The following is a 57,346-nucleotide window of genomic DNA, read 5'->3' on the forward strand; positions in this document are numbered from 1 at the left end:
GTTGGGGCTTCGCTTCCTGGCCTCGTGCCTGCGTCATCGTCGTCCGCTGCCCCATCGCCTGCCAAAAACACTCGTTCGCGCCCATCAGAAGCCGATCACATGTTCTGTACGGTAGTCAACGACCCGATAGCTAGCAGTACCGCCTGCACAGCCTACCTGATATGCATTAAGCCCATCGCAGCCATAGCCGCTGCAGCCGGGTGAGGCCGCGTGGGTAGCCTGGGCGGGCTGGCCGACACACGCCGCCACCACGAACAGGGCCGCAAGAAGTATACGAACGGTGGTGCGAAACATAGGATTCTTCCTTTCACGCTAGACAAGGCTCGATCACTATCATCCACTGGGCCGCTACACATAGCGCGCCCGCCAGCCAGCGGCCAGCGGGCGCACAAGACCTAGACAGACCCCATTAGCCAGAAATACATGCCCCATATGAGCCGATGAAGCCACATGCCTGCACGATGGCCACTGGCGCGTAGACCATAAGCGTGCGAACATCGGAAGAGCCAGGGCCACCGCTGGCTCCATAGCCCACGCCATCAGTCAGGCGGATGGCGCTGGCGTAGAGCGAATAGCCCGTATACGAGGTAGTGCGCACTACTCGCGCCCAGTTGGTCTGGCAGGTGTCCGACCACCAGAGCTGCACATAGCCAATGTTGTTGCCTGCACCGTCGTAGATATAGCTCATGTTCACCACCCGATAGCTCACCGTGCAGCCAACCGAGTAGGCGTACTTCCCATCGCAGCCGTAGCCGCTGCAGCCAGGCGAGGCCGCCTGGGTGGCCTGGGCCGGCTGGCCGATACATACCGCTGCCGCGAACAGAACCGCAAAGAGCATGCGAACCGTGGTGCGAAACATGGGGTGCTCCTTCCAACTACTGAACGATTATCATTTATATCAAATTTGACTATAGTGAATAGATGATATGACTATATCTACCACATATACAAACTTGATATCACTATATAGATATATCAAACAATTTGTACCATTAATTGATATTTGACTTATTTTTATTATATTAGCACTTTTCAGATTTTATCATGCGCAGGATCGCTCGGTTAAAGAGTGCTTGTGTGCAAATTGGAGATCATATCCCTTGTTGCAAGAGCGGGGTGAATGCCTATCAGGGCAGAGTATAGCGCGCTATGCGTTGTATGACATCATGAGAAGCTCATGATATTCGCGGGTCATAATCCCAAGATAAACAGCCTCAAGCAACACATCCCGGCGCTTACTGAAGTTACCCTTGTGATAGATATGCTGGCGATGAGTCTCAACTGTACCCGAGCTCATACATAGCTGCTCGGCAATGGCAGGGCAATCGTAGCCGTAGGCCAGCAGCACAAACACAGCATGCTCTTTCTTGGTGAGGATCGCACCAGAGCGCAGAATCAACGGGTAAAAAGGCATAGGGATCGCGCTCCTTGTGCATGACTGCATGGATGCTGGAGGGAAAGCGCAAATTATCTATACAATACACGCTAGGCAATACGTGCTCTCAGGCCTTGGGGCGCAGAAGGCAGAATATGTTATTGGTTATGATCAGTTCCAAGCAGCATGTTGTAGAGTTCATAATGTACTGCTATGATATGTAAGGATTCTACCCCGCCGACGCATCAGGACCTGCACATTTGAGCAACACTACAAAGGCATTTTCGCACCATGAACTATACATTTGCGGAGCTGCTTCATGTGTTCTTCGCGCTGCACACGAACAAAGCGATCCACACCTACAGCGAGCTGTCTAGCTCCATCGGCGTGTCGCGCCGCACGATCAACGCATGGTTTGCAGGCGAATACCCGCCGCGCAGCAAAGAGCTGGTGCTACGCATCGCCGAAGAGCTGCTGCTAACGCCACAGCAGGCCGACCTGCTGCTCTACTCGGTCAAGCCGAGCTGGGTGGCCTATGGCACCCCGCCCGAGGTGCTGGAGCATATCCAGCTCTTCCGCTACAGCGAGGATGCGGATGCAACGCCGACGATTAATAGCGAAGATATCGAGACGCCCGATCTGAGTGAGATCATGCACTTGTGGTCGATCTGCTTCGACGAGCCGTTCACCAGCAACCACCAGAGCTGGGGCACCGGCGTGAAGGATGATGGGGTCTGCGCGGTGCACCGCAGCATAGCGGGTGGTCGCTACACGCTGGAGCTGCAAAACCGCGCACACGAGACTGCATTTATGGCGGGCGACTCATCCTGCTTCGCTCCCAAAACCTTCTGCCTGACGGCCCAGGTACGCATGCTCAGCGGGGGAAATGATGATGAGGGTGCGGCGCTGGTCTTCGAGGAGATCAGTGACAACTGCTTCGCGCTGTTTCGGATGCGACCCTACACGCAGCAGGCATCGGTGGTGCAGACCTTTGAAGGTCGCAATCACCACCACATCTATATCAATCGCATCTCGGCACCCTCGATCAAAAAAGATGATACCAATACTCTGGCTATTATCTGCATCGATGAGAGCTTCTGGTTTTACATCAACGGCGCGCCCGTGCAGAAGGCGCGCACCCACATCCCTCGCCTATCGCGCTCGCGGCTGGATGTGGCCGTGATCGCGGGGGCGTTCCGCAGCGTGTCTGCCGCGTGGTCCAACTTCTGCGTGCGCGTGCCCAGGCCGCCCAGCGTCGACATCGACCCCTAGGACTGGTGCGACAGACGGTTTTCACCTGCGCGGGCAGGGTGCGCACACCACTGCACAACAGCCGGATCACGGGGTGGCCTACTGTATTGTCAGCGGTAGGTAGGTGCGATTCTCGATACGGCCTAGAACCGCAAATTCGCTAAAGTGATCAAGCTGCACCACAATACGATTATTCACTGGATCAATGCTGCAGGCCAAGCAGGGCAACAGCATATTCCAGCTGCTCCCATTCCAGTACGCTAATTGAAACCCTGGCTCGAAAAGCCCTGCCCCTTCGATATCGTTGTAGGAAACCATCAGGGTATATGGCTTGTTGAACTGCGTTATGAGGGTGCCGCCCGCATCCCGCGCCTCAAGTCGGAAGCTGCGCAGGCTCTGCAGCTCGCCCAGTGGCTGACCAGGTATGGCAAGCGGCGCGATCGACAAGGTGAAATCGCCCTCCGCAGCACCGGAGGGAAATGAGATATCCACCGAGCCATCAAGAGCGCGCGCATGTCCGCCCCCACTTGCGGTGATAGAGGCCGAAACTTGGAGCACATCCGGTAGCGCCGCAGACCATAGCTCATTGCCGTTCACGCCGTCATCGGCGGTAAACAGCAGCGTGTTGCCCAAGATGGTGTAGTTGGCAATAGGAGCGTTTGATGGTGCGCTGCTGAGTGTCTGGATCAAGGTTGTGCCAGCGGCTGTGCCATCGCTCCGCCACAGGCTGATAGATTGCGTAACCGTATCATAGACAGTAAAAAGAGGCACACCCAGCGCATCTGCAATTGGCCCCCCCGCCTCTTGATCTTCATTCTGGAAGCTCGCGTCGACCAGCCCTGTACCCCCTGGCGTACCATCGCTTCTCTTGAGCTCCCCATTGATAGTGTAGTACAGCACACCGCCAACAGTCGCAAGATCGTATTGGCTCGACAGGCTGCATTCACCATACCCAGACGAAAGGCGTATGGTACCCGCCCCAGTGCCATCGCTGGCCCATAGGCCACTCTGTTGGCTATTAAATGGGGTGGCGCAGCTGCTGTCGTTGATGTCAAAGGTGGTGAATACGAGCGTCTTACCAATTGCGCGCAGATTACTAGGCCAAGACCCGCCTGCCATGCCAGGGCTGATATCCTTCACCAAGAACGTACCCGCTGCCGTGCCATCGCTTCGCCACAACTCGGTCTGGGCAGTATCAGTATAGGCGGCAAAATAGAGCACGCCATCGATCTGCACGCTCTTCGTGCTGTCGGCATAGTTGAACGGAATGAACTCATCATCGCCATCGCTGGACTTTATCAACAGCGTGCCGACGGCTGTACCATCACTCCGCCATAGCGCTGAGCCGATCGAGAAAAGAACCAGCGGGCCAAGCGCATGCAGAGAGCCAATAGAAGCTTGGGCTGTTGGATCGCTATCTTTCACTAGCACGGTGCCAGCAGCGGTGCCATCGCTCCGCCATAGCTCCGAGCCGACCGAGAAAAACAAGAGATTGTCGGCCTGGATCAGATCTGGCGAGGAGAACTGCGCATTGGGATCAGAAAAAGGCACCTGTTTTAGCAGCACGGTCCCATCGGCAGTGCCGTCGCTCTTCCATAGCTCATAGGCACCTGTCGAGGCTTCTGCCAAAAAATAGAGCATATCGTTGAAAACCATCAGCTTCCATGGATCAATATCTTTTACCTTCATCGTGCCAGCAGCAGTTCCATCTGTTTTCCAGAAGGTAACGCCACTGCTTGTGGTATTCGCGCCATCGTTGGCAGAAAAGAAGATGGACCCACCAAATATGGTGAGATCCGATGGGTCCGATCCAGCTAGACCGGGATGGATATCGCTGAGCAGAGCGACTTGTGCAGCAGCATGGACGCTGGGCATGGGCGGTATAAGCACCGTGATAACAAACAACAGTACGGAAATCACACCTAACCAGTTCAAACGGATTGAATGTTTCATTAAGCTGCTCCTAGTTTATACCTGCTCCGATGGCTTTCGGGCTCAGGTTGCTCAGAGCTACTGATAAAGTTAGGCTTTACACACAATACCTGTGGTACCAAAAAAGCTTGCGCCCATGCGCCCAAAGTGTAGCGCGTTCCATGCCACACTACATCATGAGGCGATCATGATATTCAGTGGTCATAAGTCCCAGATTGATAGCCTCCAGCAGTACATCACGGCGGCTGCGGAAGCGGCCCTTGTGGTAGATATGCTGGCGGTGGCTTTCCACTGTGTTCAGGCTCACACACAGCCGCCGGGCAATGGTCGGACGATCATATCCATAAGCCAGCATCGCAAACACAGCGTGCTCTTTCTCGGTGAGTGTCTCGCCAGAGCGTAAGGTCAGGGGGTGGAGAAGCATATAGAAACTACCTCCTTATCTCGTTTCCAAACGTTCTTGAAGATCGCAGCTGGCGTGTGGCACTGCTATGATCTGTGAGGATTCTATCTGCTAGAAATTCTCTGATCTGCACTTTTGCGCAAGACAGCAAAGGCATTTTCATTTGCGGTTAGCAGTGTCCAGGGCGAACAGGCGCCCATGGAACCATTGCTGACCTCATCCCAGTGCGGTATGCCCCCTAGCAGATGGGACGCCTTCTTGCCTTCGCGTCTTCGCGGTGAACCAGCCCTCGGATGGCTTGGGGTCTTGGTGGTAAAAATGTTCTACCAGACGAGAGCGGATAGATCCTGCCGAACCCCGCCGCGACAAACCTTTTTCACCTGCGCGGGCATGTTCCGCCCTGAGTTGCCGAAATCGGCTGCTGCGTGTAGGATATACGCAGACGTGTTCTCACCACTCGATAGGCGGCGTGGTGCCCATCCGCGGAGCGTAAGGGTGTACTTCGACGTAGACATTGCCATACAGCCGCGCAGTGGCGACAGCTACCCGGTGGCCATCCGTGCCCCTGGCGGCGAGGCGCTCGGCGCGTTTCTCTTCCCCGAAGATCCGGCCTTCACCGAGCTGCTGGCCGCATTCACCGGACTGAGCGCCAGCGAGGAGCAGCTGCTGCGGCTGGGGCGGCTGCTGTTCGATGCGCTGTTCCAAGGCCCGGCCCGCGAGCTGATCGCGGCGGCGCTGGCGGGCCAGCAGGTGCCCTGCCTGCGGCTGCGCTGCGACGCCGAGGAGGGCAAGGTGGCCGAGCTCCCCTGGGAGCTGCTGGCCGACGAGCGCGGGCCGCTGGCGCGGCGCGGCGTGGCGGTGGTGCGCACCCTCGAAATCGCGGCCAAGGCCACCGCTGGCCCCGCGCCGCTGCCGCTGCGGGTGCTGCTTAGCAGCGCCGCCGCCGACAGCGCCACGCTTGCCCCGGTGCTCAGCGCGATCGCGGCGGCCTTCGCCACGCTGGGCGAGCACGTGCAGGTGACGGTGGAGCCGAACCTGACGGTGGCCACGCTGCAGCGCGAGCTGCGCCTGGGCTACCACATCTGGCACTTCGTGGGCCAGGGCGCGCAGGATCAGGCAAAGGGCGGGCTGCTGCTGAGCGAGAGCGCGGGCAGCACCAAGGCTGTGGGCGCGGCGCAGCTGGCCAACCTGCTGGCTACCAGCGGGCTGCGGCTGGTGGTGCTGGATGCCAGCGCCAGCCCGCGCCTGGCCACCGAGCCGTTCCGGCAGCTGGCCCCCGCGCTGCTGCGCACGCCCACCCCGGCGGTGCTGGCCATCCAGCTGCGCGAGGGCAGCTCGGCCATCCAGACATTCGCCGGGGCGCTCTACCGCGCTCTAGCCGAGGGCGCGACCCTGGCCCGCAGCGTGGCCGACGCGCGGCAGTCCACCGGCACCAGCGGCGTGGCCGACGCGCAGCTGCTCACCCGCGCGCCCGACGCGCCGCTGGTGTCTGCGCCCCAGCCCGATATGGCGGGCTGCATCGTGGTGCCCAGCGCCACCGCGCCCGGCCTGCCGCCCACGTCGTGCGTGCGTATCCACAGCACCCACGGCACGCTGGCGCTTCCGGGGGTGCTGCCCGTGCTCGCCCGGCGCACGCAGCCCGACGCGCCGCCCGCGCCGCCCAGCCCGTTCTTCGACCGCGAGCGCGAGCAGCGCCAGATCCAGGATGCGGTCGCGACGCGGCGCGGCACGTGGGTGCACGGCCCGCCCGGCAGCGGCGCGAGCGCGCTGGTGCGGCAGGCGGCCAGCGCGGCAGCCCAGGCCATGCCCGACGGCGTAGTGGCGCTGGCCCGCACCGCCGACGCGACCGATCAGGACGACCTAGCGCAGGAGATCTTCGAGCAGTTCTATACCAGCGAGCCGCCCACCAAGCTCACCCCGGCCACCGCGCGCGATCACCTAGGCGGGCTGCGGGCTATGCTGCTGATGGATCGGCTGGCCATCGCGCCCAACGCCCACCTGGCCCTGGCCGACACCCTGGCCGAGAGCGCGGCGCTGGTGGCGGCGGAGGTGCCCGCGCCCGCCAGCATGCTTGCGGTGCCGATCGGCCCGCTGCCGCGCAAGGAGGCCACCAAGCTGCTGGGGGCCGAGGCCGAGGCCGAGATCGACCTCTCAAATGTGATGTTCCTCGACCGCATCTGCGCCGCGCTGGGCGACCTGCCGCTGGGCCTAGAGCTGGCCGGGCGGCTGCTGCGCAGCGGCACCCACACCCTCAAGCAGCTGGTGGCGCTGGCCGAGGAGCAGCGCACCGAGCCAGACATTCTGGCCCGCGCACTGAAGATCATGCTGCGCGCCCTCGACCAGGGGCAGACCGCCGCGCTCACCGCGCTGGCCCAGGTCGGGCCGGGCGGGGCCACCGCCGAGGCCGTGGAGGCGGTGAGCGGCACGGCGGGCGCGCGGCAGGCGCTGAGGCGGCTGGCCGAGCTGGGCCTGGCCGAGCAGCGCGGCGAGCGCTACCACCTGGCCTCCCACAGCCTGCGCCGCGCCATCGAGCGGCAGATCAAGCCTGGGGATGAGAAGAAGCGCGCCGCTAGCTACTATGTGGCCGCTGCCGCCGCCCACGCTGGCGACATCGCGTGGCTGAGCGACGAGGCGGGCAACTTGCTGCAGGCCATCGAGCTGCTGCTGGCCAGCGGTAAGGCTGCCGAGGCTGGTGCGCTGGCCCGCGCCACCCAGCCCATGGCGGTGCTGCGTGGCCGCTGGGGGCTGTGGGGCAAGCTGGCCACCCACGCCGAGCGCGCCGCCACCGCCACTGGCGACAAGGCCCTGCGCGCCTGGGCCATGCACGAGCGCGGCACGCGGGCCGGGCTGCTGGGCAACCGTGCCGAGGCCGAGACCGCGCTGGCCGCCGCCCACGCCATCCGCGCCGAGCTGGGCGACGCCGAGGGCCTCGCTTTCAGCCAGCACAACCTGCGCCATATCGGGCTGACGATCGCGACGCCGCCCGCCACTACCGCCACCCCCGAGCGCGGCAGGGGCTGGTATGCCCTGGGCGGGGTGGCCGTGGCCGCGCTGATCGTGATGTTCGCCCTGCTGTTTTGGAAGAACGCGCCCTGGGCAGCAGCCGGTATGGCCTCCACCGCCGCGCCGCAGCCCAGCGCGGCCCAGGCCACCGCCGCGCCCACCGCCACCATCACGCCTACGCCCACGCCCACCCCGCTGCCCACCGTCACGCCCGCGCCCACGCTCACGCCCACGGCGGTGCCCCTGGTGTGCACCGCAGCGGCAGATCAGATCAACCTGCGCATGGGGCCGGGCACCCGGTTCCGCGCGATCGGCATGCTGGGCGCGGGCGACACCGTGACGGCGCTGGGCCGCAGCGCCGACGGCAGCTGGCTGGCCGTGCAGCCCGGCGCAGGCGTGGCCGCCTGGGTCAGCGCGCGGGGCCAGCTGCTGGCCTGCGCGGTGCCAATCGAGAGCATCCCGATCATCGGCGACACGCTGCCCACCGCCACGCCCGCGCCCTAACCGCAAGCCGAGGCTCACGGCGAGCGATCTGGCATACCAGCGGCCTCGCCCCGCCTAGCAGGGCTGATAAGACAGACCGCGCGTGGTACAATCAAAGCACATTGCGACGAAGCAAAGCAGAGACGAGGGTGCCATGAACATTCTATATGTAGCAGCCGAGATGTCGCCGCTGATCAAAACCGGCGGGCTGGCCGATGTGGCCAGCGCGCTGCCCGCCGCGCTGCGCAAGCTGGGCCACGACGCTCGCGTGGTGGTGCCCTGCTACCACCAGGCGCGCTTCCACAAGGCGCTGCAGACCCCCGCCTGCGCCACCAGCTTCCTGCCCGTGGGCGAGCGGCAGGAGATCATGCGCATCCACACCACCCAGCAGAACGGCATCCCCATCTACCTGCTCGACATCCCCACCGCCTTCGAGCGCGGCGCGATCTACGGCGAGGCCGACGACGACCGCCGCTTCATCCTGTTCGCGCGCGGCGTGATGGCGCTGATGCTGCACCTGCGCGACATCGTGGGCTGGCCAATCGATGTGGTGCACGCCAACGATTGGCACTGCGGCCTGGTGCCCAACTACCTAAAAACCTACTACCGCTACGCCTTCGGCAACGTGGCCTCGGTGTTCACCGCCCACAACCTGGCCTACCAGGGCCTGTTCAGCCCCTTCACGCTGCACCTCAGCGGCCTCGGCGAGGGCGGCCTGATCGAGCGCAACATCGGCCTGGCGGCCCAGAACTTCAACTTCCTGGCTCGCGGCCTGCTGTTCGCCGACATTATCAACACGATCAGCCCCACCTACTCGGTCGAGATCCTCACCCCCGATCAGAGCGAAGGCCTGCACCCGCTGCTGCAGATGCGCCACGAGCGCCTCGCGGGCATCATGCACGGCATCGACTACGGCATCTTCGACCCCGAGACCGACCCGGCCCTGGCCGCCAACTACTCGGCTGCCGACACCAACGGCAAGCGGCTCTGCAAGGCCGCGCTGCAGCAGGAGGTGGGGCTAGAGGTGGACATCCAGCGCCCGCTGATCGGCGTGCCCGGGCCGCTCACCCTGGCCCACGGCATCGACCTCGTCATCCAGGCGCTGCCCTGGCTGATCGATGAGACCGACGCCCAGATGGTGCTGCAGGGCAGCGGCGACAGCATCGCCCAGCAGGTGCTGCGCTCTTTCGCCGACCAGCACCCCGACCGCATCCAGCTGCTGGCCGGCACCGACCCCGAGCTGGCCCACCAGCTCTACGCGGGCTGCGACACCTGCCTCATCCCGCCGCTGCGCGACCCAGGCGGCACCGACCAGCTGATCGCGCTGCGCTACGGCTGCGTGCCGGTGGTGCACGCCGTGGGCGGACTGAACGACACGGTGCGCGAGGGCTACGACGGCAACGGGTTCCGCTTCCACGCCTATCAGAGCCGCGACCTGATCGACGCCATCCGCCGCAGCATCACATCCTACAGCGATGCGGCGGGCTGGAAGCACCTGCGCCAGCGCGGCATGAGCGAAGACAATTCCTGGCTGGCATCCGCGCGCGAGTACATCGGGCTGTACGACTGGGCGCAGCGCGTGATCTAGCCGCCTGACGACAAGTGGAAAGAGATGTTCCCCATGCAGGATCTGCACAAGGTGGCGCTGTTCACCAACGAGTACCCGCCCTATATCTACGGCGGCGCGGGCGTCCACGTCGAATACCTCAGCCGCGAGCTGGCCAAGCTGGTGCCGGTCGAGGTGCGCTGCTTCGGCGACCAGGATGTGGCCGACGAGCGGCTGCGCGTGCGCGGCTACGGCCCCTGGCCCGAGGCCAAGCAGGGCACCGACCCGCGCTTCGGCGGGGCGCTGGATGCCTTCCAGCGCAGCCTGGCCATGGCCAAGGACACCCTGGACGCCGACATCGTCCACTGCCACACCTGGTACACCGATATGGCGGGCGTGCTGGCCAAGAAGCTCTGGGGCGTGCCGCAGGTGCTCACCATCCACTCGCTAGAGCCGCTGCGGCCCTGGAAGGTGGAGCAGCTGGGCAACGCCTACCACCTGAGCAGCTGGATGGAGCGCACCGCCATCCTGGATGCCGACGCGGTGGTGGCGGTCTCGAAGGAGACCCGCAACGATGTGCTGCGGCTCTTCCCCATCGACCCCGCCAAGGTGCACGTCATCCACAACGGCATCGACCTGGCCCAGTACCGCGCCGCCCCCGCCAACGATGCGCTGATCAGGCGCGGGGTGGACCCCACGCGGCCCTTTGTGCTGTTCGTCGGGCGCATCACCCGCCAGAAGGGCATCATCCACCTGGTCAACGCTATCCCGCAGATCGACCCGTCGCTCCAGGTGGTGCTGTGCGCGGGCGCGCCCGACACCAAGGAGATCGGCGCGGAGATGACCGAGCGCGTGGCCGAGGTCAGCGCCAAGCGCGAGGGCGTGATCTGGGTGCAGGAGATGCTGCCGCGCGATGAGGTCATCCAGTTCTACGCCAACGCCGCCGTGTTCTGCTGCCCCTCGGTCTACGAGCCGTTCGGCATTATCAACCTAGAGGCCATGGCCTGCGAGACCGCCGTGGTCGCATCCGCCGTGGGCGGCATCCCCGAGGTGGTGGTGCCCGGCGAGACCGGCGAGCTGGTCGACCTGGCCCTGCGCGAGGGCACCTTCGAGCCGGTGGACGCGGCCAAGTTCTCGCACGATCTGGCCCAGGCGATCAACAAGGTGGCGCTCGACCCCGAGCTGCAGGCGCGCTATGGCAAGAATGGCCGCCGCCGCGTCGAGGATCACTTCAGCTGGGAGGCGATCGCCCAGCGCACGCTCGATCTCTACCGCTCGCTCTAGCGCTGCGGAGAAAAAGTCCATGGCCCGGCGCTGCAACAAGCGCCGGGCCATCTTTTTTGCCCGTGCGCACGGGCCAGCTCGCCGGATGCCTCGATCATGCGTATTCGCACGAGCTCACCCCACCTTCGCATGAGAAGAGTGCATATCTCCTCAAACATGGTGATTAAGCTTCCGGCGATGGTGATTAAGCTTCCGGCGATGGTGATTAAGCTTCCGGCGATGGTGATTAAGCTTCCGGAATAGATGATGTCCTCTATTTCAAACAGATACTCCATATATTCATATATTTGTTCAATAGACAACGCTTGCAGCACTACTCGATCGCGCTCACGCCGATCACCATTCGCAAGGGCAGCACCACGGGCGCAGACCCTCACTTGACAGCACTTTCCAGTATTGGGATTAGTTGCGCATGAGCGATGGCGGCGGTGTTTGGTTGGTGGGTGGATGCCCTGTGCGGCGGCACCGAGGGGCCTGCCCCTCGGAACCCCGCGAGGGGGTGTACCCCTCAGTAGATGTCACTTTTTCGAGGTGTTCCGAGGCCGTTTGAGCGAAACGGTGCGTTGTTGTTCGTTCGGCTTGGGTGCGCCTTCGTCGATAGTGGTCATTTTTGGATGGTGGTGCATGCCCTATGCGGGCAGCACCAAGGGCTCCGCGCCCTTGGATCCCCGCGAGGGGCGTTGCCCCTTCGAACCCCAATTTTGACCGTTCCTATGCCGTTTCCCGGCGGCTGGTGTTCGTGCATATGGCCATCAAGACCTTAGCGGCACCTTCGCCGCATGGGCCGGGTGGGTAAGGTTGGGTGATACCTCTTTTCAGACTGGTTTGCAAGCGATGATGCGCTGTGCATGATTCGGCACGTGGGTTTTCACGATTTGCCACATCCCAATGCCACGCTCATGAAAGTGACACCAAGTGAGGGGTGTACCCCTCACTTGGTGTCACTTTTTCGAGGTGTTTCCCATCAGCGATAGCGGTGGTACGTGTTCGGTGGGTGGATGCCCTGCGCGGGCGGCGCCGAGGGGCTCGCCCCTCGGAATCCCACGAGGGGGCGTCGCCCCCTGCGAACCCCCAATTTGAAGCATTCCCATGCCGAATGCTGGCGGCTGGTGTTCGTGCATATGGCCATCAAAACACAAGCGGCACCTTCGCCGCATGGGCCAGGTGGGTAGGGTTGGCGCTGCGCACTTCCCAGGCATATCCCGGCACACCGGATCGTACCGTCTGCCGCATTTACATTTTTGAGCGTTCCCGTGCATCGCCTTCGGGTCTTCGTGGTAAAAATCTTTGGTGTAGAAACCAGGCCAGATGCAAAAAAGCGCACCTGGCCCGTTTTTCCCCTACACCGCCAGCGGCAGCAGCCGCTCGACGCCACGGATGCGGAACAGCAGCGCCAGGAAGCGCTGCTCGGCCTGGGGGCCGATAGGGTAGCCCTGCGCCCGCAGCGCCGCAAAGCCGCGCGCTGCGGTGGCGGCGGCCTCGCGCACCACCGCGCGGGTGGATGCGGGGAAGCGCAGCTCGGGCGTGGCCAGCTCGGCGGGATCGTGGGCCAGCAGCGCCGCGTCATCCCAGCTGCCGTCGGCGCGGCGGTGGATGATCCAGCTGCGCAGCAGATTGTGGTTGCGCGCCGCCACGTCCTCGGCCAGATCGGCCAGATCATCCAGCATCTGGATGGCCAGCCCGAAGCCAAACACACCCTCCTTCAGCCGCGCGATCGCCTCGGATCGCTCCTGCTCGATCACCTCGGGGATGACAAAGCCCAGCTGGAACAGCCGCCCGCCCCGGAAGCTGTGGATGGTGGCCAGCAGCTCCTCGGGCGTGAGAGCGGCGGCGATCGCGCTCTCCTCGCCGCTCTCCTCGCGCAGGATCTCCAGCACGGTGGCCATCAGCGACTGCCAGGCGCGGCTGCGCAGGGCCGCGTCGCCGCTGAGCGCGGCCAGGGTCTGGTGGATGATGCCATCCTGCAGCAGCAGCAGCAGCACGTTGGGGGCGATGCGCGACTGGCCCATGTCGATGTGCAGCGTTCCCTTGGCCTCGCCATCCACGATGTTGTCGGTGGCCGTCACCACGCCACGTATGGCGTGGACGAGCACCCCATAGGCGTGCAGCCGCTCCTCGGGCACGCCGATGGACTCTAGGATCGACACCAGGAAGATGCTGAACAGGTTTTTGGAAAGATACTCGGGTGCGGGCAACGCGATGTTGGGGAAGCGGATCTGGACGGCGGGGCATGCCTCGGCGAGCTGGCGGCGGAAGTCCTGCTCGATGCGGTGGTGCCGCGCCGCCGCGCTGGCGAGCGCATCGGCGAAGGCGGCGTCGCCAAAGAGCTGGGTGAGAAAGGCGCGATACTCATCGATCATAGTGGCGCGTGCTCCTCTACGGGCAGAAAAAGGCGTGCAGATGCGCGGACAAGCCTCGGCCAGTGGACATGTTCAGCGAGGGGTGCGTAGGGCGACTCGTTCCTAACATCTCTAGACACTATATCGGCTGGCGCGCGCCTGCGCCATTGCCAGCGCACCACACCAAGTTGCCCTTGCGCAACTTCACTTTGGGGCAAAAAGAAACGCCCAGCAACCAGAATCTGGTCGCTGGGCGTCGGGGCTGCGGGCGCTAGGCGCGGAACACCAGCACCACGCGGCCAAGCTGGATGCGCGAGCCGTCGCCCACCGGCGTGGGCACGTTGGGGTCGAGCCGCACGCTATCGACCCGCGTGTAGTTGGTGCTGTTCAGATCCACCACCGACCACTGGTCGCCCGTGTGCAGCAGCTTGGCGTGCTGGCGGCTGACGCCGCCGGTCTCGCCGCCGTGGCCAGTGAGGTCGACCTCGGGGAAGATCCCGCTGATCGGATCCTCGCGCCCGATGATTAGCTCGGCCTTGTCGAGCACCAGCGGCAGCTCGACCCCGCTGGACTCGACCACCAGCCGAGGGCCAGGCGCAGCGGGCGCAGGCGCGGCAGCAGGCGCAGCCACCGGCGCGGCAGGCGCAGCGGCAGGCGCGGCGCCGGTGAGCGCGGCCAGCTCGGCCTGGGCCTTGTCCAGCGCCACGCGGGCATCGGCCAGGCCCTGCACCACGGCGGGCGGTGTGGCCGCGCCGAACATGCCCTGCATCTGCTCGAACTGCGCGATGATCTGGCTCTGCTGCGCGATCTCGCCCTCTAGGCGGGCAACCTCCGCCGGGTCGACGGCGGGCGCGGCAGGGGTGGCGGCCAGGGTATCAAGCACCGCCTGGGCAGCAGCGCGGGCGGCGCGGGCATCGGCCAGGCCCTGCGCCACCGCGGGCGGCGTGGTGGCCCCGAACATCGCCTGCATCTGCTCGAACTGCGCGATGATCTGCTCCTGCTTGGCGACCTCGGCCTCGAATTCGGCGCGCTGCGCGTCGTCGGCGCTGGCGGCGGGGGCCTCAGCGGGCGCGGCGGGGAACAGCTGGTCGGCGGCGGGTAGCTCGTCCTCTTCGGGCGCTGGCTCGGCGGGGGCAGCGGCCTCGGCAGGGGCAGCGGCCTCGGCAGGGGCAGCGGCCTCGGCGGGCGCAGCGGCCTCTGGCTCGGGCACCTGGGTCACAGGCACAGGCGCGGCGGCCTCCGGCTCGGGGGCCGGCACCGCAGGCGGCTCGGGCGTGGCAGGCTCCAGCGGCGCGGGCGCGGGGGCGCTGGCGGCAGGGGCCGCCTCGGCGGCGGGCGCGGGCGCGGCGGCGGCAGGCGCGGCCTGCTCAAGCGACGCGCCGCAGTTCTCGCAGAAGCGGTCGCCGGGCAGGTTCTGGTGGCCGCAGGCCGGGCAGGCCACGCTGGCCTCGGCGGGCGCGCTGGCCACCGGCGGCGCGAACAGGGTGGGCGCATCATCCGCTGCAGGGGCGGGCGCTGCGGCGGGCGCGTCGTCGGTCACCACCGGCGCAGCGGCCAGGGGTGCGCCGCACTCGTCGCAGAACGCCTCGCCGGGCAGCACCGCCGCGCCGCAGATCGGGCAGGTGGTGGGCGAGACCGACACAGCGGCGGGGGCAGCCACCGGGGCGGCGGGCGCGGGCGCGGCATCGAGCTTGGTTCCGCACTGATCGCAGAAGCGGTTCGCCGGATCGTTCTCAGCGCCGCAGGTGGGGCACTTCATTATCGCAACTCCTCTTTCAGGCAGGTTCTTCCATTTTCTTAGCACGAACAGGGCCGACGCGGGCTGCTACTCCTCAAGCTTCTGGGTCAGCCGCCGGGTGGCGTACTTCAGCTCCTTCTGGGTCTCGGAGCTAATCGGCCCGCCCTGCTCCAGCTGGGCGGCCTGGGCCTCGGCGCTCTTGGCCAGCTCCAGCTCGCCAAGGTCGAGCAGCCGGGTGGCGGCGGCGCGCAGCTTCTGGGTCGCGCCGCTGATATTGCCAGCCTCGGCCTCGGAGAGCGCGCGGGTCTGGAGCTTGAAGGCCGTGACCTTCTCGACCAGGTTCATCACGCGCGGGTCGTAGGCGGGCGCGCTGGCGTCGGCGGTCAGCTCCAGCAGCACATCCTGCTTGATCACCTGCTCGTCGCCGCCGCCCACGGGCGTGTAGTGCAGCTCGGCCTGGGCGATGCGGAAGGTGCCCGCCGGGCGGGGCTGGATGAGCATATCGATCACCACGCTGGCCGCGCTGCCCGCCTCCAGATCGCCCATACGCACCGCCACCTCGTTCTGGCCGATCGGCTGGTAGCCCAGGTTGGCGATGGTGGGCAGGGCGCGGTGCACCGCGCGCGGCGCGGCGTCGCGGGCCAGCCGCAGCAGCAGGCGGGCGTCGCGGGCCACCGTGCCCTTGGCCGAGCGCACGGCGCGCTGGAAGAAGGTGGCGATCTTGCCCGGCTCGGCGATGTAGTCGGCCAGGCCGCCTGTGGCGTCGGCGATGTCGTCGAGCAGCTGCTCGTTCCACTCGGCCCCCAGGCCCAGCGCCGTCACCTTCACCCCGGCCTGGCCCAGCGCCGTGGCGATATCACGGCAGGTCGGCTCGTCGCCCCAGGTCTGGCCGTCGGTCAGCAGCAGCATCGAGCTGATGCGGTCGGCGCTGTGGTTCTTCATCAGCTCGGCCTGCCCGGCGCGCATGCCGCCCGAGAGCGCCGTGCCGCCCGCCTCGACGATGGTATCGACGGCATCTTTGAGCATGGCCTTGTCGGTGGCGGGGGTGGCGGGCAGCAGGGTCTGCACCGTGTCATCGAAGATCACGATCGAGACCACATCCTCGGGCGCGAGCATGTCGATCACGCGCTTGGTGGCGTCCTTCAGCGCGGCCAGCTTCGGCCCCTGCATCGAGCCAGAGCGGTCGAGCACGAAGCAGAGGTTCTGCGGCACCGACTCGGTTGCGGCGGCGCTCGCCGCCTCGACGAGCAGGTAGGCGACCTGGGGCGTGGCGCTGGTCGGGAGCGGCGCGCGCCCCCAGGTGCAGGTCATGGTTATTGGTTCGGCCATCATCGTTTCCTTATTGTATGCCGCTACCACCGCTGCGGCAGAGTTCACAGTTCTGGAATGCTGCTATGACGCCGGAGACCCGCCCGATTGTTGCGCTCGGCAACAGCGAAGATTGGGTTGCTGGCCCGCGCGGCTTGCTACCGCGCTGCGCAGGCCAGCGGAGCGCGCCGCTAGTGCGCGTAGGCAACAAACTTCACCAGCACCGCGCTGATGTTATCCTCGCCGCCGTTGGTGTTGGCGGTGGCCACCAGGGCCTCGCAGGCGGCCTGCGGGTCGGCGTTGGCAGCGATGATCTCGGCGATCTGCGGGTCGCGCACCATCTCCCACAGGCCATCCGAGCAGCACAGCAGCACGTCGCCGGGGCGCAGGCGCTCGACAAACAGGTCGATGCCGACCTCGGCGCGGTCGCCGAGCGAGCGCAGCACCGCGTTGCGCTGGGGGTGGGTGTACACATCATCCTGGGCGATCTGGCCCAGGTCGACCAGGCGCTGCACCAGCGAGTGGTCGCGGCTGACGCGGCGCAGCTCGCCATCACGGTAGATATACGTGCGGCTGTCGCCGACGTTTCCGATCACGGCGCGGTCGCCCGAGACCACCGCCATGGTGATGGTGGTGCCCATGTCGTTGCCGCGCGCCTGGGCCTCGCGGATGACGTACTCGTTGGCCTGGGTGATGGCGTCGAAGGCCGCCGCCTTGAGCCGCTCCTCCTCGTAGGGGGCGTCCTGCTCAAGGGTAGGCGTCAGGTAGCCGCGCATCACGGCCTCGGCGGCCCCGCGCAGCGCCAGGCCGCTGGCCACCTCACCCGCCGAGTGGCCGCCCATGCCATCGGCCACCACATACAGCCCCCACGAGCGGCCGGTGTTATTCTGGTCGGTGCGCAGCTCCAGGGTCAGCAGGCTATCCTCGTTGTGGTCGCGCACCATGCCGGTGTCGGATCGCGCTCCCACCAGCGCCCACAGCGGCGCGGGCTGGGTCTTGTCGGCCAGCAACTCCTCGAAGGTGGAGACCAGCGTGGCGGCGTCGGCGTAGCCGCCGGTGCGCAGCCCGCTGAGGATGGCCGGGATGCCCGGCTCCTCGGCCAGGGCCTCGGCCTGCTCCTCGGTGAGGCGCTTGGTCGTGCGCGGCGTGGCGGTGCTGGCCTCCAGCAGCTTGGCCAGCGCGGGCAGGTCGCCCGCCGGGTCGCCGCCGCGCCGCAGGTGGGGCGCGGCGCGCAGCAGCGGCTGGCCCTCGGGCGACAGCTCGACCTCATCCAGCTCGACCTCGCCGAGGGTCAGGCCCTCGGCGTGGAGCGCCACCAGCAGGCGGGCGATGCCCAGGCCCAGGTTGATCGCATCCAGCTCGGCCAGCGGCGGGGCGATCGGGTCGCGCCCGCTGCCCAGGGTCAGCACCAGCCGCCGATCGCCCTCGCGCACCTCGTCCCAGATCTGGGGCAGCATGGCGCGGGCTAGCTCGGAGTGCACCTCGGGCACGAGGGCCAGCCCCTCTGGCTCGGGGCCGCCCAGCGCGCCGTGGTAGCGGCGTCCCTCCAGCGACGCGCCGCACTCGGTGCAGAACAGCTCGCCCGCCTCGTTGGATGTCGCGCCGCAGGCCCAGCAGCGCCGCCACGGCTCGCGGTCCACCACCTCGACCTCTGGGCCATCGCCGGCCACCTGCTCGTACCGACCGCCGAAGAGCGCCGGTGCGCCCGGCTGCTGGGGTTGCTGATCCATGCTGTGCTCTCTCTCCATATCTTGCGCGGGCGGGCTGCTGGGCAGCGCCGCCGCAGGGGCGTTCACATCGGGTGCCATAGGGTGATACGCAACAGGGGTGCTCAGTGTTGCGACCAGCCACTCGTCGTCGTGGGGGGCGGGGGCGGGCAGGGGCGGCGCAAGCGGGGACGCGCACTGGATACAGAAGCGCGCCGCACCTCGGTTCTTCGCGCCGCACGCCGGGCAGATCTGCATAGCTACCTCGGGTTCTCACACATGGGCAGGCGCAGCGCCTACCGCTCGGCCCGAATGATCACAACGCTGATGTTGTCGGAGCCACCGCGCTGGTTGGCCAGCGCGATCAGCTGGGCGCAGGCCGCGCCGGGGTCGGCCTGCTCGATGGCGATGCGCGCCAGCTCCTCGTCGCGCACGTAGCTGAACAGGCCGTCGGAGCAGATCAGCACCACATCGCCCGCCTCGATCGGCTCGGAGCGCGTGTCGACATCCACCGTTGGGTCGGTGCCCAGCGAGCGGTAGAGCAGGTTGCGCTGCGGGTGGGTGCGGGCCTCCTCGGCGGTGATCTGGCCGATGTCGACCAGCCGCGCCACCAGGCTGTGGTCGGATGTGAGCTGGGCGACCTTGGCGTTGTCCACTGTCACGCCCCGGGCGTTGATCAGGTAGGCGCGCGAGTCGCCCACCGAGGCGATGTGGATGCGCTCGCCCACGATCAGCACGACGGTGAGGGTTGTGCCCATGCCGCGCTGGGCCGCGTTCTGTCGCGACTCGTTGTAGATGCGGCGGTTGGCGAGGATGGCGGCGGCGCGCAGCAGCGACTCCCAGCCCGCATCGTCCGGCGGGCGGCGGCGGCCCAGGCTGGTGGCCAGCTCGTGCTGCAGCGCCTCGGCGGCGATCTGGCTGGCGCGCTCGCCCGCCGCCGCGCCGCCCATGCCGTCAGCCACGAGGCAGAGCTGGGCCTGGCTGCCATCGGGCAGGGCGATCGTGCCAGTGAAGATCGCGTCCTGGTTATTCCTGCGGATCTGGCCGATATCGCTCTGGGCGGCGATAGCAAACGTGAGGGGCAAAATAGGCACCATCGTTGGTTCCTCTGAGGGCGCGCTCGACATCGGCGCGCCGCAGCGCTGGCAGAACTTCGCCCCGCGGCGGTTGCCGCCGCCGCACGCCGGGCAGGCCATGTCGTAGGCGCGCAGCACCGGCATGCGCGTGGTGATGCGCATGGTGGTGCGGCCCTGGGCCAGCTGCTGCGAGAGGCTGAGCAGGATCTTGGAAAGCTCCTCGATCGCGCTGGCGGCCTGCGCCCTGGTCACGGTGTCGCCGCTGGCCAGCTGCTGCTGCCAGTGGCGGACGCCTGATTCTACCACGTTTACCAGCGCCTGCAGATCCAGGCTCTCGGCCTCGACCTCGACCTGGCCGGGCGCGGGCACAGCAAGCTCGGGGGCGGGCTGGGGCAGGGCGCGCCCGCACGACGGGCAGAAGCGCGACCGCGCCATGGTGGTCGCGCCGCAGTAGGGGCAGCGGGCGGTCGATGCCATAGTGTCCAACAGCCGAAGACATGCTCGCCGTTCGCGGCCTTCCCGCTTCGGTCGGGAAACCAACGGCCTACACGCGCGACCGACGCACGGGCATCGGGCGCACGAGCTATGGGGTATGACGTCGGCACGCGGCGCAGGGGTGCACCCGCTGTGCTACAATTTCCCCCAAACTTCCGGCAAATTATAGCACAGGAGCTGCGCGCGCCCCGGCCCACGCCCACGCGCCCGCCACCCATATGCGAATCGCATTCCTTGACTCATGGCTCCAGAACGCGGTCGACGGCAGCGGCACCGCCGCCTCGATCGGCGGCCTCGGGCAGGCGCTGCGCCGCCAGGGCCACACCGTCACCCGCTTCGGCCCCTTCACCCAGCGGCCCGCCAACCTCACGCTGCGGCGGCTGCTGTTTAACGCCCAGCTGCCCGCGCTGCTGCGCGCGCTGCGCTACGACCTGATCGTGGGCTTCGACATCGACGGCGTGCTGATCTCGGGCCGCAGCGGCAACACGCCCTATGTGTGCTGCGTGAAGGGCGTGATCGCCGAGGAGCTGCTGCACGAGCGCGGCCAGACGCGGGCGCTGTTCCAGGCGCTGGCGCGGCTGGAGCGCCACAACGCCCGCCACGCCGACATGGTGCTGACCGACACGGCCTACGCCCGCGCCGCGATCGGGCGGCACTACGGCGTGCCGGGGCGCAAGGTGCGGCTGGTGCCCGCCGGGATCGACCTGGCCCGCTGGCAGCGCATCGCCGAGGCGACGCCGCGCCAGAGCGACGGCGCGACCATCCTGTGTGTGGCCCGCCAGTACCCGCGCAAGCACGTGGCCGACCTGCTGCGGGCCATGCCGCTGGTGCGCCAGCAGGTGCCGCAGGCCCACGCGGTGATCGTGGGCGACGGGCCGGAACACGCCAGCCTGCGGGCGCTGGCGGGCGAGCTGGGCCTGGGCGAGGCGGTGCGGTTCCTGGGCGCGCTGCCCGATGACGACGAGGTGGCGCGCTGGTACCGCCGCGCCGACATCTTCTGCCTGCCCAGCGTGCAGGAGGGCTTCGGCATGGTGTTTGTGGAGGCCATGGCCAGCGGGCTGCCGGTGGTGGCCACGCTCTCGGCGGCCATCCCCGAGGTGGTGCCGCGTGGCCGCGCCGGGCTGCTGGTGCCGCCCGCGCAGCCGCAGGCCCTGGCGGCGGCCTTGGTCGATCTGCTGCGCAGCCCCGCGAAGCGCGCGGCCTTCGGCGACTTCGGCCAGCAGCATGTGGCCCAGTACGAGTGGGACAGGATCGCCCGCCTGTTCCTGGCCTCGGTGGCGCCGCTACTGCAGACCAGCGTGGGCGAGGTGAGCTAGGGCGAGCGGCCCCGCCCATCCGGCGAAGGCGCAAGAACCAGCGCGCTGGCCATGATCCAGCCCGCAGAGACGAGGCCAGCCGTACGAGGCGGCCTCGTTTTTCTCCCTCTATACCCACCACAATCTCAGGCCGACAAAAAACAAAAAAGGATTATTTTGGGCGTTCCTCTGCGGCGGGCTGGCTATCGCTGGTGAGGATTATGGCCAGCTGGCGATCGCAGCGCCTTCGCCGCATGGGCCAGGTGGGTAAGATTGGCACATCCCTCTTTCTAGAGCTTTTGTTCCCTTGGTGTCTTCGTGCCTTGGTGGTACGTTATCGTTCCCTTCGCGTCTTCGTGGTATTCGCCCCCTCCCGTTCCCTTGACCGCGCCAGAAAGATCGGCCACAATACCAGCATCGCAACCGCCGCACCCGCACACGAGGCCCCCCGCCTATGAGCAACCCGCCCCCCGCCCCCGCCCGGCTGCACTACCTGGATGGCATGCGCGCGCTGGCCGCGCTGGCCGTGGTGGCGCTGCACACCATGCAGATGTACGACACCCCGATGGACGGCGTGGCCGCGCCGCAGCTGCCGCTGCACCAGCCGTGGGCGCAGGCGCTCTACGCCGCGCTGCTGCAGCTCGTCATCCGCCTGGGCAGCGACGCCGTGCCGGTGTTCCTGGTGCTCTCGGGCTTCAGCCTGATGCTGCCTGCGGCGCGGGCGGGCGACGGCAGGCTGCCGGGCGGGGTGGGGCGGTTCTTTCTGCGGCGGGCTAGGCGCATCCTGCCGCCCTACTACGCCGCCGTGCTGCTGGCCTTCGCGCTGATCGCGGCGGTGCCATGGCTGGCCGAGCCGCGCGGGCTGTACTGGGATCTGGCGCTGCCCGCCACCTGGCAGGCGCTGCTGGCCCACCTGCTGCTGGTGCACAACGCCAGCTACGACTGGTACCTGAAGATCAACCCGCCGCTGTGGAGCATCGCGGTGGAGACGCAGATCTACCTGCTGTTCCCGCTGCTGCTGTGGGTGTGGCGAAAGTGGGGCACGCTGGCGCTGGCGGCGGCGGCGCTGGGCTACGGCGTGGTCGCCAACGACCTGCCCATACCGCTGCTGCCGCTCTCGCAGGGCAACTACGTGTGCATCTTTGGCATGGGCATGGCGGCTGCGGCCATCGGGTTCGCGCCGGGGCAGGGCTGGCTGCGGCGGCTGCCCTGGCCGCTGATCACGCTGGGTGCGGCGGCGGCCTACGCGGCGGTGTGCGCGGCCAGCATCGGGCGGCTGGCCCAGCTGCCGGGCTACGCGCCCATCCTGGTGGCGGGCGCGTCCATGGCCAGCGGCATGGTGGCCATGGCGCTGCGCGAGCAGGCGGGCAGGCCCGCCGGGCTGGTGCGCCGCGCCCTGGAGCGGCCCGCGCTGGTGGGGGTGGGCCGGTTCTCGTACAGCATCTACCTCATCCACGCGCCGCTGCTGGCGCTGGCGGCGGCGGCCACGCTGGCCTGGGGCATGCCAGCGCGGCTGGCCTACCCCGCGCTGGCGCTAGGCGGCTGGGCGCTGGTGCTGGCGGCCAGCTATGGCTTCTACCGCCTGATCGAGCTGCCCAGCATGGGCAGGCGCTAGGCCAGCGCCAGCGCGGCGCGGTAGCCGGGGATGGCCCGCACGGCCAGCGGGCGCAGCCCGGCCTGGTGGGCTATGGCTAGCAGCTCGGCCAGGGTGTAGGCCCGGCGGGCCGAGGCCAGGCCGTCGTGGCGGGTCAGGCGGTTGGCGCTGATCAGGTGGCCCAGCAGCCATGCCCCGGCCAGGCCCGGCCACGAGCGCAGCAGGTCGTTCAGCACCACGCCGTGGCGGGCCACGCGGCGCAGCTCGCGCAGCAGCGCCACGGCCTGGGGCGGCGCGAAGTGGTGCAGGGTGAACGAGCAGTGGGCCACGCCCACGCTGGCGTCGGCCAGGGGCAGCCGCAGCGCGTCGGCGGCGGCGTAGGCCACCCCGCCGCCGCGCATGGCCGCCATCCGCACGATCTGCGGGCTGATGTCCACCGCCAGCACACGTCCCGCGAAGGCGCGCGGCATGTCGCCGATCCCGCAGCCCACATCCAGCACATCCCACGCGGCGGGCTGCACAAATGCCGCAGCTGGTACCGCCCCGGTCAACTGTGCGGATTGTACAAAGCGCCGCACGGCCCACGTGCTCAGCCAGACGCCGCCGCCCAGGCGGTTGACCATAGACAGATCCAACAAATTCTCCAGCAGCTCGGCGTCGGCCAGGCCGGGCGCGTCGATCAGCTCCGGCTCATCCCTGCGGGGCAGCCCCACGGCCAGAATCGCGCCACCCCAGCGCCCGCCCCGCCCCATGTGGTCGGATGTGTCGCTATTTCGCATAAAGCGGTGAACCACAGCGCCTCTTGCTTTCTTTGCAAAAATCACAATAATGCTATAATAGCTCATCGTTCATTCTGCATAAATGCCGGGCCGTCTATTTGGTCAAGGCATACGATGAAGCAGAGACCCGGCACCCAGCCAGCCGTATCGTCAGCGGCCTGCGTGCCCGGCGCAGCGCTGTGGCTGCCAACCCCTGGTGTAATTTGCAATCTGCTTGGAAGCGCCCGCCCGCGCGAGCGACGCCGCCCGCGCCGTGCGCCGCGTGCCAAGCACCACTTTCGTTGAGCGACACTATGGCACCAGTCACCGTCCGCGATGTTGTACGCCTTGCCCTGCCGCCCGGCACCACGATCGTAGCCGGCAACAGCGGGCTTGCCCACCCCGTCACTTGGGTCGCCTCGCAGCGTGCCACGCCGCCGGTCTTCTCGAACCTGCGCGGCGGCGAGCTGGCGCTGGTCTCGGTGTCGGCGGCGCTGGCGCTGGATGACCAGCTCACCCTGCCGTCGCTGATCGAGCGACTGGCCCGGGTGCCGATCGCCGCCGTGGGGGCCATCGGCGAGATCAGCGAGGCCGCCCAGGCCGCCGCCGAGGATGCCCACATCCCCCTGCTGCACCTGCCCGACGACATCAACCCGCGCGAGGTCGAGCGCGAGGTGCAGCGGCTGATCAGCGACTACGAGGCCCAGCTCGACCGCCGCGCTGCCCAGCTGGGCAACCTGCTCACCCACCGCTCGCTGGCCGGCGCGGGGCTGCCGGGCCTGCTGGAGACGCTGGCCGAGCGCGTGGGGCAGGCCGTGGCCTGCTACAGCCTCAGCGGCGACATCCGCGCGATCAAGGGGCGCGGCTCCTCGCGCGTGGCGCTGCAGACGCTGCGGCCCACCGCGCCCGGCATCTACCAGCAGCTGGGCCAGCAGATCTGGGTGCAGCAGCTGGGCGCAAGCAGCGACCGCATGGGCTACCTGGCGATCGCAGGCCCCACCCTGGATGAGTGGGACAAGCTGGCCGCGCAGGCGGGTGCCGCCGCCATCGCGCTGGAGATCGCCAAGGAGCACGCGGTGCAGGCCGCCGAGGAGCGGCTGCGCGGCGACTTCGTGCAGGCCGTGCTGATGGGGCCGCCCGGCGACAGCGAGGCCCTGCTGCGCCGCGCCCAAGATCTCGGCTACGACCTGCGGGTGCCCCACGCGGCGGTGCTCTGCTCCACCAGCGGCAACGGCGCGCTCGATGAGCGCACCCTGGTGCGGCTGACCAGCGCGGTGAACAACGCGCTGAGCGCCCTGAACATGCCCGCCCCCACCATGCGCCGCGACGACGGCCTGCTGGCCTACATCCCCGTGCCCGAGCCGGGGCCGCGCGCCCGCGAGCTGGCCGAAAAGCTGCGTGTCCGCCTGTCCAACGACATCCCCACGATCGTGGTGGCGCTAGGCAAAGAGGCCGCCAACGTCACGGTGTGGTCGCGCTCGCTGCGCGAGGCCGAGCAGGCCATGATCCTCGGGCGGCAGCTGCTGGATAACGGGCGCGTGCTCGACTTCGGCGACCTGGGCGTGTACCGCCTGCTGTTCCTGCTGCGCGAGTCACCCGAGCTGTGGGATTTCTACCGCACCACGCTGGCCGCGCTGGCCGAGTACGACCAGAAGCAGCGCGCCGAGCTGCTGAAGACGCTGGAGGCCTTCTTCGCCAGCCTGGGCAACCTGGCCCAGACCGCCGAGGCGCTGCACGTGCACCGCAACACGCTGCTCTACCGGCTCAAGCGTATCGGCGAGATCAGCGGGCTGAATCTGGAAGACCCCGAGGAGCGCCTGGCGCTCTGGATCGCGCTCAAGGCCCACCGCGTGATGCGCACGCTCGACGCCACCCCCGACTAGCCCGCCCCCGCGCCGAGCGCTGAGATCGCCGCCTACCGAAGGAGCTAGCAATGCTTTCTCACGTCGATCCGCTCGCCGATCTCGCCGACCGCCAGGGGCTAGCGCGATTCGTCGATCAGCACATGCGCGCGCTGGGGGCCAGCGCCGCCAGCATGTTGCTGATCGAGATCGACATGTTCCCAAGCTACAGCGACCGCTACAGCGCCCAGGCCGCCGACCTGTGCCTGCGTGGCGTCGCCAGCACACTCCAGCGCCGCCTGCGCCACTATAGCGATCTGCTGGCGCGGCTGGAAGGCGCGACCTTCGCCGCGATCATCCAGGGCGGCGACGCCGAAACCGCCGCTCTGGTGGCCCAGCGCATGCAGGCGGCGGTCTACGCCCTAGGCATCCCCCACGCTGCCAGCCCCGCCGAGCGCGTGACCGTGAGCATCGGCGCGGCGGCGCGTCGCGACCTCGACCTGGATGCGCTGCTGGCCCAGGCCCAGGCCGCGCTGCAGCGCGCCAAGCAGGCTGGCCCGGGCGGCCTGAGCCGCTAGCACACCGCGAGGCCCCCAGGCGCATATGTGCCTGGGGGCCTCGCGATACCGGTGGCCCGACCCTAGGCCGCCACCTGCGCGCCCACAGCAAGCTCGCCGCGCACCACCTGGGTGTAGAAATCCTCGGTGATCGCACGGCCCGGGCAGCTGGGCTTGTTGTAGTCGCGGTGGCTAGAAAGCCCGCCCCAGCGCAGCAGCTCGGGGTGGGCGCACACCTGCTCGCCATGGGCAGTGGTGATGCAGCCGGGCCGCACGCCGTCGGCGTACATGTAGCGCAGGTCGAAGGTGCCCAAGCGGCGATGCAGCGCCTGCACCGCGCCGCGCACCATGCCCTGCACAGCGGCGGGCCAGCGCACCTGCTCGTAGTTTCCCACCACCTCGATCCCCACGCTGTAGTGCAGCTTGCCGCTGCGCTTGAACGAGTTGCCCCACTTGGCGTGGATGCCGATATCGCTCATCGGCGTCATCAGGTAGATGTAGCGCTCGTCGATGAACAGGTGCGGGCCGGCGCTCCAGCCCAGCGTGTTCTGGTAGTAGTTCTTCAGCACGCCCAGCTGGCGCAGCCGCTTGGCCTTGATCTGGATGGATGATAGGCCCTGCTCGTTGGCGTTCCAGACCTTCTTGGATGCGGCGCTCGGTGCCCAGGTGGTGGAGGGGTCGACCGTGTGGTGGAACACCACGAAGTCCGGCGGGATGGTGCCAAAGTTATAGGTCTTTAGGTAGGTGGTGAAGTCATCGATGGTCATCGCCATGTTCACAAACGGAAAGTTGGGCATCTCGCAATCCCCTCGTACACATAGTTGGGCATAGAGTAAAATCGCTTCTACCCCGTAGAACGCTGGGTGAGTTCACAAATAGGTTAGGTCTTAGGTAGGATCTCCACCTGACTATATTCCTCTATACTCGTTGGGCAACTCTGCTTTGAACCCATAGCTATTGTCCGAGCGCCAGATCACACAGCGAGCATCCTGCTATGCGCCACACGAGGCACCTGGCGCACGGCAGCCCGCCGCCCGCGTGGGGCTGCGCCGCGCTATGCTTGGGAAGAAAGGTTTTCGGAATGACTCGGGTTGATGTATTTGCTCTCGCGATGATGCTGGTGGGGGTACTGTGCATGTGCGGCGGGATCTTCGACTGGGCCTGGATGATCAACAGCCGCCGCGCCTGGATCATCCGCAAGATCTTCGGCTATATGGGCGCGCGCATCTACTACGTGGCCTGCGGTATGCTGCTGGTCTTCCTGGGCCTAGTCTCGCTGGCCCTGCGCCTGCGCGGCACCCTCTAGCCCTGGGCCATTCACCACAAAGACGCGGCGACACGAGAGGGCGAGCGGTCGCGGCACCATGGCGCAGGCACTGCTGGTGCCCGCTGGCGATGATCATGCCGCTGGCCAGCGCCTATGCGTTCTTGACTCACCAAGGATTCTTTACCACGAGGGCGCGAAGGCACGAAGATTCTTCGCGTCTTCGTGGTATTTGTTCCCGTTTGTTCCTTGGTGCCTTGGAGTCTTGGTGGTAAAACCTTCTGCCAGATGTCAGCGCATAGCCCATAACGCCCACCCGCCAGCGCTTGCGCCACGCAGCCCCCCATGCTATGCTATCGGCAACTCAGCAGAAGATAGCTATGCAACCGACATTCCCACGCCCAGCCCCCGCCGAGCGCTGCAGCATCTGCGGGGTGCCCCTGATCAGCGGGTACTACACCATCGACAGCCGCCGCGAGCGCTTCTGCGCCGAGTGCATGCGCACCCGCCCGCGCTGCTCGGGCTGCGGCATGCCCGTGGGCGAGGCCCACTGGACCCTGCACGACGGGCGCAATCTCTGCGCACGCTGCCACAGCATGGCTGTCTACGCCCCCGACGAGTCCCAGCGCCTCTACGACGCCACTGTCGACGCTATCGTGGCCCAGCTGGGGCTGGTGCTGCGCGTGGGCGTCAGCTTCCGCCTGGTGGATGTGCCCACCATGGCCCACGTGCGCGCCCAGGGCGGCGCGCCCCCCAGCGAGGCCCAGGTGCTGGGCGTCTACCAGCGCCAGGGCAGCCTGCGCGTGATCTACATGCTCTACGGCCTGCCCAAGCTGGTCTTCCGCACCACCGTGGCCCACGAGTACGCCCACGCCTGGCAGGGCGAGACATGCCCCCTGCTTGAGGACGAGGTGCTGCGCGAGGGCTTCGCCGAGTGGGTGGCCTACCACCACCTGCGCTGGCTGGGCTGCAGCCGCGCCGCCGAGGACATGCTCACATCCAACCACCCCTACCGCTCCATGCTCGAAAGCGTGCTGGCCATCGAGCGCCGCGTGGGCACCCAGGGCGTGATCAGCCACATCCTGGCCGTGGGGCGCGGGGCGGCCTAGCGGCAGCACACGGCCCTATCAACGCCCCACGCAGCGGCGTGCGGTAGGCATTGGCACATTGCCTTTCCCACCCGGCCCATGCGCAAAGGCGCTGCTGATGCACACTGGCCGTATGCGCCAGCAGCAGCGGCCTGGCCCATCCGGCGAAGGTGCAGCTATGGGCCTGCTGGCCATACGCCCAATCGCAGCAGGAAGGCAATGCCCAGCGCAGGCAGGCCGATTTTCCTCCCTGTTCTCCGCTTCGTACCCACACTCCTTCGTGGTATTTCCCCCGTTTCCCCTTCGGGCCTTCGCGTCTTCGTGGTTAAAAATCTCCGGTAGATCGAACGCGCAAGGCTCTGATCAAGAGCGCACCGCCTGTGCGCCAGCGGCGGCACTTGGCGTATAATAGCCAGCATGCCAAAGCTCTCGATCAACCTGTCGCCCGCCTTCGCCGCCCTCGGACCCCAGCGCGAGCCGCAGCTGTGCTACGCCCTGGCCCACCTGCGCGGCGAGTCCCTGGCCGACCACGCCGTCGAGTGGGCGCTGGTGGCCGACGCCAGCCGCTCCATGCGCATCCCGATCGTCGACGACGCGCAGTTCCGCGCCCTCATCCGCGAGGGCGGCGCGCAGGAGACCATGGTCGACGGTGTGGCCGTGTGGCAGCTGAATGCGCCCATCCCCCCCGAGCTGCGCGCCGCAGCCCGCAGCCCGCTCGACCATGTAGCCCACGCCCTGCACAGCCTGCTTGAGCGGCTTGGCGACGCCGATCGCTTCGCCCTAGTGGCCTGCGCCGAGGATGCCCTGCTGCTGCTGGGCAGCACCCCAGGCGACTCGCGCGCCGAGCTGGCCCACGGCATCGAGCGCCTGCGCACGCTCAACCTGGGCGACGAGACCGACCTGGCCCAGGGCATCGAGCTGGCGCTGGAGCACGTGTCGCGCGGGCGCGTGCTGCTGCTCACCGACGGCTTCACCCGCCGCCCCGAGCGCTGCCTAGAGCTGGCGGCCTACGCCGCCCAGCGCGGCATGGCCATCTCCACCATCGGCCTGGGCAGCGACTTCCAGGAGGATCTGCTCACCGCCATCGCCGACCAGAGCGGCGGCCAGGCCCACTTCGCCCACAAGGCCAGCGACATCCACCCGGCCATCGCCAGCGAGCTACGGGCGGCGCGCGCAGCGGCGGGCGGCCTCTCCGCCACCATCGCACCAGCCTCGGGGGCCACCCTGCGCCGCGTCACCCGCATCCGCCCCGCGCTCAGCGTGCTGCACGACGCGCCCACCCAGCAGCCCGCCAGCATCCGCCCCGGCGACGCCCTAGGCGAGGGCATCGCCTTGCTGATCGAGCTGCTGGTGCCCGCCGACATCGAGAGCCGCGCCGCGCTGGCCAGCATCACCCTGCAGGCCCCCGGCAGCGCACCGGCATCCGCCCAGCTCACCGTGCGCCGCTACGCCCAGCCGCAGGCCCTGCCCGCCGACGTGCGCGAGGCCGCCGCCCGCGCCAACATCGCCCGCCTGCAGCGCCGCGCCGCCGACGCCGTGGCCGCAGGCCGCCCGCACGACGCCGCCCGCATGCTGGCCACCGCCGCCGATCAGCTCGGCGCGCTGGGGGCCGAGCAGCTGGCCCAGGCCAGCCGCGAGCAGGCCGCCGCGCTCGCCACCATCGGCCAGACCGATACGCTCCGGCTCAAGGAGATCACCTACGCCACCCGCCGCCTCGCCTAGCGCGGCAGCCGCTGGCGCGCTTCGCTCGCCCTTCGCACAGGTTCGCCCGCAGAAACAAAGGATTGCACTGTTATGACAACCGATCAGTCCCAGCGGCCAGGGCGCTATGGCCCCTATGGCGGAAGCTACATCCCCGAGACCCTGGCCCCCGCCGTGGCCGCGCTAGAGCAGGCCTACGAGCAGGCCAAGCACGACCCAAGCTTCTGGGATGCATTCAACGCGCTCCAGCGCACCTACACCGGCAGGCCCACCCCCATCACCTACGCCCGCCGTCTCTCCGAGCACCTCGGCGGCGCGCAGATCTACCTCAAGCGCGAGGATCTGGCCCACACCGGCGCGCACAAGATCAACAACGCCCTGGGCCAGGGCCTGCTGGCCCAGCGCATGGGCAAGACCCGCATCATCGCCGAGACTGGCGCAGGCCAGCACGGCGTGGCCACCGCCGCCGTGTGCGCCATGCTGGGCATGGAGTGCATCGTCTACATGGGCACCGACGACATCGAGCGCCAGAAGCCCAACGTCTTCCGCATGCGCCTGATGGGCGCCGAGGTGCGCGGCGTCACCACCGGCAGCCGCACGCTCAAGGATGCCGTGAACGAGGCCATGCGCGACTGGGTGACCAACCCCGACTCGTACTACCTGCTCGGCTCGGCCCTGGGGCCGCACCCCTACCCCCTGATGGTGCGCGACTTCCAGAGCGTGATCGGACGCGAGGCCCGCGCCCAGATTCTAGAGGCCGCAGGCAAGCTGCCCAATGTGGTGATCGCCTGCGTCGGCGGCGGCTCCAACGCCATCGGCATCTTCCACGGCTTCCTGGATGACGAGAGCGTGGACCTGCGCGGCGTGGAGGCGGGCGGGCGCAGCGGCGAGCTAGGCCAGCACGCCGCCCGCTTCAGCGGCGGTCGCCCCGGCGTGTTCCAGGGCACCCGCAGCTATGTCCTGCAGGACAGCGACGGCCAGATCGCCAGCACCCACAGCATCTCGGCGGGCCTCGACTACGCCGCCGTCGGCCCCGAGCACGCCCTGCTGCACGACGAGGAGCGCGCCTTCTACACCTCGGCCACGGATGTCGAGGCCCTGGAGGCCTTCCAGACCCTCTCCAAGCAGGAGGGCATCCTGCCCGCGCTGGAAAGCTCGCACGCCCTGGCCGACGCCATCCGCCTGGCCCCCACCATGCGCAAGGATGAGATCATCCTGGTGAACCTGTCGGGCCGTGGCGACAAAGACATCTTCAGTGTGGCCGACGTGCTGGGCGTGGAGATCTAGGCCCTCACCTAGGGTTACGTTTCTGCGCAGGGCATTGAGATGTGGCTGCATACCTTATCCAGCGTGCTAGGGCATGCGCGACCCTTGTCCCATGCTGCCGCCGGACACAGGAACGCTTGATGTTGCCGCACCCTCGTCGTGCGCTGCCACGCCAACGATAGAATCCGTACTGTAGGGCGGGCTTCGTGCCCGCCTGCGCCTCGTACGTCAAACGCCCCTACGATGCATTCAATGCACACGGCGTAGGACGCATCGTAACGCGTCAAAATCATCGGGTGGGGTTGCGATGAACACGGCGCATCGCGATGGGGCGGGCACGAGATCCGCCCCTACACCCCTGGGAACGCATTGCCACCATTGCGTGGGTTGTCAATGATGGCAATGGCCACGATGATCCATCCCACCCGGCCCATACGGCGAAGGTGCCGCTCGTGCAAACTGGCCATATGCACGAATGTTAGCCGCCAGAAAACAGCATCGGAACGCCTCAAATTGGGGGTTTCGAAGGGGGCCACGCCCCCTCGCGGGGGTTCCGGGGGCTGGCCCTTAGGCGCTGCCCGCGCAGGGCATCCACCCACCCAACACCTACCACCGCCATCGCTGAAGGAAAAAACGCCCAGCGCCGACGGGAAAAGTGACACCATGTGAGAGGCCACACCCCCTCGCGGGGGTTCCGGGGGCTGGCCCTTAGGCACCGCCCGCGCAGGGCACCCACCCACCACCCACGAGGGACCACTATCGCTGATGCCGCCACGAGGCCAGGGCCAACCGGGCAGCGCTCCACGCAGTGCCTACGGTTGGACCGACCCGGCCTCAGGCGAAAACGCCCAAGCAAAGAGCACCCTACCCGGCTCTAGGCTCCAAAACGCAGCAGCGCCCCGCGACCGTATGTGGTCGCGGGGCGCTGCTGCGCCCGCTACTGCTCGCGCAGCTCCAGCTCGGGGCCTCGCTGCTCGCACAGGAACAGTGTGCCCGCCGCCACGCACAACGGGATGAGCAGCAGGTTCACAAACGGGATGGCCACCAGCCCAAAGCCCACCAGCCCAAAGCCCAGGCTCGCGGGCATGTGCTGGCGGATGACGCCCATCTTGGTGCGGAAGCGCAGCCGCCGCCGCTCCAGCGGCCCATCGAAGAAATCTAGGCAGGTGATAAACGCGCCCAGCAGCACCGCGCCCACGAGGTTGATCGCCTGGCCCGCCACCGGGATCAGGTTCAGCAGCAGCAGCACCAGCCCCACCGCCAGCGAGATCGCCAGCTTCTTCAGCTCGAAGCCCAGCGCCCGCCAGATGTCGCGCGCGATCCCCGCCGCCGTCAGCGGCTGGGCGGGCGGGGCGGCCCCGGTCACGCCCAGCTCGATCTGCTCGGAGAGCGTGCCGTACCAGGGCGAGCCAAGCACCACCCCGAAGCGCACCACGCAGAACCCCGCCGCAAACAGCAGCAGCAGCCCTAGCACCACCCGCAGCAGCCACTCGATCACGCCGCCCAGCCGCGTGTCGGCTACCAAGCGGTCGATGCCCACCCAGCCCGCGCCAAACAGCCCCACGTACACCACCGTGGCCACCACCAGGTTCACCACGATCGGGATCACCACATATTGCCACAGCCGGGGATTCTTCACCAGGTAGCCCAGCGCATGAAACGGGGCCGCCGCCCCCTCAAGAAACCGCTGCATTCCGTTCGCCCTCCTCTTGTGCATCATCTGTGATTGGGACGCCCCCAGTGTACCAGAGGTTGCAGCGCCCGCCGCCCGCACCTGCGCTGTGGCCAAGAAAGCGCTCCCACAGCACAGCGGCGGCTACCCAGCCCCAGCCTTGACACCGCCAAAGCCCGCGTGTATACTCGCACCACCTTCCGGCCCTACGGCATACGAAGGCTGAGATCGACTGGCGGAACAAGCCGTCGCCGCCCATCGGCTTGATGTGTACTGCGTTCGACAGCGCTGTCGCCAGTTGTAGCAACGTCGGTTTCGCCCGTGAAAGCGCCACCACAGATCTTTTCACCATATCGGCATGGCAGCCGAGCCTGCGCGGTGGCGCGCACCCCGCGAGACCAAAGCACGATTCTGACCGATTGGAGGCGTTATGGCAGATACTATCGGCGTCGGTCTTGTTGGCTATAAGTTTATGGGCAAGTCCCACTCGAACGCCTACCGACAGGTGGCGTCGTTCTTCCCCGACGTGAAGCTGCGCCCCGCGCTCGCCGCGCTGTGCGGGCGCGACGAGGCCGCCGTGCGCGCCGCCGCCGCCGAGATGGGCTGGCAGGGCTACGAGACCGACTGGCGCAAGCTGGTGGCCCGCCCCGACATCGGCCTGGTCGATGTCTCCACCCCCGGCGACAGCCACGCCGCCATCGCCATCGAGGCGGCCAAGAACGGCAAACACGTGTTCTGCGAGAAGCCCCTGGCCAACACGCTGCCCGAGGCCCGCCAGATGCTGGCCGCCGTGCGCGACGCGGGCGTGGTGGGCATGGTCAACTTCAACTACCGCCGCGTCCCGGCCATCCAGCTGGCCAAGCGCCTGATCGAGTCGGGCCGCCTGGGCAAGATCTACCACTGGCGTGCGGTCTACCTGCAAGACTGGATCATGGACCCCAACTTCCCGCTGGTCTGGCGGCTCGACAAGAGCCAGGCCGGGTCGGGCACCTTGGGCGACCTGGGCGCGCACATCGTCGACCTGGCCCGCATGCTAGTGGGCGAGATCACCGAGGTGAGCGGCCTGACCGAGACGTTCATCAAACAGCGGCCCGTGCTGGCGGGCACCACCGGCGGCCTGGGCGCGGCGGGCGGCCCGGCCATGGGCGAGGTGACGGTGGACGACGCCGCGCTGTTCCTGACCCGCTTCGACAACGGCGCGGTCGGCAGCTTCGAGGTCACGCGCTTTGCCAACGGCCGCGCCAACTACAACTCGTTCGAGATCAATGGATCCAAAGGCTCGATCACCTTCAACCTAGAGCGCATGAACGAGCTGAACGTGCTGCTGAACGACGACCAGCCCGACGTGGCCGGGTTCCGCAACGTGCTGGTGACCAATGGCGATGTCCACCCCTACATGAGCGCGTGGTGGCCCGCTGGCCACATCATCGGCTGGGAGCACACCTTCACCCACGGCGTCTACGACCTGCTCAACGGCATTGCCGATGGCGTGTCGCCCAGCGCCACCTTCGAGGATGGCCTGCGCTGCCAGGCCGTGCTCGACGCCGTCGAGGCCTCGGCAGGCAGCCGCCAGTGGGTCGAGCCGGACTACCAGATCTAGCCGCTTTCACACCATAGCGCAGCCGCCCCCGCCCAGCGCGGGGGCCAAGCCACAAGGAGCATTCCCCATGGCGCGTCCTGTCACGCTTTTCACCGGCCAGTGGGCCGACCTTCCGTTCGAGCAGCTGCTGCCCCTGGCCAAGCAGATGGGCTACGACGGCCTAGAGCTGGCCTGCTGGGGCGACCACTTCGAGGTCTCCAAGGCCCTGAGCGACCCGACCTACATCCCCCGCAAGCGCGAGCTGCTTGAGCAGCACGGCCTGCAGTGCTTTGCGATCAGCAACCACCTAGTGGGCCAGGCCGTGTGCGACCCGATCGACGCCCGCCACAAGGGTATCGTGCCCCCCCACGTCTGGGGCGATGGCGAGCCAGAGGGGGTGCGCCAGCGCGCCGCCAAGGAGATCGCCGACACGGCCCGCGCCGCCGCCGCCTTCGGCGTGAAGCAGGTCAACGGCTTCACCGGCTCGTCGATCTGGCACATGCTCTACTCCTTCCCGCCCAACGACTTCGCCACTATCGAGGCGGGCTACCAGGACTTCGCCGACCGCTGGAACCCGATCATGGATGTGTTCGACGCCGAGGGCGTCACGTTCGGCCTAGAGGTGCACCCCACCGAGATCGCCTACGACGTGGTAACGACCCAGAAGGCCCTGGCCGCCATCGGCAACCGCAAGGCCTTCGGCATCAACTTCGACCCCAGCCACCTGGTCCACCAGTTCATCGACTCGGTCTACTTCATCGAGACCTTCGCCGACCGTATCTACCACGTGCACGTGAAGGATAGCCGCATCAACATCAATGGGCGCACCTCCATCCTTGGCTCGCACCTCAACTTCGGCGACTCGCGCCGTGGCTGGGATTTTGTGTCGCCGGGGCGCGGCGATGTAAAGTGGGACCCGATCTTCCGCGCGCTCAACGCCATCGGCTACACCGGCCCGCTCTCAGTCGAGTGGGAGGATAGCGGCATGGACCGCGTGTTTGGCGCGACCGAGGCGGCGGCCATGATCCGCCGCACCGACTTCACCCCCAGCACCGTGGCCTTCGACGCGGCCTTCTCCAAGAAGTAAGGCCCGCACCCCGCGCAGGGCAGGCTCCCCCGCCTACCCTGCGCGGCCACTCAGGCGCACTACATTGCCCGTCACCCGCACTACATTGCCCGTCACCCGCACTACATTGCCCGTCACCCGCACTACATTAGCCATAAATGCATAATATCGCTTATCATCTACACCAGATCACCCGCCACACGCATCACATTGCTTATTACCACCTATCAAAAAGCTACAAAACGCTACGTTTAATAGCACACAGCACCAGTTAAGACAACGAAAGCCGAGGCCCTATGCAGGTAAAAGTGGCTCCCAGCAGCGCCAGCGTGCTCCCGCAGGTTATGGTGCAGCAGCGCCCCGAGGGCTACGTACTCAGCGACAGCATCCGCCGTGGCTGCGAGACGACATTTATCACCGTCTTCACCGTCGGCTGGAACCTCATTGCGTGCCCGATCAGCCTAGCCTTTTTCTTCTCCCCCCCAAGCCAAAACCCCATCACGCTCCTGCTCACCCGGCTGCTGCCAATCATGTTTATTGGCCTTGGCATGCTACTGGTTGTCTACGTGGCCAGAAAGCTGCTGATCGTCAGCGCCTTCGAGGCCGCCGAGCTAACCCTGCCCAGCTGGCCGCTGCGCCTCGGCGAGCGCACCAACGTCACCTTCCGGCAGCGCTCACGCTGGGCCGCCATCACCACGATCGAGGCCTCGCTCCAGTGCGCGGAGGTAGTGACCTACCGCGTGGGCACCGACACCCGCACGGTGCGCGAGGTGGTGTGGGAGCAAGCCCTGGCCAGCAGCGACCTGACCAATGGCCAAAAACAGGTCGAGGCGCAGTGGAGCATCCAGATCCCCCGCGACATGCAGCCCTCATTTGCCACTATGCGTAACAACATCGAGTGGAACGTCGTCGTGAAGCTCCACAGCCCGCGCTTCCCCGACGCCGAGTCGCAGTTCCTGCTGGTGGTGCTGCCCGAGGTGGTGGACTAGGGCGCGGTAGGCACACGCGCATCTGGCACGGCGATGAAACGTTGGGCAGCGTGCTACGTACAGCTCTATAGACCAAGCGCGATGGTACAGCAGGCCCACCCGGGAGCGCACAGCGCCGCCGCACCGCCACACCAGCGCAACGATAGGCAGCCGCCCAAGCGACAGGTGCCCTATGTTTATTGGAAAACGTCGCTACTTCACCACCAGCACCGCACCCCGCGTGCCCGCAACGCACACCGAGGAGGGCACGATCATCCGCCCCAGACGCTTGATAAATAGTCTCTTCATCATTACTTTTATCTTCTTTGCCCTATTTCTCCTCGTTCAGTTCAGCATTTTCGTCACGAAAAGCAGGCTGGATCAGCCAAACACCATCATCAGCGCGGTGGTCAGCGGCATCATCACCCTGAGCGTCGTGCTGGTGGTGGCAAACAGGCTGCGCTTCGGCCCGGCCCGCATCGCCGCGCAAAGCTGGCCCCTATCGCTCGACCTGCCAACACGGCTGCGCTTCCACCGCCGCGCCTTCTTCGGCAGCGTTGGGCCGGTGCGCGCCACGCTGTACTGCGCCGAAAAGACCATCAGCCACAACGCCGACAAAGGGAAGATACACCAAAAAACCATCTGGAAAGCACCGTTCCCGATCATCGAGATGCCCGAGGATGCCAGCAGCGCCAGCGCCGAGTGGCAGATCTGCATCCCGCGCGACCTCCCACCATCATTTGAGACCAAAGCAAACGCTATCGAGTGGTTTTTTCAGGTCGAGGTCGGCGACGGGCCATTCGGCGGGGCGCAGTCGACTTTTCTGCTGCACGTTCAGCCGGTGTGCGCCGCCAGCTAGGCGGCTACACCGTATCGCACGCCCAGGCCCGCACCGCCCGCAAGCACAGGGGAAATAGCGCCGCCAGCACGCAACCAGGCATAGCACGCTTTCGCCGCCAGCACCATACTAGCGATAAAGACCACGCCCGCATTTCTAGCCGCTATTCAGCCGGAGGTACAGCGCTCCATGTTCTTCATCCAGATCAACGATCCATACGTCCAGGTCGGCAACACGGTGCAGGGCACCGTCGAGTGGCGCAGCAGCGGCACGGTGCCGCGCGCCATCATCATCGCGGCGGCGTGGCGCACCGAGGGGCGCGGCGATGTGAGCTTGGGCAAGGCGGGCGAGCTGCGCGTGCCCTACGACCCCAGCAGGCCGCTGAGCGGCGTGCCCATCCCCTTCGCCTTCGACATCCCCGCCGAGGGGCCGGTCTCCTACGACGGCAAGATGCTGCGCATCATCTGGGAGATTGTGGCCCAGGCCGATCTGCCGATGATGGCCGACGAGAAGAGCGCGCTGGCATTCCGCGTCGCGGTGCGCATGCCGTGATCGACCCCTACGCCGCGCTGGGGCTGCGCCGCAACCCCTTCACCGCCGAGCCGCAGGCGGGGGTGGCCGCCGCGCTGTGGCTGGATCGGGGCGCGCCGCCCGCGCCGCAGCCGTGGCGGCGCAGCTTCACCCAGGTGCTGGGCGAGAAGGGCGCTGGCAAGACCTCGCTGCTGCTGCGCTGGCGCGAGCAGGCAGGCGGCCCCTACCACTACGTGCCCGCCACGCCCGCGCGCTGGCGGCCCCCGCCGATAGCCGGGCTCGCCTACTGGGATGAGGTAGACCGCATGCCCTGGCCAGTGCGGGCCACGGCGCTGGCGCTGGCCGCGCGGCGGGGCGCGAGCCTGGCCGTGGGCACCCACCGCGACCTCGCGGCGCTGGCGCGGCGCTGCGGCTTCGCGGTGGCCACCGTGCAGTTCGCCCCGCTCGACGCGGCGGCGGTGGCCGCGTGGGCCGCACTGCGCATCCAGGCCGCGCGGCTGCCCGGCGAGCCGTGCGCCCTAGCCCTGCCCGCGCGCGAGGCCGCCGCCGTGGCCGCATGCGCCGGGCACTCGTGGCGCGTCGCCGCCGACCGCCTGCACATGTGGGCTGCCGAGCAGGCCCGGCAGGCCGCAGGCCAGCGCGGCGCATAAAAAAGCGACCACCGGGCAACGCCCCATGGCCGCACACGCGCCCCCGAGCTGCCCGCAGGCTCACTCGGTCAGACGGAACAGCTCGTTCTCCTGGTAGAGGTAGGTGGTGGTGGGGTAGAGGCGCATTACCTCGCGCATGCACGCCTCGTAGTGCAGCAGCGAGAGTGTGCGCTGGTGGGCCACCAGCACCGCCAGCAGCGGCGCGAGATCGGCGGTGCCCACCACGAAGTTCAGGCGGTCGTAGGCCCCCGCCACGATGATGTCGGCCCAGCGGGCCTGGGCCGAGTAGAGGAAGACCAGCTCGGCCTGGGGGTTGGCGTAGTCATACACGGCCTCGTCGGGCATCCAGTAGCCGCGCTCGAACAGCTCGTTGGTCTCGCGGCCCACCCAGCCCGCCGCGCCCAGCACCTCGCCCGCCAGCGCCACCTGGCGCAGCTGCTCGGCGGTCATCTCATCCTTGCGCATCGGCCCCTCGCATCTTTCCTCTCGCCCCGCCCATCTGCAGCGCCCCGCTCACCGCTGCGGGGCCAGCACCCCGCGCGCCGCCAGCCCCAGCTCTTCCAGCATGTCGGGCAGCGCATCGTCGGGCAGGCCCGCGACCCGGCTCAGGTCGTGGGGCGAGTAGTGCCAGACCAGCGCCTTCATGGTGTACGCGTAGGTGTCGAACACCATCCGCTGCACCGCCGCATCGGGCGGGGCGGCGCGCGCCGCCTGGGCCAGCGCCTGCAGACAGGCTAGGTACTGCGCATATAGCGCGGCGTCGAAGCGCTCCTGCTCGTGCAGGGCGTAGATAAAGCTGCCCGGCTCGCCCATGGCGTTGCGGCGCAGCGTGGCGATAAACTCGGCGTCGTGCATAGTCCCTCGGTCGCCCCCAGAGCGCGGCACACCAGCGCCGCAGTGGTGCGGGGGCAGGGTACTATGGTATCATCCCTGCGCAAGCGGGGATGCGCAGCACCATCTGCAGCCTTTGCCAATGTATGGGTTCAAAACTCGCAGGCTCAAGCCCCTCACCTCAGCAGTTAAGCTTCTCCCCTTGATGTCTTTGTGGTAAACGGTTCTCTCTTCCTCTTCGCGCCTTCGCGTCTTCGTAAATCGGGTTCCCCTCCCTTCAGCATCCACCGCCCCCGCTGTGGCCGTAGCTGTCGCACCAACACGATACAATACTGACGCAACGCCATGTGAGTAAGGATTGGCAGCTATGGACATCACCCTGGCCAGCAGGCACACGGCCAGCGCCACGCTGGAGCGCAAGCACCCCGGCGCGCAGATCATCGACGTCACCTCGCGCGGGCCGCAGCCGTGGGTGCGGTTCAGCCCGTTCTTCCCACACGGCGGCATCCCCGTGCCGCTCTCGCCCCAGGTGGCGGCGGCCTCGGTCGAGGGCATCTGGCAGGGCCTCAAGGTGTTCGCGCAGGCCGACGTGGACATGGCCACCATGGCCAACACCAGCATGCGCGGCATCAAGCGCACGGCGCGGCGCTACGGCGCAGTGCTGGGCCACCGCGCGGGGGTAGGCGGGCAGCGCCTGCTGGCCTACGCCGAGGCCCGCAGGCAGATCTACCTGCCCGCCTACCGCTGGGTGCTCGACTGCCGCCTGCAGCCCGAGGTCGCCCACCTGCGCACCCTGGCCGCACAGGGCCCGGTGGTGCTGCTCGACTACGAGACCAACGCCGACATCGACAACCTCGCGCGCCCGCTCTCGCACGCGGCGCTGGTGATCGCCTACCTGCGCGGCGCGTGGCCAGCGTGAGCAGCAGCGAGGATGTGCAGCTGGCACCATCGGCCCAAGCACCCTGAGACAAAAGAGGAGAAGCAGCGATGGAACGATCGAGCTTTCAGCACGATGGCCTGACCCTCTCGTACCTTGACAGCGGCGGCGACGGCCCCGCGCTGGTGGCGCTGCACGCCCACTGGATGGACGCCACCACCTTCAGCGGCCTAGCCGAGGCGCTCGCGCCCGCGTGGCGCGTGATCGCGCTCGACCAGCGCGGCCATGGCTACTCCGACCACACCGCCAGCTACGCCCGCGAGGCCTACGTGGGCGATCTGCGCGCGCTGTTCGCGCACCTAGGGCTGGCCGAGGCGGCGCTGCTGGGCAACTCGCTGGGCGGTGTGAACGCCTACCAGTTTGCCGCACGCTTCCCCGCCCTGGCGCGCGGCCTGATCATCGAGGACATCGGCACCGAGATCGATGTCGACGTCTCGTTTGTGCTGGAGTGGGAGGGCACGTTCGCCACCAGCGAGGAGCTGGCCGAGCGCATCGGGCCGAGGCTGCTGCCCTACCTGCGCGGCTCGTTCCGCAGCACCCCGCAGGGCTGGCGGCTGGCTTTCGACCCGCGCGACATGGTGCGCTCGCAGCAGCCGCTGAACGGCGACCACTGGGGCGACTGGCTGGCCAGCAGCTGCCCGGCCCTAGTCATCCACGGCAGCGAGAGCAGGCTGACCAGCGCGGAGCATATGGAGGAGATGGCCAGGCGGCGGCCCAACACGCGCTACTGCCAGCTGCCGGGCGGGCACGTGCTGCATATCGACACGCCCGACCTGTTCGCCCGCACCGTGCGCGATTTCCTGCAGACGCTTTAGCGCCACCGACATGCGCAGGGCGCGCTCTTCGCTGCGCCCTGCGACCTCAAGCTAACTGGTTGCTCATAGGACTATTGCCTCGTGGCTGTCCGCTGCCATAGTGGCGCTGGCTGCGGCGAGGCTGCGGGCGCGTAGCTGAGGAAAATAGGCATCCTAACACATAGGTTACAAGTACAGATTCTCCATTTTTTTATTTGTTCCAACCTGAACGATATATTCACTTTATTTAAATCATATTACCCAAATATATTTTTACTGTGAATATTTAATTAATCCATTCCCAAAAGATCATATTTATTTTATATATGAAATATATTGACATCCCAACAATCCATGATATAATCAAGCTGTCCTAACGAACATCCCACTATAAGGAGCACTATGAGACGGCTAACTACGATGGCCGCAGCCACGCTCTGCGCTGCGTTTCTGCTTGGCAGCTCTGTCGGCCCTGCCACAACCACCGAGGCCGCAACCAGCGTCGCCTGCACACGCCTTGGGTATTTCCAGGACGATAGCCCGTCGATCGTCAACCCGGATGTGAATTTCACTTATACCACTGATACACCTGCTACGGGCAACAGCTGGGTGCATGCAACCATTCCTGGTACCATCTATAACACCATCAGCTATAGCAACAGCCCATACGCTCCGATTGGCGTAGGTGATGTCGTCAAGTTTACCCTTAACTGCGTCAGTGGCTTCGAGTATTACTATTCCAAGGCATATAATCACGGATATGCATATGTATATGCTAATGGAGTCCAGGTTGCGGTTATCGACCAGTATAGCGCAACCATCCAGTACCAGCAGCACCAGTATATTCCGCTTCCGCCAGGCATCGTAGAGGTGACCATTGAGGGGGGAAACAAAAATCCCGCCGCCACCGACTTCTACTTCGACATCGACGGCATCATCCCCAAGTAATAACGCATCCTAGCCGATAAATATGCCACTGGCGTTATACGGATTGCTCCATCATATACGTCAGTGGCATATTCACACCCTCACATATACTCGCTTCCTCAAATACAACAGCCACACGCTACCTCATCCAGCACAGCGCAAAAACACCGAAGGGGGACGGCGGCGCTGCCACCATCCCCCTAAAAACACGCCAGAGGCCCAAGCCGCTAGGCGACCGGGGCCGCATCCTCCACCGGCTGCCCGCTGCGGGCGGCCAAGAAGCGCTGGTACCACAGCGCGCTGTCCTTCTTGAAGCGCCGCTGGGTCGGGTAGTCCACGTACACCAGGCCGAAGCGCTGGCTGTAGCCCTGGCCCCACTCGAAGTTGTCCAGCAGCGACCACACGAAGTAGCCCTTCAGCGGCACGCCGCTCTGCACCGCCTGCGCGGCGGCGGCGAAGTGGCCCTGGAGGTAGGCTAGGCGGCGCGCGTCGTGGACCGCGCCGTCCTCCTCCAGCCTGTCGACAAACGACGCGCCGTTCTCGGTCACGTAGTAGGCCGGGAAGGTGTAGTCGCGGTGCAGGCGCTCCAGCATCTGGCGCAGGCCCTCGGGGTAGACCTCCCAGTGGAAGTTGGTGTACTCGCCCTCGGGCAGGATACGCTCGGACTTGGTGAGCGGGTTACTCTCGGAGTAGCTCACCAGGGTGCGCTGGTAGTAGTTGATGCCCAGGAAGTCGATCGGCGCGGAGATCAGCTCCATGTCGCCATCCTGCACCGGCAGCTCCACGCCCTCGGGGAAGTTGGCCACCAGCTCGGCGGGGTAGGTGCCGTGCTGCAGCGGGTCGAGGAACAGGCGGTTGCCGAACGCGTCGTTCAGCATGGCCGCCATCACATCCTCGGGCTTGTCGGTCAGCGGCTGGGCGGGCGAGACGCTGAGGGCGATGCCGATCTGGGCGTTGGGGCAGTGCTTGCGCATGCGGGGCAGGGCCAGGCCGTGGCCCAGCATCAGGTTGTGCGCCACCTTCATGGTGATGCCCAGATCGCGGTAGCCAGGGGCGTGCTCGCCAAACAGGTTGCCGCAGGCGGCCACCACCCACGGCTCGTTAAGCGTCATCCAGGCCGACACGCGGTCGCCCAGCGCCTTGGCCACCACCTCGGCAAACTCGGCGAAGGCGTAGGCCGTGTTGCGGTTGGCCCAGCCGCCCTCATCCTGCAGCGCCTGGGGCAGATCCCAGTGGTAGAGCGTCACAAACGGCTTGATGCCCGCCTCAAGCAGGCCGTCGATCAGCTTCTCGTAAAAATCCAGGCCCGCCTCGTTGATCTGGCCGCGCCCCTGGGGGATGATCCGGGGCCACGCGATCGAGAGGCGGTAGGCATCCAGCCCCAGCTCGCGCATGAGGGCGATGTCCTCGCGCCAGCGGTGGTAGTGATCGCAGGCCACATCGCCGGTGTCGCCGTTTTTTACCTTGCCGGGGGTGTGGCTGAACGTGTCCCAGATGCTCACACCGCGCCCGTCCTCGGTCGCGCCGCCCTCGATCTGGTAGGATGCGGTGGCCGCGCCCCAGAGAAAGTCGGATGGAAAGCCCAGGTCTTTGGGCGAATGAATACGGTCTGCCATAGCTCGCTCCTCGCTGAGAGAATAGGATGTTATTTTTCGACGCCGCTGGACACCACGCCCTGCATAAACTGCCGCTGGGCGAGGAAGAACAGCACCGCAGGCAGCAGCACCGTCATCACCGCCGTGGCCATGGCCAGCGAGGGGTAGCGGCTGAAGCCGCCCACGAACTTGGCGATGCCCACCGAGATCGGGTAGCGGTCCTCCTTGCCCACCAGGTAGACCAGGGGTAGGAAGTAGTCGTTCCACGTGTAGAAGAAGTGGAACAGCGTGACCGCCGTGATCGCGGGCCATGCCTGCGGGATGATCACCGACACCAGCGTGCGTAGCGGGTTCGCGCCGTCGATCGCGGCGGCCTCGTCCATCTCGCGCGGGATGCCCATGAAGTACTGCCGCAGCAGGAACACGTCGTAGGCATTCGCGAAGAACGCGGGCACCAGCAGCGGCAGCCATGTGCCGGTCCAGCCCAGCTTCGAGAACAGGATGAACAGCGGGATCACCGTCGCCTGCGGCGGCAGCACGATCGTGGAGACCAAGATCAGGAACAGGATGTTCTTGCCTGGGATCTTAAACCGCGCGAAGCCGTAGGCCACCATGATACACGAGATCAGCGTGCCGATGGTGCTGATGATCGCCAGCGCCAGCGTGTTGCGAAACAGCATGGGGAAGTCGACCTGATCCCAGGCCTTGCTGAAGCCATCGAGGGCCAGCGTGGGCTGGTAGACCGGCGTGAGCGTGCGGTAGCGGCCCTTCCAGTTGAACACGCCCTTCTCGGGGCTAGCCGGGTCAACAAAGTCGGCATCCTCGCGGAAGCCCTTCACCAAGGCCCACTGCTTGGTGCCCTGATCGGTGGGCACGTTGTAGAGCGGCAGCTCCTTGCCATCGTACACGAACGTCTGGGGCTTGCCAGGCCAGATCGGCGCGCCGATGGCCGAAAACTGGTCCTCGGGCTTGAAAGCGGTGGCGAACATGTAGCCCAGCGGCATCAGAAACAGCGCCATCACCGCGAGGCCCAGCAGGGTGATCAGGGCGCTCTGGGTCGCACCGTGCTGCAGCAGGCGCTTGAGCGTCAGCGGGGCGCGAGCGGGGCGGGGCACGCCCGCGTGGTCGGCAATCGACATCGATATCTTCCTTTCGCGCCGCCGCTAGCTCTCGCCGCCGGCATAGTACACGCCGCGCTGGCCGAAGCCGAACAGCAGCGCGGTGCAGATCATCACCACCACAAACAGCACCAGCGCCAGCACCGAAGCGTAGCCCATATCGTTGAACACAAATGCCTGGCGGTAGAAGTGCAGGTTGTAGAACAGCGTCGAACCCTGCGGGTCGCCGTTGCGCCCGCCGATCAGCATGGCCGGGACAAAGTACTGGAAGGCGCTGATCACACCCAGCGTCAGGTTGTAGAAGATGATCGGCGAGATCATGGGCAGCGTCATCTGGAAGAAGCGCTGGGCGCTGTTCGCGCCGTCGATGGTGGCGGCCTCGTAGATCTCGGTGGGCACGCCCTGCAGCGCCCCAAGGTAGATCAGCATAGCGTTGCCCACGCCCCACAGGCTCAGCAGGCTGAGCGCGGGCACGGCCCAGGTGGGGTCGCTCAGCCAGCGCGGGCCGGAGATGCCCACCAGGCCCAGCAGCTGGTTGAGCCAGCCCGACTCGGCGTTCAGCACGCCCTGGAACACCATCGCGCCCGCCACCACCGGGATGATCGTGGGCAGGAACAGCAGCGTGCGGAAGATGTTGGGGGCAATCAGGTGCTTCGAGTTCACGAGCACGGCGAACAGCAGGGGGACGATCAATGTCAGCGGCACCGAGATCAGGGCAAACCGGAGCGTCACGCCCATGGCCCGCGCCAGATCGGGGTCGCGAAAAAGGTGCGCGTAATTTGCAAAGCCCACAAAGTGAAAGTTGCCGGGGGCAAACTCTTTTGTCGCGTTGTAGTCGGTAAACGAGAGGAAGATCGTCGATGCGATCGGCAGCAGCTGGAAGGCCAGAAAGCCGATAATCCAGGGCATAAGGAAAAAATAGCCCCAGCGAACCCGCTTCCGCGCCAGCGGGCCGATCTCATCGGCGGGGCGGGCGCGCACGGCGCGCGCTGCGGTGCGATCTGTGGCCGTCATGGCAGCATTCTCCTGGTCTGTAGACCGCGCGCGCCAGAGGTGGGGCATTCCAGCGCGCGCGGGGAACCGTTGGGCAGCGCGAACAGAGCCTACTTGGTAGCTGGGATAGCGCCCGGCTCCTTGAACAGGGTGTCAAGCTCGGCCTGCAGCTTGTCGATCTCGGCGTTGATGTCGAGGTCGGGGGTCTGGTCCATCAGGGCGCGGAAGCGGCTGAACGCATCGTTGGCCTTCAGCACGTTGGGCATCCAGGCCTCGTGGTTCGGCACATCGGCGTACTTGGCCATCTCCTCGGCCACGCTCCAGTCCACCTTGTTGGGGGCCACGCGCTTGTCCATATCCGCGAAGAAGCTGGCGCGGTCCTCGACCTTGGCAGGCAGCACGTTGTAGATCTTGTAGACCTCGGGGTCGACCACCATCTTGGAGATGACCTTGAACGCGGCGTCCTTGTTCTTGCTCTGCTCCATGATCGCGAAGGTGTCGCCGTGCATGTTCGAGGTGATCTTGCCATCGACCGAGGGCAGCACCGCGATGTCCCAGTTCAGCTTCGAGACCTCGAAGCAGCAGGTGTACCACAGGTGGGTCTGTGCCATGGCGATGTGATCGGATGCGAAGCCGTTGCCGCTGCCCAGCACCTCGCTGTTCTGAGCGTCGGTGGTGGGCATGAAGTGGTCCTTCCAAATGCCGTTGTAGTACCATGTCCATGCTTTGCGCCACGAGTCGGGGATCTTGGCCGTGGTCGGGCTGGCCGGGTCGTAGGCCAGGCCCGCACCAAAGCGGTTGCCGATGCCCTGCGCGCTGGTGAACTGCTGGAAGAATCCGTACTGGGTGATGTTCTGCGCGTCGAAATCGGCGCTGGTCGCGTCGTTGCCGTTCTTATCGACCGTCAGCTTCTTGGCCAGCTCGGTGAAGGTGTCGTTGTTCCACTCTTTGCCGTCGTACTGCTCGCCGACCTTGTGCGGCGGGTAGGGCAGGCGGGCCTCGTCGAACAGATCCTTGTTGTAGTAGAGGAACGAGGGGTACACGCCGAAGGGGATGCCGACCAGCATGTTGTCATCTTTGAGGAAGTCGACCAGCGCCTTGTCGTAGGTGCTCAGATCGAACCCGGCCTTCTCGGCCAGCGGCGTGAGGTCGGCCCACGCGCCCTTGAACTGGGCGCGGCCCACTGTGCCCACCGGCCCCACGATGTCAGGCACGGTGCCTGCGGCGATCTGGGCGCGCAGCACGTCGGCAGCGCCGGTGGTCTGGACAATCTGGATGGTCAGGCAGACATCGGTCTGCGTCTTGTTGAACTTCTCGACCCAGGCCTCCTCCAGGGGGATGACCGGGGCATCCGCGCCGCTGCCCAGGCCGATGAACCAGTTGACCGGCGTGGCGCTGGGGGCGCAGCCCTCGCCGCCGGAGACGACCGGCGCGGGGGTGGGGGTGGGGGCCGATGCGTCGGCGGTGGCGGCGGCCTCGCCAGCCGGGGCCTCGGCGGCGGTGGCGGCGGTAGGCTCGGCGGCGGCGGGGGTCTCGGCGGCGGGAGCCGTGGGCGCGGCGGCGGGAGTAGTGCCGCATGCGCTGATGGCGGCCACGCTCAGCGAGAGGAACAGAGTGGGGAACAACGAGCGACGGCGCTTGAGCGCTAACGGGCGCGTTAGCATAGGAAACTCCTTTGTTCGCTATCAGGTCTACAGCTCAGGCTCGGGCAACCGACGGGCACGGCCATGCCGGATGGACGGCGGCGCGGGGAGCGCTCCCACACGCGGAGTGAGGCTATCACCTCATCTCGGTATCATTACCGGAACCGATACCGAAACACGCTAAAAAAAAGCAGCCTAGACTATCTTTATTCTCGGAACCGATACCGGCAACGGTTCCATTCTAGCACGCACCCCCCATTTGTCAAGCGGGCAAACCGCGCATTCTTCGCGTCGCTTAGGAATCGCGCGGCGGCTGGCACGAGTCGCGCCGGATCAGCTGCGTCGGCACCAGCACGCGGCTCTCGGCCAGATCCTCGCCCTTCAGCAGGCTGAACAGCAGCTGGATGGCCAGCGTGCCCATCTCCTGAATCGCCTGATCGACCGTGGTGAGCTTGGGGGCAACCTGCGCGGCCTCGGGGATGTTGTCGAAACCCAGGATGGAAAGGTCGCGCGGCACCACCAGCCCCAGGTCGCGGGCCGCATCCAGCGCGCCAATGGCCGACTTGTCGTTGGCCGCGAAGATCGCGGTGGGCGGCTCGGGCAGGCGCAGCAGCTCCAGCGCCGCCGCGTAGCCGCGCTCGCGCGTGAAGTCGCCGCTGCGCACTAGGTCGGGCAGGTAGGGCAGGCCCGCCTCGGCCAGGGCATCGCGGTAGGCCTCGGAGCGGCGCACCGAGCTGAGCGCGGCGTAGTGCCCCGAGATAAAGCCCACCCGGCGGTGGCCCAGGGCGATCAGGTAGCGCATGCCCTCCAGCGCGCCCTCGCGATTGGGCGTGACGATCGAGGGCACGTTCGCCCCATCGCCCTGCGGGTCTACCACCACCACCCGCGAGCCGTCGGGGAAGGTCGGGGCCATGGGCGTGACCACAATGCAGCCGTCGGTCAGCCCATTGCTCAGCAGCGCCACGTGCTCCTGCTCCCACGACTCGCTCTTGCTCAGGCCAGGGCGCTCGGCGGTGTAGATCATCAGATCGTAGCCCGAGTCGCGGATGCCCAGCCCCACGCCGTGGATGATCTGCTGGTAGAAGATATCGGTCACCTGCGGCACCAGCAGGCCGATCACATTGGTGGCGCGGCTGCGCATGCTCTTGGCCGCGAGGCTGGCCACATAGTTCATCTCCTGCATCACCCGCCGCACCTTCTCGAAGGTCTCGGGAGAGACGTCGTCTTTGTTATTCAGCACCCGCGAGGCGGTCGAGACCGAGACGCCCGCCGCGCGCGCAACGTCTTGGATAGTCACCGCCGATTGCTTTAAGCCCATAGCATTCCTCACAGCTGGTGTCAGCATGGAAACAGTACCGGAAACGATACCAAAGCCAATATACCACAGACCACTATGTGGCGCTAGAAAGAAACGCAAAGAAGGAGTTTATGTCATGCAACAAAAGCGCCACATGCAAACAAAAAAGACGAGGCTTAGCCTCGTCCAGCGTCAGAGCGCAGCGACCGCGCTCTGCTCACACGCCTGCGGCAGCTCGGTGCGCCTCCAGCTTCGCCACGCGGTCTATGCGCCCGCGCCTGCGGTTGACGCCGATCTGCAGTTCGAGCGGCGGCACGCGGATGGCGTAGCCCCGCCATGCGACCGTCTCAAGATGGGCTTTGGCATACGGCCCGCAGTCGGCAGGCTCGGGCATGTCCAGCAGCGCGCTGGGGTCCGACGCAATGTCGATCCGGCAGTGGTTGAAGATCACACCAAAATCCTTCGTCACCCAGCCCTGGGTGTCAAGAATCGGCTCGATCAGCCAGTCCTGGAACAGCTCGGTGAGCCGTGGCACATCCGCCGAGTCGACCATGATGTCGATATCGTGCGGGTCGAGCGCAACCCCTCGGATGCAGGCCGCGCAGCTGCCAGTCAGCCACCATTGCATATCGGTCGGCCCGATCTTGGCGCAGAAGGCCGCAAGGCCATCCTGCCATGGAATCTCGGCAAAGTAGCCCAGCTGGTCAAACATCGCCTTCGCGTATGTCTGATAGCGGATCATCATCTTATCGAGATATTTGGCCGATCGTGGGTAGATCTTTGCATATCCATCATCAATGGGCTGATAGAAGCACATTTTTAAGACATCTTCATACTTTGGATCGAAGCTATGTACTCGATAGCGAATATCTTCGCCGATCTGATCACATGCAATCTGCATAGCGCAAGCCTCCTTTCAGCAAAAAGCCAGAAGGTACCGACAGCTAGCGTGCCCATCTTCCACCCATGCCGCGCAGAAAACAAGCACGCTAGCTAGCGAGCTAGCGCGGCAGCGCCTTCTGCCACACCGACCAGCGGTTCTGCACTGCAAAGCCCACCGCCAGGTAGAAGGGCTGATCGCTGCCCACCCACATGCCATCTAGGCGCTCGCCGCGCGCCCCGGCCAGCTGCACCATGCGGCGCATGCCCTCGCCGATCAGCGAGCGGGCCAAGCCCAGGCGGCGGTGCTGCGGGTCGGTGCCTAGCGGCTCCAGCGCGCCCCAGCGGTTCGCCGCGTCGTACCAGAACCCGGCCATGGCCACTGGAGTGCCTGCGGCATCCAGCACCAGCAGATCCAGATCCCCGCGGTAGTCCGGCGTGAGCGGCAGGCGCGCGAAGGCCAGAGCAGCGCTCTGCACAAACTCGGGCTGGTCGGTGTAGCCAAACGCCCGCGCGTGCAGGGCGGCCTTCTCGCGCACATCCACCATATGCGCCTCCACCAGGCGGTAGCCGGGCGGCAGCGCCAGCGCGGGCGCGGCATCCACGCCCAGCCACGACAGCGGCTCCTGCCAGTCGGTGCGGGCAAAGCCGCGCCGCTCGGCGATGGCCATGCGCTGCGGGAAGCGCGGGTCGAGCCGCAGCGTGACCCCGCCGCTTGTGTCGGTGTGGGCCTCGATGAAGTCGAACATCTCCTCCAGCACGGGCGCGGGCAGCTCGGCGCAGCCGCTCTGGATGAAGGCCTCGCCACGGCGCTCGCCCTCGTTCAGCACCAGACCCAGAAGCTGCCATGTGCGCGTGGGCGCATCCCACTGCTCCCACAAGCCCAGGCGCTCGGCCCACTCCTCGTGGGTGGTGCGATGCATGGCGCAGCTCACCGTGGCGGTAAAGCTCCAGCGGTCGATCCACCAGTTCCACGGCTGGCGGGTCGGGCTGCCATCGGCCTCGCGCGCGCTCTGCGAGAGGAAGTCGCGGATGCGGAGGAAATCGCTGTCGAAGTAGGGCCGGAAACGGATCGTCATAGGAGCGCCTCCCATAGGGCAATTCGATAGCGCGGACGCATACCACGGCCAAGACAGCTCTTCTCCCAGCGATCTCCACCCGCCCGGGCGACGATGGCGCAGATACTATCGATGCCGCTATCATGGCACAGCGAGCGCCATTCTCCAACGGCCCAACGCCGCATCGCATATGCTGCCTTGGGTGGATGCGGCACACAAAGGCGGGCGGGCGCTGTGCGCCCGCCCGCCCTCGGCACCCCTTGCGCAAGCGCTACTTGCCAGGGAACGAGTTGAGGTACCAGACCCCGTCGATCTTCTGCAGGCTGACGATATTCTTCTCGGTGTCGGAGCTGAGGATCGACTGCTCCTGCGAGAGCGCCTTGGCCGTCTCGCCCAGCTTGTCGACATCCTTGCCGGTCAGCTCCATCTTCATGTTGGCCTCAAGCATCTCGACCTTGGCGGTGTCGGCGGTCTCCTCCACCAGCTTGGTCTTGGTGACGCCAAAGACAAAGTGCAGCTTCACATCCAGGTTCTGGCCGCCCAGCAGCTCGCTGATATCGCGCGAGCCGATCTGCTCAAGCATATCGGTGATGGTGGACTCATTGGCGGCGCGCTCGTCGGGGGCCATGTACGAGAGAATGTTCTCGGCCATCTCCTTGCGTTTGGCCTCATCCTTGATGTCGGGGCTGTTGACGGCGTCGGTGATGGCGGCGAAGAAGCCCTTCACCCGCGACTCGGGGTCATCGCCCAGGGCGGCGGTATCCGCCTCGGCGGCCTCGGTAGGTGCGGTCTCGGCGGCCTCGGTGGGCGCGGCGGCCACAGCGGTGGATTCGGCCTGCTCCGCAGCGGCGGTGGCGGCGACAGTGGCGGCGGCAGCCGTGGTGGCGGCGGGGGTCGCCGGGGCGGCGCTCTGCCCGCCGCACGCGGTCATGGCCAGCGCGGCCAGCGCGGCAACGGACAGCGAGCGGAGCCAGGTGGAATCTTTCGCCATAGTGTGCTCTCCTTGTGTAGGGTAGTACGGTTTCTGCCACAGGCACAGCGCCTGTGCCCATACCTTAGTCATTTGCGATCACTTGCTGATTGTAGCAGCAGGTTGTGTCAACAAATGTCACAAAAGATATAGTAGTGTTGGATTTGTCGGCCTTATCACGTTAGGTCAAAAATGCCGTAGGATTTTCAACCTTTTGTTCTATCTCTTAAGAAAACAGAGATGGCCTGTAGATACAAGAACATATTTTCTATACCGCAAGAACACTCTTCCTACTCATAATAAACCCATGTATGAGCAATATCAACACTTTATGAATAGTATATTTCTCAACACAAACAATATATGAATCTCAATAATGTCATCAGCTTTTATGGAGATACACTACAGACCCAACAAGGAGGTCTATTAACACAACAGAACAGAATCGGCGCAGCGACGGATGTGATCTGCGCGGGCAGCTATGGTATGATTCAAAACGACCTTGAGCTTGCGTATTTGGGGATACCACAGACGACGGCGAGCCAGATCATGTGGCTGCCGTCTTTTTTATGGAAAGCTATTAGGACAACCATGAAGAAACTCTCGCCACGCAGCGTACTTATTATCTCGGGGCTGAGCCTCGTCATCCTCGGCATCATCACGGCCGGGATCGGCCCGACGCTGCCAAACTTCGCCACCAACAACGACAGCAACCTCGCAGCGGTGGGCGGCATCCTCTCGGTCATGTTCTTCGGCGGGCTGCTGACCCAGCTGGTGGGCGGGCCGATCACCGACCGCTTCGGCGACCGCCCGGTGATGATCATCGGGCTGGTGGTGATGGCGCTGGGCATCGCGGGCGTGGCGGCTAGCCCGGTGCTGGCGCTCACGCTGGCCTGCGCGGGACTCGCAGGCATGGGGCGCGGCTTTATCGCGCTCAGCTCGCACCTAGTGGTGGCCAGGGTGTACGAAGATAGCACCTCGGCCTTCAACGCGCTGAACGTGTTCTACGGCGTGGGCGCGATCGCCGGGCCTGCGCTGGCGGGCGGCGCGATCGCGCTGTGGGGCACGGCCATCCCGGTGATCTGGCTGGGCGCGCTGCTGCTGCTGGCCCTGCTGCCGCTGGCGCTGATGCTGGATGGCGGCGCAGCTGCCCATGGTCAGGATGGCAGCGCGGCGGTGATGGACTGGGGCGCGCTGCGCCAGCCGGTGCTGTGGATCTTCAGCGTGATCCTGCTGCTCTACGTGGGCAGCGAGACCGGCTTCGGCGGCTGGGTCTCGACCTACCTCGAGCGTACGCTGGGCACCGATGGCGCGACCGCCTCGCTGATGACCGGCGGCTTCTGGGTGGCGATCACGGTGGGCCGCGTGATCGCGTCGGCGATCGGCGGCAGGGTCAGCGCGCCCACGCTGATGCTGGGCAGCCTGATCGGCTCGGTGGTGGGCGCGCTGCTGGTGCTGCTGAGCATGGGCAACACCGCGATGAGCATCATCGCGATCATCGTGCTGGGCATCAGCTTCGGGCCGCTCTACCCCACCACCCTGGCGGTCGTCACCAACGCCTTCCGGCGCGCGCCGGGCGTGGCCACCAGCGCGGCCTCGGCCATGGGTGCGCTGGGCGGCACGCTGCTGCCGTGGGTGCACGGCAACCTGATCGAATATAGCGGCCCCACCGCCAGCGTGGCGCTGACCATTGGCACCACCACCACCATGCTGGTGCTGCTGGTGGCCTATCGCACGCTGGGCCGCCCAGCCCGCGCCGAGGCCGCCCAGCCCGCCCCGCTTGGTTAGGTAAACTGGCACTCATGGGGCGGCGTAGACCTCAAGCAGCCGCCCCGCGACCCGCCGCACCTCGGCATCCGCATCCCGCGCCGCCGCCTCCACCAGGGGGCGCAGCTCGGGCCAGTGCGGGTAAGCGATGCCCCAGAGCGCCGCGATGCGCAGATTCGGCTCGGGGTCGGCCATCGCGCGCTCGAACGCCGGAAGAAACGCCGCATCGAACGGGCGCGCGGTCAGGGCGATGCCCAGCTGGTAGATAGCGCTGCCGCGTGCGCGGGCGTCTCCCTCCTGCGCGCACCGCTCAAGCAGCTCGGCATCGCTATACAGCGCAACGGTCGCGCGGATCTGCGCAAGCGGGCGATCGACATCATCGCCATGAACGATGAAATAGCGCGCCTCGAAGATATCTTTATGCTCTTCAAGGTAGAAGATCTTCGTCTGCGAGCTGTTGCCCTTGAACGAAAGCGTGTAGGGCGATTTGTCGCTCTCCTCTACCTCATCGAGCCACAGCCAGTAGTGGGCATCTGCCACATCAAACACCACATCTGGGGTAACTGATGGCTTCGCAATCCGATAGACCGCGCGCATGCCGATCATCCCTGTAACCCCGTGCTGCGCACCACGATCTCGCCGCTCATACCGCCGTAGATCAGCAGGCGTCTGTCCTGCGAAAACATGATCGCTCCAAGGTGCGCGCCATAGTGCGACTGGTAGATCACATCCCTGCCTGGGTAGGCGTAGAGCGACACCTGACGGTAGCCCGCCACCGCCAGCCATGCCCCATCGGGCGAGAAGCCCAGGTCGGCACAGCGCGGCACCTGGCCGCCCGCGCTGAACGGAGCGCCCGGCTCCAGCTGACCGGTCGCGAGGCTGAGCACATAGGGGCCACGGTGTGGCTCGAACGATACCAGCAGCTGTCGCTGATCGGGGCTGAACCAGGCCTGCTCGATCGGCGTAGCCAGCGCGCTCACCAGCGAATCATCGGCGGGATCGAGCTGGTAGGTCCGGATCAGCTGGCCGGTCTCGCTTGCAGCCAGGCAGATCTGGGGAGGGCCGCTGGTGGGCCGCCGCCCGCGCATCACGAGGGCAAGCGTGGCGGCATCTGGCGAAAGGCAGGCGTGGCAGCACTCGTAGTGCTCATCGCCCGTTGGGATGGCGATCCGCCGTATGACCGTGCCGTCGGCAGCGCGGATGAAGACCAGATCGTCGCCAGAGACACACAGCAGATCGCCCGCAACGGTCCAGGCAAGCGTGCGCAGCAGCGGGACACGATTTGCCGCATTGGGGTAGGCGAGCACGGTGGTCGCGCCAGTAGCGAGATCATAGCAGCAAACCTGCCATGGATCGGCGTCGATGGTATAGGCCAGCCTGGTACCATCGGGCGAGAAGCGCATGCTGTAGATCAGCGGGCGGTCGAGCAGCGCGCGCGGCGGCACGGCGCAGAGCAGCCGCATGCGGCCTGAGGCCACGTCGATGGCATAGATCTGCGCCTCGCGGGTCTTCGCGTCCTGCACCGCCACGGCCAGCGCACCCAGGCGGTCGCTGTAGGCCAGCACATCGGATCGGAAGGCGTGGGGGGCGCAGCACACGAGGCGCACATCGCCAAGATGCTCGCCCGCCCCTAGCTCGACCAAGCCCGCGCGCATCTTCCGGTAGACCTCGGATTCAAAGGCGCGCGCCGCATCATCAGGGCTGGCGTACTCCTTCCGGCGCTCGCGCAGCCTATCTGGCGCGAGGCCAGCCCGAAAGATCAGCGCCGCGCCCTCGCGCCGCGCGTGCCAGTGCCGCTGGCCCGCCACGCCATGGCCGACCAACCATTTCCCCTCATCGCTTGCCGCAAGCAGATCCATCGGCAGCCCTATCTCGCTCGTATAAGCCACATTGATATGCTGCATATAGTAGCTGCTTCCAGCAGCGCATGTCAATTCAATGCAGCCAGCGAGTATGAGGAACATGCACGATACGCCCAACGGCGCTAGAATCCCAAGCTCTGTAAAAAATGCCAGCCCTGCGCGTATGCAGGACTGGCACCGCCCATAATCGATCTTAGCCGCCGCGCTAGGTCAGCGCGCCGCACATCATATTGATGTGGTGGCGCAGCAGTGGCTCGCGCACCGCGCTGGCATCAAGCTGGCCCGCGCCCAAGAAGCGCACAAAGCGAGCGAACCCGCGCGCCAAACCCGTCGCAAAAGCCTCATCGTCGCCCAGCATCTGATCTTCTAGCCAGAACCCTAGGATCACAAACGTATTGGTCGTGCGGTCAAGCCTGCTATCGAAACGCGCCACCAGCTGGTCGCCCCAGAGAACCGGCAGCGTGTAGTAGCCGAAGGTGCGCTGATGCTCGGGCTTGTAGACCTCCCACACGTAGTTGAAGCCGAATAGAACCTTGGCCCGACCGCGCGCGCTCACATGATCGAGCGGCGCGAGGAAAACCGCCTCCTCGGTCGTGGCGGTGTCGAGCGCTGCCCATTCCTGCGGCACGCGCCCCGCGCTCAGGCTCTGCAGCGCCTCGGCATCGCTGCCCAGCGCATAGTGTGTGGCCTTCCAGCCCTCCACCTGCACCGCGACGATCGTGCCATCCTCGATCATCGCCGCCCGCAGCTGCGCTAGCCTATCGAATGGAAAGCCGCGATGAAACGCATCCTGCACCCGCCGCAGCTGGCTCAGCCCCGAGAAGCTGATATCCTTGGCGACAAGGAAGCGGTCGGCGGCATCCTCATCGCTCTCGTAGATCAGCTCCGGGGGCGCGACCAGCTCAGTGAGCGCGTACACGCGCTCGAAGCGGTCGCGGTGGTGCGTCATCACCTCGCCGGTCAGCCACAGGTAGTAGAGCGCCAGCGCGCTGTCCTTGCGGCCACGGTAGCTCTCGGTGCGCGTGCGCGTGGCCATAGCAAAATCGCGGTTGCTCACGGTGCCGCGCTCGCGCAGGGTAGCGCGCATCTCGGCGATCGCGGCGGCATGATCGCTGGCGATAGCCTGCATGCGCTCGCTGCGCTCGCGCTCGCGGCGCATAGCCACCCGCCAGTGCGGCAGCTCGCTCATGGGCCGCACGGCCAGCCAGCCGCCCCAGTCGAAGAACTTGCGCTGCTGGTAGGCAAGCTCCTCCCACATGCCCGGCGTGTAGTCGAGCACACGGCTATGCAGCGCGATATCGTGGCTGCGCGCGATGATCTGCAGCGGGTCAAGCTGCAGGTACTCCATGGTGCACATCGCCTGCTCGGTGCCGAGGCTGCCACGCCAACGTCGGCCAGGCCACAGCCCCTGCTTCCCAAGGATGAAGCGGCGGGCGGTTGTACGGTCAATCGTTATCATCGTGTTCCTACACAGCAGGCGGCGCGGCTACTCGGCCCCCTCATCGAAGGTCAGCCAGCGCTCCGGGCGGATGCGCACCACACAGTCGACATCACGCGCGCCGCCGCCCGTAAGCGCAGCCAGATAGCCGTCGGTTGCTTCCGCGCCAAGGTAGCGGGTGACCAGATGCCGGATCTCGTCGGTCGTCGCCGGGTCGATCGCCACAACAGGGCCTTCGATCGACACATACTTGTACGGCGGGGTCTCCTGCTGAACACAGAAGCTGGCCCGGCCCGCCTGGCGCAGCAGCGCGGCCTTGCGCGATGTAGCTTCAGTCCACACCCACAGATCGCCGCCCGGCTCATAGGCGTACCAGATGGGGACGGTCAGCGGGCCACGGTCAGGCTCGGCAATACTCAGCACGCCCACATGGACGGCTGCAAGAAAGGCCTCGCGCGCCTCGGGTGTCATTTTCGCCATGGTGTCCTCCCTACCAAGCAGATTCGGTGACGGTAGTATACACTGTTAGTGCGTATAAAAGCGGGCGCGGCAGCGGCTCTTTTCTCATATGGCCCGATGAGAGCGGGATCCACGGCGCCGCAATATACCCCATGGCCTGCGCGGAGGCGT

The 57,346-nt window shown here is 66.4% G+C and carries 47 protein-coding genes and 2 pseudogenes; 22 read left to right on the forward strand and 27 right to left on the reverse strand.

The annotated features are described in order from the left end of the window. Positions 1-409: 409 nt before the first annotated feature. Both F8S13_25715 and F8S13_25720 read right to left on the reverse strand, forming a co-directional pair. Complete coding sequence (locus F8S13_25715) at positions 410-859, reverse strand: DUF2690 domain-containing protein (GenBank protein KAB8139952.1); 450 nt, start codon at positions 857-859, stop codon at positions 410-412. Positions 860-1,147: 288 nt separating this feature from the next. After that, a complete protein-coding gene (locus tag F8S13_25720; GenBank protein KAB8139953.1) occupies positions 1,148-1,444 on the reverse strand; it encodes a helix-turn-helix transcriptional regulator in 297 nt (98 codons plus the stop codon). Positions 1,445-1,666: 222 nt separating this feature from the next. Between F8S13_25720 and F8S13_25725 the strand changes: the two genes are divergently transcribed. After that, complete coding sequence (locus F8S13_25725) at positions 1,667-2,647, forward strand: helix-turn-helix transcriptional regulator (GenBank protein KAB8139954.1); 981 nt, start codon at positions 1,667-1,669, stop codon at positions 2,645-2,647. A gap of 78 nt (positions 2,648-2,725) precedes the next feature. Here F8S13_25725 and F8S13_25730 read toward each other — a convergent pair whose 3' ends face one another. Both F8S13_25730 and F8S13_25735 read right to left on the reverse strand, forming a co-directional pair. Continuing rightward, positions 2,726-4,579 carry a hypothetical protein gene (locus F8S13_25730; GenBank protein KAB8139955.1) on the reverse strand — a complete coding sequence of 618 codons (1,854 nt, stop codon included), beginning with the start codon at positions 4,577-4,579 and terminating at the stop codon, positions 2,726-2,728. Positions 4,580-4,727: 148 nt separating this feature from the next. Continuing rightward, positions 4,728-4,982, reverse strand: a complete 255-nt coding sequence (locus F8S13_25735; protein KAB8139956.1) for a helix-turn-helix transcriptional regulator — start codon at positions 4,980-4,982, stop codon at positions 4,728-4,730. A gap of 474 nt (positions 4,983-5,456) precedes the next feature. Between F8S13_25735 and F8S13_25740 the strand changes: the two genes are divergently transcribed. From F8S13_25740 to glgA, 3 genes are all read left to right on the forward strand, one after another. Beyond that, positions 5,457-8,468, forward strand: a complete 3,012-nt coding sequence (locus tag F8S13_25740) for a CHAT domain-containing protein (protein ID KAB8139957.1) — start codon at positions 5,457-5,459, stop codon at positions 8,466-8,468. 133 nt (positions 8,469-8,601) lie between these two features. Next, the gene (locus F8S13_25745; protein KAB8139958.1) at positions 8,602-10,035 is read left to right on the forward strand and encodes a glycogen synthase; all 1,434 of its coding nucleotides are present in this window, start codon (positions 8,602-8,604) and stop codon (positions 10,033-10,035) included. A 33-nt stretch (positions 10,036-10,068) separates the two neighbouring features. Continuing rightward, on the forward strand, positions 10,069-11,277 hold the full coding sequence (glgA, locus tag F8S13_25750; GenBank protein KAB8139959.1) for a glycogen synthase: 1,209 nt from the start codon (positions 10,069-10,071) through the stop codon (positions 11,275-11,277). On the opposite strand, the gene F8S13_25755 is transcribed toward glgA, so the two are convergent. The 6 genes from F8S13_25755 to F8S13_25780 form a co-directional block, all read right to left on the reverse strand. Then, positions 11,274-11,552: a hypothetical protein gene (locus tag F8S13_25755; GenBank protein ID KAB8139960.1), complete on the reverse strand. Its 279-nt coding sequence runs from the start codon at positions 11,550-11,552 to the stop codon at positions 11,274-11,276. The two genes, glgA and F8S13_25755, sit on opposite strands and share 4 nt — an antisense overlap. A gap of 1,065 nt (positions 11,553-12,617) precedes the next feature. Next, on the reverse strand, positions 12,618-13,637 hold the full coding sequence (locus F8S13_25760) for a hypothetical protein (GenBank protein ID KAB8139961.1): 1,020 nt from the start codon (positions 13,635-13,637) through the stop codon (positions 12,618-12,620). A gap of 250 nt (positions 13,638-13,887) precedes the next feature. Continuing rightward, positions 13,888-15,378 carry a zinc-ribbon domain-containing protein gene (locus tag F8S13_25765; GenBank protein KAB8140001.1) on the reverse strand — a complete coding sequence of 497 codons (1,491 nt, stop codon included), beginning with the start codon at positions 15,376-15,378 and terminating at the stop codon, positions 13,888-13,890. Positions 15,379-15,441: 63 nt separating this feature from the next. After that, entirely contained in the window at positions 15,442-16,683 is a 1,242-nt protein-coding gene (locus F8S13_25770; GenBank protein KAB8139962.1) for a VWA domain-containing protein, read from the reverse strand. 170 nt (positions 16,684-16,853) lie between these two features. Next, on the reverse strand, positions 16,854-18,626 hold the full coding sequence (locus F8S13_25775) for a Stp1/IreP family PP2C-type Ser/Thr phosphatase (GenBank protein ID KAB8139963.1): 1,773 nt from the start codon (positions 18,624-18,626) through the stop codon (positions 16,854-16,856). Positions 18,627-18,664: 38 nt separating this feature from the next. Continuing rightward, complete coding sequence (locus F8S13_25780) at positions 18,665-19,879, reverse strand: Stp1/IreP family PP2C-type Ser/Thr phosphatase (protein KAB8140002.1); 1,215 nt, start codon at positions 19,877-19,879, stop codon at positions 18,665-18,667. A 278-nt stretch (positions 19,880-20,157) separates the two neighbouring features. Between F8S13_25780 and F8S13_25785 the strand changes: the two genes are divergently transcribed. Both F8S13_25785 and F8S13_25790 read left to right on the forward strand, forming a co-directional pair. Then, the gene (locus F8S13_25785; protein ID KAB8139964.1) at positions 20,158-21,255 is read left to right on the forward strand and encodes a glycosyltransferase family 4 protein; all 1,098 of its coding nucleotides are present in this window, start codon (positions 20,158-20,160) and stop codon (positions 21,253-21,255) included. A 433-nt stretch (positions 21,256-21,688) separates the two neighbouring features. After that, positions 21,689-22,849, forward strand: coding sequence for an acyltransferase (locus tag F8S13_25790; GenBank protein ID KAB8139965.1), 1,161 nt, complete (start codon positions 21,689-21,691; stop codon positions 22,847-22,849). On the opposite strand, the gene F8S13_25795 is transcribed toward F8S13_25790, so the two are convergent. Next, on the reverse strand, positions 22,846-23,673 hold the full coding sequence (locus F8S13_25795) for a methyltransferase domain-containing protein (protein KAB8139966.1): 828 nt from the start codon (positions 23,671-23,673) through the stop codon (positions 22,846-22,848). The two genes, F8S13_25790 and F8S13_25795, sit on opposite strands and share 4 nt — an antisense overlap. A 227-nt stretch (positions 23,674-23,900) precedes the next feature. Between F8S13_25795 and F8S13_25800 the strand changes: the two genes are divergently transcribed. Both F8S13_25800 and F8S13_25805 read left to right on the forward strand, forming a co-directional pair. After that, positions 23,901-25,469, forward strand: a complete 1,569-nt coding sequence (locus tag F8S13_25800) for a PucR family transcriptional regulator (GenBank protein KAB8139967.1) — start codon at positions 23,901-23,903, stop codon at positions 25,467-25,469. 50 nt (positions 25,470-25,519) lie between these two features. Beyond that, positions 25,520-26,005 (forward strand): diguanylate cyclase, encoded by a 486-nt coding sequence (locus F8S13_25805; GenBank protein KAB8139968.1) that lies wholly within the window; start codon positions 25,520-25,522, stop codon positions 26,003-26,005. Positions 26,006-26,067: 62 nt separating this feature from the next. On the opposite strand, the gene F8S13_25810 is transcribed toward F8S13_25805, so the two are convergent. Beyond that, positions 26,068-26,781, reverse strand: coding sequence for an N-acetylmuramoyl-L-alanine amidase (locus tag F8S13_25810; protein ID KAB8139969.1), 714 nt, complete (start codon positions 26,779-26,781; stop codon positions 26,068-26,070). Positions 26,782-26,978: 197 nt separating this feature from the next. Here F8S13_25810 and F8S13_25815 point away from each other — a divergent pair, with 197 nt between their 5' ends. From F8S13_25815 to trpB, 4 genes are all read left to right on the forward strand, one after another. After that, entirely contained in the window at positions 26,979-27,290 is a 312-nt protein-coding gene (locus F8S13_25815) for a hypothetical protein (protein ID KAB8139970.1), read from the forward strand. A gap of 338 nt (positions 27,291-27,628) precedes the next feature. Further along, entirely contained in the window at positions 27,629-28,357 is a 729-nt protein-coding gene (locus tag F8S13_25820) for a protein DA1 (protein KAB8139971.1), read from the forward strand. A 387-nt stretch (positions 28,358-28,744) separates the two neighbouring features. After that, entirely contained in the window at positions 28,745-30,058 is a 1,314-nt protein-coding gene (locus F8S13_25825; GenBank protein KAB8139972.1) for a VWA domain-containing protein, read from the forward strand. A 72-nt stretch (positions 30,059-30,130) separates the two neighbouring features. Then, on the forward strand, positions 30,131-31,324 hold the full coding sequence (trpB, locus tag F8S13_25830) for a tryptophan synthase subunit beta (GenBank protein ID KAB8139973.1): 1,194 nt from the start codon (positions 30,131-30,133) through the stop codon (positions 31,322-31,324). Between the two features lie 916 nt (positions 31,325-32,240). Here the strand turns inward: trpB and F8S13_25835 are convergent. Beyond that, a complete protein-coding gene (locus F8S13_25835; GenBank protein ID KAB8139974.1) occupies positions 32,241-32,996 on the reverse strand; it encodes a hypothetical protein in 756 nt (251 codons plus the stop codon). Positions 32,997-33,405: 409 nt separating this feature from the next. On the opposite strand from F8S13_25835, the gene F8S13_25840 reads away from it, so the two are divergent. The 6 genes and pseudogenes from F8S13_25840 (at position 33,406) to F8S13_25865 (ending at position 38,163) form a co-directional block, all read left to right on the forward strand. After that, the gene (locus tag F8S13_25840; GenBank protein ID KAB8139975.1) at positions 33,406-34,575 is read left to right on the forward strand and encodes a Gfo/Idh/MocA family oxidoreductase; all 1,170 of its coding nucleotides are present in this window, start codon (positions 33,406-33,408) and stop codon (positions 34,573-34,575) included. Between the two features lie 67 nt (positions 34,576-34,642). After that, positions 34,643-35,641 (forward strand): sugar phosphate isomerase/epimerase, encoded by a 999-nt coding sequence (locus F8S13_25845; protein KAB8139976.1) that lies wholly within the window; start codon positions 34,643-34,645, stop codon positions 35,639-35,641. Between the two features lie 275 nt (positions 35,642-35,916). Further along, the gene (locus F8S13_25850; GenBank protein ID KAB8139977.1) at positions 35,917-36,609 is read left to right on the forward strand and encodes a hypothetical protein; all 693 of its coding nucleotides are present in this window, start codon (positions 35,917-35,919) and stop codon (positions 36,607-36,609) included. Positions 36,610-36,781: 172 nt separating this feature from the next. Then, on the forward strand, positions 36,782-37,447 hold the full coding sequence (locus tag F8S13_25855; protein KAB8139978.1) for a hypothetical protein: 666 nt from the start codon (positions 36,782-36,784) through the stop codon (positions 37,445-37,447). A 168-nt stretch (positions 37,448-37,615) separates the two neighbouring features. Continuing rightward, positions 37,616-37,978, forward strand: a complete 363-nt coding sequence (locus F8S13_25860; protein ID KAB8139979.1) for a hypothetical protein — start codon at positions 37,616-37,618, stop codon at positions 37,976-37,978. Next, positions 37,975-38,163: pseudogene (locus F8S13_25865) on the forward strand (hypothetical protein). The gene F8S13_25860 and the pseudogene F8S13_25865 overlap by 4 nt, the downstream one beginning before the upstream one ends. Before the next feature lie 504 nt (positions 38,164-38,667). On the opposite strand, the gene F8S13_25870 reads toward F8S13_25865, so the two are convergent. After that, positions 38,668-39,072: a hypothetical protein gene (locus tag F8S13_25870; protein ID KAB8139980.1), complete on the reverse strand. Its 405-nt coding sequence runs from the start codon at positions 39,070-39,072 to the stop codon at positions 38,668-38,670. A 48-nt stretch (positions 39,073-39,120) separates the two neighbouring features. Then, positions 39,121-39,462 (reverse strand): hypothetical protein, encoded by a 342-nt coding sequence (locus tag F8S13_25875; protein KAB8139981.1) that lies wholly within the window; start codon positions 39,460-39,462, stop codon positions 39,121-39,123. A 343-nt stretch (positions 39,463-39,805) separates the two neighbouring features. Here F8S13_25875 and F8S13_25880 point away from each other — a divergent pair, with 343 nt between their 5' ends. From F8S13_25880 to F8S13_25890, 3 genes are all read left to right on the forward strand, one after another. Next, positions 39,806-40,357, forward strand: a complete 552-nt coding sequence (locus tag F8S13_25880; GenBank protein ID KAB8139982.1) for a hypothetical protein — start codon at positions 39,806-39,808, stop codon at positions 40,355-40,357. Between the two features lie 68 nt (positions 40,358-40,425). Further along, a complete protein-coding gene (locus F8S13_25885) occupies positions 40,426-41,190 on the forward strand; it encodes an alpha/beta hydrolase (GenBank protein KAB8139983.1) in 765 nt (254 codons plus the stop codon). A gap of 381 nt (positions 41,191-41,571) precedes the next feature. Then, complete coding sequence (locus F8S13_25890) at positions 41,572-42,117, forward strand: hypothetical protein (GenBank protein ID KAB8139984.1); 546 nt, start codon at positions 41,572-41,574, stop codon at positions 42,115-42,117. Positions 42,118-42,323: 206 nt separating this feature from the next. On the opposite strand, the gene F8S13_25895 is transcribed toward F8S13_25890, so the two are convergent. From F8S13_25895 to F8S13_25930, 8 genes and pseudogenes are all read right to left on the reverse strand, one after another. Beyond that, positions 42,324-43,712 (reverse strand): beta-glucosidase, encoded by a 1,389-nt coding sequence (locus F8S13_25895; GenBank protein ID KAB8139985.1) that lies wholly within the window; start codon positions 43,710-43,712, stop codon positions 42,324-42,326. Positions 43,713-43,741: 29 nt separating this feature from the next. Continuing rightward, the gene (locus F8S13_25900) at positions 43,742-44,830 is read right to left on the reverse strand and encodes a carbohydrate ABC transporter permease (GenBank protein ID KAB8139986.1); all 1,089 of its coding nucleotides are present in this window, start codon (positions 44,828-44,830) and stop codon (positions 43,742-43,744) included. Between the two features lie 24 nt (positions 44,831-44,854). Continuing rightward, positions 44,855-45,871, reverse strand: coding sequence for a sugar ABC transporter permease (locus tag F8S13_25905; GenBank protein ID KAB8139987.1), 1,017 nt, complete (start codon positions 45,869-45,871; stop codon positions 44,855-44,857). 41 nt (positions 45,872-45,912) lie between these two features. Continuing rightward, positions 45,913-47,466, reverse strand: coding sequence for an extracellular solute-binding protein (locus tag F8S13_25910; GenBank protein KAB8139988.1), 1,554 nt, complete (start codon positions 47,464-47,466; stop codon positions 45,913-45,915). A 274-nt stretch (positions 47,467-47,740) separates the two neighbouring features. Continuing rightward, a complete protein-coding gene (locus F8S13_25915; GenBank protein ID KAB8139989.1) occupies positions 47,741-48,763 on the reverse strand; it encodes a LacI family transcriptional regulator in 1,023 nt (340 codons plus the stop codon). A gap of 196 nt (positions 48,764-48,959) precedes the next feature. After that, positions 48,960-49,454, reverse strand: coding sequence for a hypothetical protein (locus tag F8S13_25920; protein ID KAB8140003.1), 495 nt, complete (start codon positions 49,452-49,454; stop codon positions 48,960-48,962). A 289-nt stretch (positions 49,455-49,743) separates the two neighbouring features. Next, complete coding sequence (locus F8S13_25925) at positions 49,744-50,715, reverse strand: GNAT family N-acetyltransferase (GenBank protein ID KAB8139990.1); 972 nt, start codon at positions 50,713-50,715, stop codon at positions 49,744-49,746. Positions 50,716-51,442: 727 nt separating this feature from the next. Next, a pseudogene (locus F8S13_25930) lies at positions 51,443-51,670 on the reverse strand (hypothetical protein). Between the two features lie 342 nt (positions 51,671-52,012). Between F8S13_25930 and F8S13_25935 the strand changes: the two are divergent. Beyond that, the gene (locus tag F8S13_25935) at positions 52,013-53,437 is read left to right on the forward strand and encodes an MFS transporter (protein KAB8139991.1); all 1,425 of its coding nucleotides are present in this window, start codon (positions 52,013-52,015) and stop codon (positions 53,435-53,437) included. Between the two features lie 12 nt (positions 53,438-53,449). On the opposite strand, the gene F8S13_25940 is transcribed toward F8S13_25935, so the two are convergent. The 4 genes from F8S13_25940 to F8S13_25955 form a co-directional block, all read right to left on the reverse strand. Next, positions 53,450-53,956 (reverse strand): hypothetical protein, encoded by a 507-nt coding sequence (locus F8S13_25940; protein ID KAB8139992.1) that lies wholly within the window; start codon positions 53,954-53,956, stop codon positions 53,450-53,452. Positions 53,957-54,018: 62 nt separating this feature from the next. Further along, positions 54,019-55,380: a hypothetical protein gene (locus tag F8S13_25945; GenBank protein ID KAB8139993.1), complete on the reverse strand. Its 1,362-nt coding sequence runs from the start codon at positions 55,378-55,380 to the stop codon at positions 54,019-54,021. Positions 55,381-55,483: 103 nt separating this feature from the next. After that, complete coding sequence (locus F8S13_25950; protein ID KAB8139994.1) at positions 55,484-56,737, reverse strand: winged helix-turn-helix domain-containing protein; 1,254 nt, start codon at positions 56,735-56,737, stop codon at positions 55,484-55,486. A 27-nt stretch (positions 56,738-56,764) separates the two neighbouring features. Further along, positions 56,765-57,196, reverse strand: coding sequence for a pyridoxamine 5'-phosphate oxidase (locus tag F8S13_25955; protein KAB8139995.1), 432 nt, complete (start codon positions 57,194-57,196; stop codon positions 56,765-56,767). Positions 57,197-57,346 lie beyond the last annotated feature (150 nt).

The organism is Chloroflexia bacterium SDU3-3, assembly GCA_009268125.1.
GTDB lineage: Bacteria > Chloroflexota > Chloroflexia > Chloroflexales > Roseiflexaceae > SDU3-3.

What these genes read in the sequence shown, in the direction of transcription:
- F8S13_25755 (KAB8139960.1), bottom strand. Translation starts at nt 11,552, where the DNA reads ATGGAGTATCTGTTTGAAATAGAGGACATCATCTATTCCGGAAGCTTA.
- F8S13_25880 (KAB8139982.1), top strand. Translation starts at nt 39,806, where the DNA reads ATGGACATCACCCTGGCCAGCAGGCACACGGCCAGCGCCACGCTGGAG.
- F8S13_25950 (KAB8139994.1), bottom strand. Translation starts at nt 56,737, where the DNA reads ATGATAACGATTGACCGTACAACCGCCCGCCGCTTCATCCTTGGGAAG.
- F8S13_25890 (KAB8139984.1), top strand. Translation starts at nt 41,572, where the DNA reads ATGAGACGGCTAACTACGATGGCCGCAGCCACGCTCTGCGCTGCGTTT.
- F8S13_25835 (KAB8139974.1), bottom strand. Translation starts at nt 32,996, where the DNA reads ATGCAGCGGTTTCTTGAGGGGGCGGCGGCCCCGTTTCATGCGCTGGGC.
- F8S13_25875 (KAB8139981.1), bottom strand. Translation starts at nt 39,462, where the DNA reads ATGCACGACGCCGAGTTTATCGCCACGCTGCGCCGCAACGCCATGGGC.
- F8S13_25955 (KAB8139995.1), bottom strand. Translation starts at nt 57,196, where the DNA reads ATGGCGAAAATGACACCCGAGGCGCGCGAGGCCTTTCTTGCAGCCGTC.
- F8S13_25810 (KAB8139969.1), bottom strand. Translation starts at nt 26,781, where the DNA reads ATGCCCAACTTTCCGTTTGTGAACATGGCGATGACCATCGATGACTTC.
- F8S13_25855 (KAB8139978.1), top strand. Translation starts at nt 36,782, where the DNA reads ATGTTTATTGGAAAACGTCGCTACTTCACCACCAGCACCGCACCCCGC.
- F8S13_25785 (KAB8139964.1), top strand. Translation starts at nt 20,158, where the DNA reads ATGCGAATCGCATTCCTTGACTCATGGCTCCAGAACGCGGTCGACGGC.
- F8S13_25870 (KAB8139980.1), bottom strand. Translation starts at nt 39,072, where the DNA reads ATGCGCAAGGATGAGATGACCGCCGAGCAGCTGCGCCAGGTGGCGCTG.
- F8S13_25910 (KAB8139988.1), bottom strand. Translation starts at nt 47,466, where the DNA reads ATGCTAACGCGCCCGTTAGCGCTCAAGCGCCGTCGCTCGTTGTTCCCC.
- F8S13_25720 (KAB8139953.1), bottom strand. Translation starts at nt 1,444, where the DNA reads ATGCAGTCATGCACAAGGAGCGCGATCCCTATGCCTTTTTACCCGTTG.
- F8S13_25725 (KAB8139954.1), top strand. Translation starts at nt 1,667, where the DNA reads ATGAACTATACATTTGCGGAGCTGCTTCATGTGTTCTTCGCGCTGCAC.
- F8S13_25790 (KAB8139965.1), top strand. Translation starts at nt 21,689, where the DNA reads ATGAGCAACCCGCCCCCCGCCCCCGCCCGGCTGCACTACCTGGATGGC.
- F8S13_25805 (KAB8139968.1), top strand. Translation starts at nt 25,520, where the DNA reads ATGCTTTCTCACGTCGATCCGCTCGCCGATCTCGCCGACCGCCAGGGG.
- F8S13_25885 (KAB8139983.1), top strand. Translation starts at nt 40,426, where the DNA reads ATGGAACGATCGAGCTTTCAGCACGATGGCCTGACCCTCTCGTACCTT.
- F8S13_25730 (KAB8139955.1), bottom strand. Translation starts at nt 4,579, where the DNA reads ATGAAACATTCAATCCGTTTGAACTGGTTAGGTGTGATTTCCGTACTG.
- F8S13_25780 (KAB8140002.1), bottom strand. Translation starts at nt 19,879, where the DNA reads ATGGCGCGGTCGCGCTTCTGCCCGTCGTGCGGGCGCGCCCTGCCCCAG.
- F8S13_25905 (KAB8139987.1), bottom strand. Translation starts at nt 45,871, where the DNA reads ATGCCCCACCTCTGGCGCGCGCGGTCTACAGACCAGGAGAATGCTGCC.
- F8S13_25915 (KAB8139989.1), bottom strand. Translation starts at nt 48,763, where the DNA reads ATGGGCTTAAAGCAATCGGCGGTGACTATCCAAGACGTTGCGCGCGCG.
- F8S13_25745 (KAB8139958.1), top strand. Translation starts at nt 8,602, where the DNA reads ATGAACATTCTATATGTAGCAGCCGAGATGTCGCCGCTGATCAAAACC.
- F8S13_25715 (KAB8139952.1), bottom strand. Translation starts at nt 859, where the DNA reads ATGTTTCGCACCACGGTTCGCATGCTCTTTGCGGTTCTGTTCGCGGCA.
- F8S13_25815 (KAB8139970.1), top strand. Translation starts at nt 26,979, where the DNA reads ATGCGCCACACGAGGCACCTGGCGCACGGCAGCCCGCCGCCCGCGTGG.
- F8S13_25795 (KAB8139966.1), bottom strand. Translation starts at nt 23,673, where the DNA reads ATGAGCTATTATAGCATTATTGTGATTTTTGCAAAGAAAGCAAGAGGC.
- F8S13_25925 (KAB8139990.1), bottom strand. Translation starts at nt 50,715, where the DNA reads ATGGGAGGCGCTCCTATGACGATCCGTTTCCGGCCCTACTTCGACAGC.
- F8S13_25845 (KAB8139976.1), top strand. Translation starts at nt 34,643, where the DNA reads ATGGCGCGTCCTGTCACGCTTTTCACCGGCCAGTGGGCCGACCTTCCG.
- F8S13_25850 (KAB8139977.1), top strand. Translation starts at nt 35,917, where the DNA reads ATGCAGGTAAAAGTGGCTCCCAGCAGCGCCAGCGTGCTCCCGCAGGTT.
- F8S13_25760 (KAB8139961.1), bottom strand. Translation starts at nt 13,637, where the DNA reads ATGATCGATGAGTATCGCGCCTTTCTCACCCAGCTCTTTGGCGACGCC.
- glgA (KAB8139959.1), top strand. Translation starts at nt 10,069, where the DNA reads ATGCAGGATCTGCACAAGGTGGCGCTGTTCACCAACGAGTACCCGCCC.
- F8S13_25920 (KAB8140003.1), bottom strand. Translation starts at nt 49,454, where the DNA reads ATGTTTGACCAGCTGGGCTACTTTGCCGAGATTCCATGGCAGGATGGC.
- F8S13_25770 (KAB8139962.1), bottom strand. Translation starts at nt 16,683, where the DNA reads ATGGCCGAACCAATAACCATGACCTGCACCTGGGGGCGCGCGCCGCTC.
- F8S13_25860 (KAB8139979.1), top strand. Translation starts at nt 37,616, where the DNA reads ATGTTCTTCATCCAGATCAACGATCCATACGTCCAGGTCGGCAACACG.
- F8S13_25895 (KAB8139985.1), bottom strand. Translation starts at nt 43,712, where the DNA reads ATGGCAGACCGTATTCATTCGCCCAAAGACCTGGGCTTTCCATCCGAC.
- F8S13_25820 (KAB8139971.1), top strand. Translation starts at nt 27,629, where the DNA reads ATGCAACCGACATTCCCACGCCCAGCCCCCGCCGAGCGCTGCAGCATC.
- F8S13_25900 (KAB8139986.1), bottom strand. Translation starts at nt 44,830, where the DNA reads ATGTCGATTGCCGACCACGCGGGCGTGCCCCGCCCCGCTCGCGCCCCG.
- F8S13_25840 (KAB8139975.1), top strand. Translation starts at nt 33,406, where the DNA reads ATGGCAGATACTATCGGCGTCGGTCTTGTTGGCTATAAGTTTATGGGC.
- F8S13_25800 (KAB8139967.1), top strand. Translation starts at nt 23,901, where the DNA reads ATGGCACCAGTCACCGTCCGCGATGTTGTACGCCTTGCCCTGCCGCCC.
- F8S13_25935 (KAB8139991.1), top strand. Translation starts at nt 52,013, where the DNA reads ATGAATCTCAATAATGTCATCAGCTTTTATGGAGATACACTACAGACC.
- F8S13_25775 (KAB8139963.1), bottom strand. Translation starts at nt 18,626, where the DNA reads ATGCAGATCTGCCCGGCGTGCGGCGCGAAGAACCGAGGTGCGGCGCGC.
- F8S13_25945 (KAB8139993.1), bottom strand. Translation starts at nt 55,380, where the DNA reads ATGTTCCTCATACTCGCTGGCTGCATTGAATTGACATGCGCTGCTGGA.
- F8S13_25735 (KAB8139956.1), bottom strand. Translation starts at nt 4,982, where the DNA reads ATGCTTCTCCACCCCCTGACCTTACGCTCTGGCGAGACACTCACCGAG.
- trpB (KAB8139973.1), top strand. Translation starts at nt 30,131, where the DNA reads ATGACAACCGATCAGTCCCAGCGGCCAGGGCGCTATGGCCCCTATGGC.